This is a genomic window from Cupriavidus sp. GW821-FHT07C08 (assembly GCF_059419025.1).
Genome location: NZ_JBWKQZ010000003.1, coordinates 1 through 56,325, shown reverse-complemented (window position 1 = coordinate 56,325; position 56,325 = coordinate 1). Strand labels below are relative to the sequence as shown.

The following is a 56,325-nucleotide window of genomic DNA, read 5'->3' as shown; positions in this document are numbered from 1 at the left end:
GCGCGCGATCTTCGGCTCGACCATGACGCTGTTCGGCAATATCTTCTCGAAGTTCGGCGTCGAGACCACCTTCGTCGACCCGAGCGACCTGAACGCGTGGCGTGCCGCGGTGCGCCCGAACACGAAACTGTTCTTCCTGGAAACGCCCTCGAACCCGCTGACCGAAGTGGCCGACATTGCCGCCGTGGCCGACATCGCGCACAACGCGAACGCGCTGCTGGTGGTCGACAACTGCTTCTGTTCGCCGGCGCTGCAGCAGCCGATGAAGTTCGGTGCCGACATCGTGGTGCATTCGGCCACCAAGCATATCGACGGCCAGGGCCGCGTCCTGGGCGGCGCGGTGCTGGGCACGCACGACTTCATCATGGGCAAGGTGTTCCCGTTCGTGCGCACCGCCGGCCCGACGCTGTCGGCATTCAACGCCTGGGTGCTGCTCAAGGGCATGGAGACGCTGGCGATCCGCATGGAACGCCATTCGGCCAGCGCGCTGGCGCTGGCGCAGTTCCTGGAATCGCACCCCGCGGTGGCGCGTGTGTTCCACCCCGCGCTGAAGTCGCACCCGCAGCACGAGATCGCCATGCGCCAGCAAAGCGGCGGCGGCGCGATCGTGTCGTTCGAACTGAAGGGCGCCACGCCCGAGCAGCAGCGCGCCAATGCCTGGCGCGTGATCGACAACACCCGGCTGTGCTCGATCACCGGCAACCTGGGCGACACCCGCACCACCATCACGCACCCGTACACCACCACGCACGCGCGCGTGAGCCCCGAGGCCAAGGCGGCCGCGGGCGTGGGCGAAGGGCTGATCCGCCTGGCGGTGGGACTGGAGTCGGTCGAGGACCTGAAGGCCGACCTGCTGCGCGGCCTGGGCGACTGAGGGCTTACTGCGCCGGCTGTGGTGGCTGTGCTGGTTGTGGCGACGGGGGCGGCGCGGGTTCGTCGCTGCCGGCCACGGCCTTCACGCCTGCGGCCGTGAGGTCGTAGGTGGTGCCGACGGCGGTCGTCGCCACGCTGACGGCGGCTGATCCGACGGTGGCCACCGTCGACACCGCGGCACTGCCCACCGCCATCACCATGCAACCGGCCAGCGACGCCGTGGCGCATGCGGCCGCCAGCGCCAGGACGGTGCGCTGCAAGGGGGCGGAATCTCCGCTATCGTTGCGCACGTTACGACGTAATCCGAGAAATCGAAATGGCATGGACACTGCTGGCCCTGGCAGGGCTGTTCGAGGTGGTGTGGGCGATCGGGCCTCGGCATCATACTCTTGAATGAGCCCGCCACCGCGGCCGCGGCTGGCCTGCATCGGCCTGATCGTGTGCGGAATTGCCGGGCTCAAGCTGGCGGGCAGCGCCTGAGGCCCGGCATGCGGCAGTCTTAGCGCAGCAGCCGGCGCCGCAGCAGCACGAGGCACACCACCAGCGCCACCACTGCATAGGCGCCCAGCACCGCCAGGTGCAGGCCGACATCCTCCGACGGACGGCCCAGCATCAGCGGCCGGATCAGCGCCACTGCATGCGCCAGCGGCAGTACCTTGGTGGCTGCCTGCACGCCTTCGGGCAACTGTTCCAGCGGGAAGAACACGCCGGACAGCAGCAGCATCGGCGTCATCACCAGGGTCTGGTAGAACATGAAGAAGTCGTAGCTGGGCGCCAGCGCGGTGACGATCATCGCCAGTGCGGCAAAGGCAATGCCGGCCAGCACGATCACCGGCAGCGCCAGCAGCGCGCCGGGCATCTGCGCATAGCCGAGCGCGCCCGCCACCAGCATGATGGCCAGCCCGGACAGCACCGCCTTGCTGGCGGCCCAGGCGATCTCGCCCAGCACCACGTCGCCCAGCGTCAGCGGGGCATGCATGATCGCCTCCCAGGTGCGCTGCACGTGCATGCGCGAGAACGCTGAATACATCGACTCGAAGCTGGCCGACATCATCACGCTGGACGCGGTGGTGCCGGCGGCCAGGAAGGCGATATACGACACGCCGTTGACCTGGCCCACCATCAGCCCCAGCCCGAGGCCGAGGCCGAACAGGTAGATCATGGGGTCGGCGAGGTTGCCGATCATCGACGGGATGGCCAGCTTCTTCCACACCATGTAGTTGCGGTACCAGACCATCATCCAGTTGCGCAGGTTGCGCGGCAGCAGCGGCTGCGGATAGCGCTGGCGCGGTGCCGCGGCGGCGTGGCCGCCAGCGGCCGCGGGGGCAGTATCGGTGGTATCCGCGCGGGGATCCTGTTCGCTCATGTCAGTCCCTCGGTTCAGTCCCGCATCTCGCGGCCGGTCAGCTTGAGGAACACGTCCTCCAGGTTGGCCGGGCGGTGCAGGTAGCGCACGCCGTTCCTGCCGTGCAGCGCCGCCAACAGCGGGGCGGGCTCGCGCACATAGCAGAACAGCGTCTCGCCGCTCATTTCAGTACGTTGCGCCAGCGGCGTCAGGCTGCCGCGCAGCGTGTCCAGTTCATCGCCATAGACCTCGACCACATCGCAGCCGATCTGGCTGTCGATCAGCTCATGCGGCTTGCCTTCGGCAATCTTGCGGCCGCCGTCGATCACGCACAGGTAGTTGCACAGTCGTTCGGCCTCTTCCATGAAGTGCGTGGTCAGCAGGATGGTCTTGCCGCTGGCCATCAGCGACTTCAGGCGCTCCCAGATCAGGTGGCGCGCCTGCGGGTCCAGGCCGGTGGTGGGCTCGTCCATCACCAGCAGGTCAGGGTCGTTGATCAGCGCGCGTGCCACGGTCAGGCGCCGGCGCATGCCGCCGGAGAGGTCGCGCACCTGGGCATCGGCGCGGTTTTCCAGCCGGGCGAATTCCAGCAACATCGGCACGCGCCGCTCGATCTCGGCCGACGACAGCCCGAAGTAGCGCCCGAAGATGCGCAGGTTCTCGATCACCGAGAAATCCGGGTCGAGGTTGTCGAACTGCGGCACCACGCCCACGCGCATGCGCGCCTGCGGCGCGCGCTCGGGGATGGGCTCACCGCACAGCGTGAGCGTGCCGGCCATGGGCGTGGTCAGGCCCAGCAGCAGGCGCAGCGTGGTGGTCTTGCCGGCGCCGTTGGGGCCCAGCAGGCCGAAGCACTGGCCGCGAAATACCTGGAGATCGAGGTCGTCGACCACGACCGTGTCGCCGTATTGCTTGCGCACCTTGCGCAACTCTAGGATGGCAGTCAAGGCAGGGTCCGGTGTGGCGCCGCACGGGCGCAATATCCGCCATTATGCCGGTCATCGGCGCAACGCTCAGGTGGCGCAGTGCAGCAAAAGCCGCGGCCGCAAAGTGTAGGGGGCAGCGTGACGCGCGGGCATAAAAAAACCGCCAGCGAACTGGCGGTTTTTCTTGCCTGGCGGTGCCAGGCGGCGAAGCGTACTGGATTAGTACATCTTCTTCGGCAGCATCTGCATGCGCAGGCGCTTGCGCAGACGTGCTTCGGCGGCCTTCTTCTTGCGCTTGCGCTCGGTCGTCGGCTTCTCGTAAGCGGTGCGGCTCTTGAGTTCAACGATCAGGCCAGTCTGCAGAATGGCGCGACGGAAACGCCGCATCGCAACTTCAACGGGCTCACCGGGTTTCAAGACGATCTTAGTCAATTCAGTCCTTTAGGGGATTGCCGCAAGGAGCGGCTGGTTCACACGGGGGGAAACTGCGGTCGCCGGAGCGACTGGTATTGCACGCCGGGCTAATGCCCTGGTGCGCCCCCGCGAACCTGAAAGATGTGGACGTTTCAGTCCGTGCAACCAGTGTCAGGGGTGATAGCGCCAGGTCCTATACAACTGGAGCCTGACAGTACCGGTTTCCATGAATGCTATACGCCCGTAACTATGGCATGTATACGACGGCACTGTCAAGAATGTAGTGCAATGCGCGCGTGGGGCGCAGCGTCGGAAATCGTCGTTAGTCTATTTTGGCGCACTTTATGTCGCAGCCTGCGTGGCACAATCTGGCTGCGCTCCCGCCACTGCGAGCCAAGCGCGCCCATCATGCTTGAACCGCGCCAACCCGACGATCCCCGCCCCGACCCCGACCACCTGCTGCAGCGCATGCAGGCCGCCGGCGAACGCGCCGCGCGCGGGTGCCTGCGCATCTATTTCGGCGCTTCGGCCGGCGTCGGCAAGACCTTCGCCATGCTGGCCGCGGCGCGCGCGCAGCGCGAGCAGGGCGGCGACGTGGTGGTGGGCGTGGTCGAAACCCATGGCCGCGCCGAAACCGAGGCGCTGGCCGAAGGCATCGAGCGTGTGCCATTGCGCCGCGTCGACTACCGCGGCCGCACGCTGCAGGAATTCGATCTCGATGCGGCCCTGGCACGCCGGCCTGCACTGATCCTGGTGGATGAGCTGGCGCACAGCAACGCGCCCGGCAGCCGCCACCCCAAGCGCTGGCAGGACATCGGCGAACTGCTGTCGGCCGGCATCGATGTCTGGACCACGGTCAACGTCCAGCACCTGGACAGCCTGAACGAGGCGGTGGCCGGCATCACCGGCATCCGCGTGCGCGAGACCGTGCCCGACGCGGTGTTCGACGATGCCGGCGAGGTGGTGCTGATCGACCTGCCCGCCGACGAACTGCTGCGCCGCCTGCGCGAAGGGCGCGTGTACGTGCCCGAGCAGGCCCGCCATGCGGTGCAGAATTTCTTCCGCAAGGGCAACCTGATAGCGCTGCGCGAGCTGGCGCTGCGCCGCACTGCCGACCGCGTCGACGACGACGTGCGCGCCTACCGGCAGGAAGCCTCGATCGAGCCGGTCTGGCGCACGCGTGAAGCGGTGCTGGCCTGCATCGGCCACGGCAGCGATGCCGCACAGGTGGTGCGCAGCGCGCACCGGCTGGCCGGGCATCTCGATTGCGACTGCCATGTGGTGACGGTGTCAGTACCGCGCCTGGCACCCGTGCCCGACGCCCAGCGCGAGCAGCTCGACGAAGCCATGCGGCTGGCCGAGGCGCTGGGCGCGCGTACCGAAACGCTGGCCGGCAGCGACATGGTGGCGGCGGTGGCCGGCTATGTGCGGCGGCATAACCTGACCAAGGTCTTGATCGGCCGCACGCCGGCGCGCTGGACCGATGGCGGGACTTCGTTGCCCGGCCGCGTGCAGGCGCTGCTGGCGCGCGCGCTGGCGCCGTGGCTGGGCGCGCGCGCGTGGCTGTTCGGGCGCACCAGTTTTGCCGATGCGCTGGCTGCGGCGTGTCCCGAGATCGACGTGATCCGCGTGGCGGCCGACAGCGTCCGGCAGGACACCCCCGGTGATGCGCCCATGCTGCCCGGCACCGAGCTGCCGCGGGAACAAGCCCGGCCTGCGCAGTGGCCGGGCCTGCTGTGGGCGGTGGCCTGGTGCGCCGGCGCCACCGCGCTGTCGGCGCTGGCGCGGCCGTGGTTCGACCTGGTCAATATCGCCATGCTGTTCCTGCTGGCGGTGGCCGGCGTGGCGCTGCGCCACGGACGCGCCGCGGGGGCGTTCGCCTCGCTGGTGGCGGTGGGGGCGTTTGATTTCTTCTTCGTGCCGCCACAGCTGTCGTTTGCGGTCAGCGACGTGCAATACCTGGTGACCTTCCTGGTGATGCTGGCAGTCGGGCTGGTGATCGGCCAGCTGACGGCCGGCCTGCGCGAGCAGGCCCAGGTATCGGTGCAGCGCGAGACCGATGCGCGCACGCTGTACGAGCTGGCGCGCGAGCTGTCGGCGGCGCTGACCGACGCGCAGATCGTCGGCATCGGCAGCCGCTTCCTGCGCGCGGCGTTCGATGCGCGTGCCGCGTTTTTCCTGGTCGGCGCGGACGGCCGGCTGCTGCCCGCGGCCACCGACCCCGAGGCCGGCGGCGCGGCGCAGAGCGATGCCGTCGACCACGTGCTGGCGCAATGGGTCTTCAGCCACGGCCAGCCGGCCGGCACCGGCACCGACACGCTGCCTTCCGGCACGGTGCTGTACCTGCCGCTGAAGGCACCGATGCAGGTGCGCGGCGTGCTGGCAGTGGAGCCGCGCACCTGGCGCGCGTTTGCGCAGCCCGCGCTGCGGCGCCAGGTCGATGTCTTTGCCACGCTGATCGCGATTGCGATCGAGCGGCTGCACTATGTCGAGGTGGCGCAGCAGGCGCTGCTGACGATGGAGTCCGAGCGCCTGCGCAGTTCGCTGCTGGCCGCGGTGTCGCACGACCTGCGCACGCCGCTGACCAGCCTGATCGGCATGGCCGAGACCCTGCAGCGCGGCACGCCGCCGCTGGCGCCGGAGGTGGCCGAGACCGTCGGCGCCATGCGCGACCAGGCGCGCCGCATGCACGCCATGGTGGCCAACCTGCTCGACATGGCGCGGCTGCAAAGCCGCAGTGTGGCGCTGCGCAAGGAATGGCAGTCGTTCGAAGAGCTGGCCGGCGCGGCGCTGGCGTCGCTGCGCGATGCGCTGGCGCGGCACCGCGTGGTGGTGGCCGACCTGTCGGCGCTGCCGCTGGTGGAATGCGATGGCGTGCTGATGGAGCGCGTGCTGTGCAACCTGCTGGAGAATGCGGCCAAGTACACCGCGCCGGGCACCGAGATCCGCGTGCGCGGCGAGGTCTCCGGTGACGCCGTGCACCTGGTCGTCGAGGACGACGGCCCCGGCGTGCCGGCGGCGATGGCGCGGCAGGTGTTCGAGAAATTCACCCGCGGCGAGCGCGAGTCGGCCACCACCGGGGTGGGCCTGGGGCTGGCCGTGTGCGAGGCCATCGTGCAGGCGCATGGCGGCAGCATCCGCGTCGAGCCGGTGCATGCGCAGGCGCAGGGCCAGGGCACCGGCGCGCGCTTCGTGGTCACGCTGCCGCGCGGCAACCCTCCGGTGCTGGAACCGGAAGCGGCCGGCTTGCCGGCCTGAACCCGACAACCTTTCAAGGATCCGACGCGTCATGCCATTCGAGTTTTCGCCCACGGTGCTGCTGGTGGAAGACGAGCCCCATATCCGCCGCTTCGTGCGCGCGGCGCTGCAGGACGAGGGCTGCACCGTGCACGAGGCCGGATCGCTGCAGCGCGGACTGATCGAGGCCGGCACGCGCCAGCCGGACCTGGTGATCCTGGACCTGGGGCTGCCCGATGGTGACGGCGTATCGATGATCGGCGACCTGCGCACCTGGACCGAAGTGCCGGTGCTGGTGCTGTCGGCGCGCACCGGCGAGGCCGAGAAGATCCGCGCGCTCGACGCCGGCGCCGATGACTACCTGACCAAGCCCTTCGGCGTGGGCGAGCTGGTGGCGCGCCTGCGCGTGCTGCTGCGCCGCCATGTGCGTGCCGGCGCGCAGGGGCGGGCGCAGGTGGCCTTCGGCGAGATTGCCGTGGACCTGGCCAACCGCCAGGTCACGTGTGCGGGGGAGCCGGTGCACCTGACGCCGATCGAGTTCCGGCTGCTGGCGGTGCTGCTGGCGCATCGCGGCAAGGTCATGACCCACCGCGAACTGCTGCGCGAGGTGTGGGGGCCGTCGCATGCCGACAGCAGTCAGTACCTGCGCGTCTACATGGGGCACCTGCGGCACAAGCTGGAAGCCGACCCGGCCCAGCCTGCCTACCTGCTGACCGAGATCGGGGTGGGCTACCGCTTCGCCGGCTAAGCGCCGGGTCACTCAAAAAGCACTTCTTTTGCCGATCACGCGCCGCGTGAGGCTGGCGCTCGCCCCGCGCGTCCACTCCCGGTAAACCCGCAACGACGTCGAAATCGTTTGACGGGTAAATTCAACGGGATAAACTGTTATTCATAAACATGAATTCAGGCAGGAGCACCGCATGCAGGACCAACCCGTCTATTTCATCTCGACCGACGACGTCGAGGGTTACCACCCCGCCAACCATGTCGGCACCCTCAACCGCCGGCTGATCGGGCCCGAGACCGTGGGCTCGCGGCACCTGGAAGTGATCCACGGCACCATCGAGAAGGGCAAGGGCGCGCTGCCGCATGCGCATCCCGGCATCGAGCAGGTCTGCTACGTGCTGGAAGGCCGCGCCGTGGCCGAGGTCGGCGGCCAGCGCAAGGAACTGGGCCCGGGCGACTGCTGCTTCTTCCCGCCGGACCAGATGCATGTGTTCACCGTGGTCAGCGACGAGCCGGCCAAAATTCTGGTCATCTATTCCCCGCCATACGAGGAATCCCCCGAGCGCGTGATACGGCCCGCATAAGACGCGGCTGGTCACGGCAAGGGATTTAACAACGACAGGAGACAACCACCGTGAAGTCCTTCAGGAACGCCTTTGCCAGCCTGGTGCTCGGGTGCACCGCGGCGCTGGCCGCCACCCCGGCGCTGTCGGCCGATGAATTCCCGTCCAGGCCGCTGCGCCTGGTGGTGCCGTTCGCTGCCGGCAGCGGCACCGATGCCGTGGCCCGCCTGACCGCCAAGTACCTGGGCGAGGCGCTGCAGCAGCCGGTGGTGGTGGACAACAAGCCCGGCGCCAACGGCACCATTGCCGCCGAGTTCGTGGCCAAGGCCCCGGCCGATGGCTACACGCTGTTCATGACCACCAACACCACGCATTCGGCCAACCCGTCGCTGATGAAGCAGCTTCGCTATGACCCGGTCAAGGATTTCACGCCGGTCTCGCGCATGGGCAACCTGCCGTTCATGCTGGTGGTCAACCCGGCGCTGCCGGTGAAGACGCTGCGTGAGTTCATCGACTATGCCAAGGCGCATCCGGGCTTGAGCTATGCCAGCGGCAACAGCACCGGCATCGTCTCGGGCGCCACGCTGTCGAAGATGGCCGGGCTGAACATGCTGCACGTGCCATACAAGAGCACGCCGCCGGCGATGACTGATGTCATGGGCGGCCAGGTGCAGGCGATGTTCGTCGACTTTGCCGCGGGCATCGCCCACGTGCGCGCCGGAAAGCTGCGTGCGCTGGCGGTGACCACCGCGCAGCGCAGCGCGCTGCTGCCCGACCTGCCGCCGCTGGCGAGCGTGCCGGAGCTGAAGGGTTTCGACGTGACCTCATGGAACGGCGTGTTCGCGCCGGCCGGCGTGCCGGCGCCGGTGGTGCAGCGGCTCAATCGTGAACTGGTTGCCATCGCCACCAGCAAGCAGCATGCGCCGCAGTTCCACGCGCTGGGCTTCGAGCCGTTCGGCAGCACGCCGGCGGAGCTCAGCCAGTTTGTCGTGGCCGAGCTGCAGAAGTGGTCGCGGCTGGTGAAGGACGCAGGCATCCAGCCGGAATAGACGTTCTTCAGGCAACCATCAGGCAACGGAACAAGACAACGACATCAGTCAGGTAACGCTATGAATTTCGACCTCTCCGAAGAACAGGCATCCATCGTCGAGGCCGTGCAGCAGGTCTGCACGCAGTTCGACATGGAGTACTGGGACCGTCTGGACAAGTCCGGCACCTATCCGCACGAGTTCTACAAGACGCTGTGCGAAGGCGGCTGGCTGGGCGTGGCGATGCCCGAGGCGTTCGGCGGCGCGGGCCTGGGCATCCTGGAAGCGGCGCTGGTGATGCAGACCATCTCGCAGTCGGGCGCGGGCATGACCGGCGCCTCGGCGGTGCATATGAACGTGTTCGGCCTGAACCCGGTGGTGGTGTTCGGTACTGACGAACAGAAGAGCCGCTTCCTGCCGCCGCTGATCGCCGGCCAGGAGAAGGCCTGCTTCGGCGTGACCGAGCCCGACGCGGGGCTGGACACCACCAAGCTCAAGACCTTTGCGCGCAAGGTGCCGGGCGGCTATTCGGTGAGCGGGCGCAAGATCTGGATCTCGACCGCGCAGGTGGCCGACCGCATGCTGCTGCTGGCGCGCACCACGCCGCTGGAGTCGGTGAAGAAGTCGACCGAAGGGCTGTCGCTGTTCTACACCAGGGTTGACCGCAGCAAGATCGAGATCCGCGAGATCGACAAGATGGGCCGCGCCGCTGTCGATACCAACATGCTGTTTATCGACGACCTGTTCATCCCGGAGGAAGACCGCATTGGCGAAGAGGGCAGGGGCTTCGAATACATCCTGCACGGCCTGAACCCGGAGCGCATCCTGATCGCCGCCGAGGCCATCGGCCTGGGCCGCGCGGCGCTGGCCATCGCCACGCAGTACGCCAAGGAGCGCGTGGTGTTCGGCCGCCCCATCGGCATGAACCAGGGCGTGCAGCATCCGCTGGCGCAGGCCTGGATGCAGCTGGAATCGGCCAACCTGATGATGCTCAAGGCCGCCGCGCGCTATGACGCAGGCCAGTCCTGCGGCGCCGAGGCCAACACGGCGAAGTACCTCGCCGCCGAGGCCGGCCATAACGCGTGCCAGACCGCGATCCTGACGCTGGGCGGCATGGGCTACTCGCGCGAGTACCGCGTCGAGCGGCTGCTGCGCGAGTCCTATATCCCGCGCATCGCGCCGGTCAGCCCGCAGCTCATCATGTGCTTTATCGCCGAGCGCGTGCTGGGTTTGCCCAAGTCGTACTGAGCTGGAGCGAGCAACTGATACTCAATTCTTGCTCAGAAGTATCTATAATTGCTCGCTATGAGCAAGGTCTATCGGATCAACGAATTCGCAAAGCGCATCGGACGGGCTCCCAGTACGGTGCGCCGCTGGGAGCGCGAGGGCATCCTGGTGGCTAAGCGCCTGCCTTCTGGGCATCGATACTTTGACGAGTCCGATGTTCGGGCGACGCTTGGCGGCGGGCCTGAGAAGCGATCGACAGTCGTGTACTGCCGCGTCAGTAGCGCTGGGCAGCGCGACGACTTGCAATCTCAGGTGGAGGCGATGGAGGAATACTGCCGGGCTGGCGCGATTGCTGTGGACGAGTGGATTCAGGAAGTCGGCGGCGCGTTTCCTCGCGCTGATTGAGCGCATCCAGCGTGGTGAGGTTGAGCGAGTTCTCATCGCCCACAAAGGACAGGCTCGTTCGCTTCGGATTCGACCTGCTCGACCATCTTGCGCGCGAGAACTTTGCGAGATCATCGCAGTCAATCAGGAATCGCTGTCGCCAGAGCAGGAAATGGTTGAGGACCTGCTTGCGATCGTCCATACGTTCTCCTGCCGCCTGGACGGCATGCGCAAGGTCAAAAAGCAGATCAAGGAAGACTATCCGGGTAGCAAGGAACCGAAGGAAATCCTGCAATGACAACCGTCACCCGCACGCTCTATGCGACGTCTTCATGCGTGCTTGCGCTTCGCGCGGTGTGCAGGGCGACGGCGTTCGTCCGAGCGGACCTCTGGCGTCGCTACGGCGCGCTGGGGAACGTGGGCAAGAGTGCGGCTGACATCCGCAAGGAAGTGACTGCTGGCGGCTGGTATGCGTCGCTCGCGGTGGACGGCACGATCCGAGCCGAGACCACGAAGGATGCCGTCAACGACATCCTGACGTACAAGGCGGCCGCATGCGCGAAGGTGCGACAAGCCATCGCGAAGCGGAGCTCCGACGAAGCAGAGCGAAAGCGGCTCTATACCCTGCTCAAACGTGACAAGTGGCTCGAAGACAAGTACCTGCACCGGATGATGCGCAAGTACTTTCGGCACGGCGTTTCGAGTTGCGACAATCAGTTCATCGTCCGCTCGGACAAGCATGAGAGCCGCGTCAGAGACGGGCACCTGGTCATCACCATACACATCGCCAGGCAATATGGCCCTCGGATCGAGCTCCTGACGAACAGCAACGGCAAGAACGTGGACCTCACGGGTTGCAACCTGCGTGTGATCGTCAAGGGTGACGCGGTCGAAATCCACTACGCTACTGCGAAGGCCCACGGGCGCCCCTGCGGTTCGGGGGAAATTGGTGTCGACAAAGGCTATACCGAGGCCTTCGCCGATTCAGATGGCGAGCATCATGGGCAGACCTTCGGCGCCGTGCTGAGCGCTTTCAGCGACCAGGTTTCGAAGACCGGCAAAGCACGAAACCGGCTGCATGCCCTTGAAAAAGCCCATCGCAAAGCCGGTCGCATCGCCAAGGCCGAGCGCATCAGGAAGTGCAACCTCGGACGCGTGAAACTGCAGGCGCGCAGGGACCGCACGAAGCAGCGGTTGCGCACGATTGCCTACCAGTCCGCCCATACCATCGTGGACAAGGCGGCAATGGTCGGTTCGGAAGATCTGACGTCCCCCATCAAGGGGAAGAGTCAGTGGCGGAACTACAACCGCCGCATGAGCGCATGGGCCAGGGGTGTACTGGCTCAAGCGCTCGATGAAGTTTGCACGCAGCGTGGAGCGACGCACGTCGTCGTCAACGCCGCCTACACGTCGCAAATGGACTCGTTCTCGGGCTTGCTGGAAGGCAAGCGCGAGGGCGACAAATTTTACCGTGCCAACGGGGACGTTCTTCAGGCGGACACCAATGCTGCGCGGAACGTGCGGAACAGGATTCACGACCCGGAAATCACCCGGTACATGCCTCACCTCCAGGTGAAGCAGATTCTGCTCGCGCGCTCCTCCGGCGCAACTGAGCGTCAGGTGGCTTCAGTTGGGCGGCGCAAGCCGCGTCAACGAAGTGCGGATAAATCCAATGCTCAACTTTGAGCAGATTTTATGGAACAGCGACGATGCAAGCAGAGCAAGCGCAGGCGAGGGCGGCCACCGGGCCGCTGGCCGGCATCCGCGTGATCGACATGACCTCGGTCGCGATGGGGCCGTATGCCACGCAGATCCTCGGCGACATGGGCGCCGAAGTCATCAAGGTCGAGCCGCCCGCCGGCGATGTGTTCCGCCATGCCGAGCCGGCGCGGCACGCGGCCATGGGCGCCAGCTTCCTGAACCTGAACCGCAACAAGCAGTTCGTGGTGCTGGACGTGAAGCAGCCCGACGACCTCGCCGCGCTGAAAGCCCTGATCGCCACGGCCGATGTCTTTGTCTCCAACGTGCGGCCGCAGTCGCTGCTCAAACTTGGGCTGGACTATGCGTCGCTGCGCGCGGACCATCCGCGGCTGATCTACTGCGGCGCTTACGGCTATTCGGAGGAGGGTCCCTACGCGGGCGCGCCGGCATTCGACGACATCATCCAGGCGCGCAGCGGCATGGCGCAGTTCCAGGGGGCGAACTCGAACGAAGGCCCGCAGTACGTCAACACCATCCTGGCCGACAAGGTGGCCGGGCTGACCGTCGCTTACGCGATCCCGATGGCGCTGTACGAGCGCGAGCGCTCCGGCCAGGGCCAGGCCATCGAGGTGCCGATGTTCGAGACGCTGGTGTCCTTCCTCGCCACCGAGCAATTGGCCGGGCAGACCTTCATCCCGCCGCTCGGGCCGGCCGGGTATCCGCGCGTGATGTCGGCGCACCGCAAGCCCTATCGCACGCGCGACGGCCATATTGCGCTGCTGCCCTATACCAGCGCCCAATGGCTGCGCTTTTTTGATGTGTCAGGCCATGCGGAACTGGCGCATGATCGGCGCTATGCCACCCCGGCCGCGCGCAGCGCCAATATCGACGCGCTCTACGCCACGCTGGCCGAGATCGTCGCGCAGCGCACCACGGCCGAATGGCTGGACCTGCTGCGCGACGCCGATATCCCACACAGCGAAGTGCCGCATTTCGACAGCCTGGCCGACGATCCGCACCTGCGCGCCACCGGCATGATGTTCGAATACGACCATCCCAGCGAAGGCCGCCTGCGCGGGGTCGGCATCCCGACGCGCTTCTCGCGCACGCCCGGCAATATCCGCAGCTGGCCGCAGGCGTTGCCCGGGCCAGACGGCGCGGAGGGCGGCTGACGCGCCATGCCGGCCGACTCCGCCGCGTACAATCCCGGCCAACAGATACGGAAGTCGAGGAAGCCTACGATGGCAGAAAACGAAGCAGCGGAGAAGTCCGGCTACGCCAGCGTCAAGACGGCGCTGCGCGTGATCGAGATCATGGAGATCTATGCGCGCGAAGGGCGCTCGCTGACGCTGACCGAGCTGGCCAGGCTGCTGGGCGCGCCGATGTCGAGCTGCCTGGGGCTGATCCGCACGCTGGCCTCGCTGGGCTACCTGTACGAGACCGGACGCCGCCAGGGCTACTACCCGACGCGCCGGCTGCTCGATATCGCCCAGCGCATCGCGCGCAACGACCCGCTGCTGGAGCGCGTGCAGCCGGTGCTGGAATCGCTGCGCGACACCACCGGCGAGACCGTGATCTTCGGCAAGCTGCAGGACGACGGGCGCGTGCTGTACCTGGAGGCGCGCGAATCCGCCAATCCGGTGCGCTATATCGCCGCGCCGGGCGAGCTGCGCGACGCGCATGTCAATTCAATCGGCCGCGCCATCCTGGGCGCAATGACGGCCAGCGCACGCGGCGAGCTGCTCTCAGGCCTGTCGTTCGCCGCGCGCACGCCGCGCACCATCGGTTCGGCGCAGGAACTGGAAGCGATGATGCAGGCCTGGCAGAAGCAGGGTTGGTATCCGAATTTTGGTGAGTCGTTCCCGGACCTGGGGGCCATCGCCATGCCGGTAACGATGGGTGGCGTGACCTATGGCCTGTCGGTGGCGGGGCCGCTGCATCGGGTCGAGGTCAATGCGCAGGCCATTGTCGCGGCACTGAGGGTTGCCAGCGCTTCGCTGCAGGAATGATGTAGAAGAAGGGAGGGCGTTGCGGCAGCCGGTCTGCCGTGACGCGTTGCGCCGAAGCCCAAAACGAAAAAGCCCGGTGCGTTTGCACCGGGCTTCCGTATCGGTTGGCTCCCCGACCTGGGCTCGAACCAGGGACCTGCGGATTAACAGTCCGTCGCTCTACCGACTGAGCTATCGGGGAACAGCTAAGAAAGAAATTATAGCCAGTTTCTCTTTTCTTCGTCAACACCTTTTCGACATTTTGTTCTTGTCAGAAGGTGTCTGGAAGCTTCCGGCTTGCTGCCTGCCGTACGGTGCGAAGGGCATCTCTGCTGGCTTCGTGCCATCGTGTCGAACAGCGAGGCCGCATTATAGCTACGGTTTTTGCTTTGTGCCAGAAAAAAACCGCCTTGCGGCGGTTTTTTTCTGCGGCACTCGCTCGGCTCAGTCGAACACCGGCGAATCCACGCCGAGGATCTTGTGCAGCTTCGGCGAGGTGGTGGTGTACTGCATGTGGATTTTCTTCTCGGGGAAGATATACGGCGCGGCACCGAACGCGGCCAGCGCGGCCTCGTGGAAGCCCGACAGGATCAGCTTCTTCTTGCCGGGATAGGTGTTGATGTCGCCCACCGCGAAGATGCCCGGGATATTGGTCTCGAACTTCTCGGTGTCCACCTTGATCTGCTTGCGCTCCAGGTCCAGGCCCCATTCGGCGATCGGGCCCAGCTTGGGCGACAGGCCGAAGAACACCAGCAGGTCATCCACCGGCATGCGGCGGGTCACGCCGTCGGCGCCGGTCACCTTGATCTCGGTGAGCACGCCGTCCTTCTCTTCATAGCCCCCGATCTGGCCGACCACGAACTGCATTTCCAGCTGCTCGCACAGTTCCTTCATCTTGGCGACCGAGGCGGGCGCGGCGCGGAAGCCGTCGCGGCGGTGAATCATCACCACCGACTCGGCCTTGCCGACCAGGTCCAGCGTCCAGTCCAGCGCCGAATCACCGCCGCCGACGATCACCAGGTTGCGGCCATGGAAGCGGCTCGGGTCCTTGACGCGGTAGAACAGCTGCTTGCCGTCGAACTTGTCGAGGCCCTCGACCTTCAGCGTGCGCGGCTGGAACGAGCCCACGCCGGCAGCGATGAAGATGGTCTTGGTGATGAAGCGGGTTCCGAGCGAGGTCTCGACGAAGAAGCGGCCGTCTTCGCGGCGCTCAACGACGGCGACTTCCTGGCCCAGGTGGAAGGTGGGCTCGAACGGCTCGATCTGCTTGAGCAGGTTGTCGGTCAGTTCCTGGCCGGTGCAGATGGGCACGGCCGGGATGTCGTAGATGGGCTTGTCCGGATAGAGTTCCACGCACTGGCCGCCGACCACCTTCAGGGAATCGATGACATGTGCCTTGATTTCGAGCAGGCCCAGTTCAAAGACCTGGAACAGGCCCACCGGGCCGGCACCGACGATCAGCGCATCGATTTCCTGCGGCTGGCCGCCTGCAGGGCTGCCGCCGTCGACCTGCTTGGTCGTGTCGGCGACGGGATTTGGAATGCTCAAGTCCATATTCGTCCTGATACGTTTGCGTGGGCAGCTTGTGCCCGGTATTGCGGAAAGCGCGTGGGGACGGCTTTCTTGTTCTGTCAGCGCTGCAGGTATTGCAGCTTGTCAGTGGCGTCCTTCCATTCCTCGGCCTCGGCCAGCGGGGCCTTGGTCTTGGTGATGGAGGGCCAGTTGCGGGCCAGCTCGGCGTTCAGGTCGATGAACTGCTGCTGGTCGCCCGGCACGTCTTCCTCGGCGTAAATGGCGTTCACCGGGCATTCGGCCACGCACACGGCGCAGTCGATGCACTCATCCGGGTCGATAGCCAGGAAGTTGGGGCCTTCGCGGAAACAATCGACCGGACACACGTCAACGCAGTCTGTGTAGCGGCAACGGATGCAGGATTCGGTGACAACGTGAGTCATTTCGGTTCCAGGAAAACAGGTCGGCTTTTAATGGGAAACTGTGGGGCCGCTTCTTGCCGGCGGACGCGCCGCATCTACCACATGGTGCCGCATGGCAGCATGGGCTGGACGAGCGCCGGCCGAGGCCTTTCGGAAAGCGATATTGTAGCCGAGGCTTCTGGCAAGAATAGCGGGTCTATATAGCCGGATCAGATAGTTTTCTTATTTCTTTATGTAGTTTTGATTTAACGCATGGCGGCCTGCTGGCATGTCGGCCCGCGAGCGGGCATGATGAAGGCCGCCAGCAGTCACTTGCATCCGTGCCGGGAGACCCGTATGCCACGCCAGCTTTGCCTTGCCAGCCATGCCAGCCTGCGGCGCAGTGCCGCGATGTGCCGGACCTTCGCGCCCATTGCTGTGCTGCTGACGGCATTTCTGGCGCCGATCGGGTCCGTTGCCGCCCAGACCCTGGTCCAGTCGCCGGGCATGGCCGACAGCGTGGTATCGCGCCTGGTGGCGTGGCGCGCGCGCACTGACGCGCCGGTCGCGCTGCCGGCGCTGACCGGGTTCGACTGGGACCACTTCAGCGTGACCGATTCGCCCGCGGGCGATGCCATCGCCCATTGCGGCCGGGCCGGCCTGATGCCGTGCGGGCCGCAACTGCAGCCGCAGCCGGGCGACCGGGTGCAGGTGCTGCGCTTCGAGCGCGCCGGGGCGCAGGTCTATACCGAGCGCATCATGGCCGGCGACGGCGCCTTTGCCGAGCCGCTGCCGCAGCGGGTGCCGCGCGCCGCCGCCACGCTGGTGTCGTGCCCCGGGACCGCCGGCCGCCAGCTGTGGTGCCTGCAGGGCAAGGCAAAGGGCAGGGAGGCGCCGCGGCAGCCACAGCCCTTCCTCGATGGTGGTTGAGCGGCAAGAGTGGCCGGGTGCGGCCAGACTTCGGTTAGCATGATGTACTGACCCGGCATCGCCGTCTGGCCCGCTATGATCATCCCGTCTCTGCTCGACACCGACCTGTACAAATTCACGATGATGCAGGTGGTGCTGCATCAGTTCCCGCAGGCGCAAGTGGAATACCGCTTCAAGTGCCGCAACGCGGGCGTCGACCTGACGCCCTATATCGATGAGATCCGCACCGAGCTGGCACACCTGTGCCAGCTGCGCTTCACCGACGACGAGCTCGCCTACCTGCGCGGCCTGCGCTTTATCAAGAGCGATTTCGTAGACTTCCTCGGCCTGTTCCACCTGAACGAGAAATATGTCTCGGTGCGGCCGTCCCCGCAGGGCAACGGCGAGATCGAGATCTCGATCATCGGCCCGTGGCTGCATACCATCCTGTTCGAAGTGCCGGTCCTGGCCATCGTCAACGAGGTCTATTTCCGCCGCACCCAGCCCAGACCCGACCTGGCCGAAGGCCGCCGCCGGCTGGACCACAAGCTGGCCTTGCTGAAGACGCCCGAGCTGGCCGATTGCGTGATCGCCGACTACGGCACGCGCCGGCGCTTTTCGCGCGAATGGCAGGAAGAGGTGCTGCTGACCATGCGGCGCCTGCTGGGGCCGCAGCTGGCCGGCACCAGCAACGTCCACTTTGCCCGCCTGCACAATATGGTGCCGCTGGGCACGATGGCGCATGAATACCTGCAGGCCTGCCAGGCCCTGGGCCCGCGGCTGCGCGATTCGCAGGTGTACGCGCTGGAGCGCTGGGCGCGCGAGTACCGCGGCGACCTGGGCATCGCGCTGTCGGATACCTACGGCTTCGATGCCTTCCTGCGCGACTTCGACCTGTATTTCTGCAAGCTCTTCGACGGCGTGCGCCATGATTCCGGCGACCCGATGCTGTGGGGCGAGCGCATGGTCGCCCACTATGCCGCCAACCGCGTCGACCCGCGCACCAAGACGCTGATCTTCAGCGACAGCCTCGACATCCCGCGCGTGATCGAACTGTACGAGCGCTTCCATGGCCGATGCCGGCTGGCCTTTGGTGTTGGCACCAACCTGACCAACGACCTGGGCTATACCCCGCTGCAGATCGTGATCAAGATGGTGCGCTGCAACGGGCAGCCGGTGGCCAAGCTGTCGGACACGCCGGAAAAGACCATGTGCGACGATGTTGGCTACCTGTCCTACCTGCGCCAGGTGTACTCGGTTCAGCCCGCGGCGTAGCAAAATTCAACACCTTGCGCCCGCCATCGCATGCTTTGCGCGCGGCGGGCGCCACTATAATCGGCGCATCGCGCGTTCGCCGCGCTTTGCAACCCCCAGCCAGGCCTTATGGAAATCAACGACGCCCGCGACCGCATCTTTGCCCGCATCCGTGCTGCCCAGGGCAGGCCGACCCGGCCGAGCGCGGGCGAACGCGAGGCCGTGGCCGACTACCTGGCGCGCCACCCACAGGGCCCGCGCCCGGCGGTGGCGGCTGACCTGGCCGAGGCCTTCCTGGCGCAGGCGCAGCGCATGGCCTCGACCGTAGACCGCGTGGCGACGATGGACGAGGTGCCCGCCGCCACAGCGCGCTTTCTCGACAGCCTGAACCTGGTCCACCGTGCCGTGGCGTGGGACGCGCTGGGCCCGCTGCCGTGGCAGGCCGCGGGGCTGGCGGTGGAATGCCGCCCGCCGGTGCGCGAGGTCGAGGCCGACCACGATCATGGCGACCTGGTCGGCATTACCGGCTGCTTCTGCGCGATTGCCGAGACCGGCTCGCTGATGCTGCTGTCGGGCCCGGCCACCTTTGCCTCGGCCGCGCTGCTGCCCGAGACCCACGTGGCGGTGGTGCCGCGCTCGCGCATCGTCGCCGGCCTGGAAGACGCCTTTGCGCTGGTGCGCAGCGAGCGCGGCGAACTGCCGCGCGCCACCAATATCATCAGCGGGCCTTCCCGCACGGGCGATATCGAGCAGACCATCGTGCTCGGCGCCCATGGCCCGTACCGCGTGCATGTGATCCTGGTCGACCAGGCCTGAACCCGCGGCTTGCGCCGCACGGAATGCGATGCGCCGCTGATGCAGCAAGGCCTGCGCAAGAGGTGCATGAATTACACTTGCAGGCTTGCCTGCGTGCCGCGGCTTCGTGCCGGCCGTGCGCCAATGAATGCTGCATTCCCGAGGAGATCCTGCCTGATGCGACGTGCCTCCGTGCTGTTGCCGCTGCTGGCCGCGCTGGCCGCCTTTCCCGCCGTCGGCCATGCCGCGGACCTTGACGGGGCGTCGCTGTCCTCGCTGTGGGGGCTGCCGTTCGCCGGCATCCTGCTGTCGATCGCGGTGTGGCCGCTGGTTGCGCCCAAGTTCTGGCACCACCACTATGGCAAGATCGCCGCGGGCTGGGGGTTGCTGTTCCTGCTGCCGTTCGCGGCAGCGTTCGGCACCCATGCGGCCGTGGCCAGCGCGGTGCACGCGCTGCTGGCGGAGTACATCCCGTTCATCGTTCTGATCGCCTCGCTGTATATCGTGGCCGGCGGCATCTGCGTGCGCGGCAACCTGCATGGCACGCCCGGGCTCAATACCGGCATCCTGGCGCTGGGCACGCTGCTGGCCAGCTTCATGGGCACCACCGGCGCGGCCATGCTGCTGATCCGGCCGCTGCTGCGCGCCAATGACAACCGCCGCCACGTGGCGCACGTGGTGGTGTTCTTTATCTTCCTGGTGGCCAATGCCGGCGGCTCGCTGACGCCGCTGGGCGATCCGCCGTTGTTCCTGGGCTTCCTGAAGGGCGTGGACTTCTTCTGGACCATGCGCAACATCTTCCCGGAGACGGTCTTTATCTGCGCGGTGCTGCTGGCGCTGTTCTACGTGATCGACCGTCACTACTACCACAACAAGGAAGAGGAACTGCCGCCGCGCAGCGACCCCACGCCGGACTCGGGCGGCATCGCCATCGAAGGGAAATTCAACTTCGTGCTGCTGCTGGCCGTGATCGGCCTGGTGCTGATGAGCGGACTGTGGAAGCCGGGCATCTCGTTCGACATCCTGGGCACCGAGGTGCCGCTGCAGGCCGCGGTGCGCGATGCGCTGCTGGTGGTGGTGGCGGTAGTGTCGCTGCTGGTGACGCCGCAGACGGCGCGCGCCGGCAATGAATTCAACTGGGAGCCGATCCTGGAAGTCGGCAAGCTCTTTGCCGGCATCTTCCTGACCATCATCCCGGTCATCGCCATGCTCAAGGCCGGCACGGACGGCGCTTTCTCCGGCGTGATCCGCGCGGTCAGCGACAGCAACGGCCAGCCGGTCGACAGCATGTACTTCTGGGCCACCGGCCTGCTGTCCTCGTTCCTGGACAACGCGCCGACCTACCTGGTGTTCTTCAACACCGCCGGTGGCGACGCGGCCACGCTGATGACGCGCGATGCCTCGACGCTGGCCGCGATCTCGGCCGGGGCCGTGTTCATGGGCGCCAATACCTATATCGGCAATGCTCCCAACCTGATGGTCAAGGCCATTGCCGAGAACCGCGGCGTGCGCATGCCGAGCTTCTTCGGCTACATGCTGTACTCGGGCATTCTCCTGATGCCGCTGTTCGTCATCATGACCTTCCTTTTCTTCCGAGTTTGATGCCATGAAGCCGTCTGTCCTGGTCACCCGCGCCATCTATCCCGAAGTCATTGCGCACCTGGCGCAGTATTTCGATGTCGACGACAACCAGCAGGACGCGGTGCTGGACGCCGCCGCGCTGAAGGCGCGCCTGGCGGGCAAGGCCGGCGTGCTGGCCAACGCCGCCGACCGCATCGACGGCGACGTGGTCGCCGGGCTGCCGGCGCTGCGCGCGGTGTGCAATATGGCGGTCGGCTACAACAACCTGGACGTGCCGGCGCTGACAGCCGCCGGCATCGTCGCCACCAATACGCCGGACGTGCTGACCGAAACCACCGCCGACTTCGGCTGGGCCCTGCTGATGGCCACCGCGCGTCGCGTGACCGAGGCCGAGCACTACCTGCGCGCCGGCAAGTGGCAGCGCTGGAGCTACGACATGCTGGTCGGCATGGACCTGTACGGCAGCACGCTGGGCATCCTGGGCATGGGCCGCATCGGCCAGGCGCTGGCGCGCCGCGCGAGCGGGTTTGGCATGAATGTGCTGTACCACAACCGCAGCCAGCTGCCGGCGGACACCGAGCGCGCGCTCAACGCGCGCTATGTCAGCAAGGAAGACCTGCTGCGCCAGTCCGACCACCTGCTGCTGGTGCTGCCCTATGGCCCGCAGAGCCATCATGCCATCGGCGCGGCCGAGCTGGCGCTGATGAAGCCGACCGCGACGCTGGTGAACCTGGCGCGCGGCGGCATCGTCGACGACGCCGCGCTGGCGCAGGCGCTGCGCGACAAGCGCATCTTCGGCGCCGGCCTGGATGTGTTCGAGGGCGAGCCCGGCGTCCATCCGGACCTGCTGACGGTGCCCAACGTCGTGCTCACGCCGCATATCGCCAGCGCGTCCGAGAATACCCGCCGTGCGATGGCGATGCTGGCCGCCGACAACCTGATCGCCGCGCTCGACCAGGGCCCGCAGGCCGGCCATCCGCCCACCGTGATCAACCCCGACGTCATGTCGCGGCGCCGCTAAGCCTGCCATCCACCTGTTTCCTGCTGCATGACCCTGATTCCGTTCCTGACGCTGGCCGTGGCGCTACTCGCGGTCGCCCTGCTGGTTATCGTCCTGCTGCGCCAGCAGGCTGCCTCGCCGGGGGCCGAGCTTGGCCGGCAACTGGCCGACATGCGCGCGGAAAGCGCGCGCGGCATGGAGCGGCTGGAGCGCGAGGTGCGCACCGAAGTGGCCGGGGCCGCGCGCGGCAACCGCGACGAGTCGGCGCAGCAGATGCTGCGCTTCCAGCAGGCGCTGTCGTCGCAGCTGACCGGCATCGCCACGCTGCAGAACAACCAGATCGACACCTTCGCGCAGCAACTGGCCAAGCTGACCGAGACCAATACCCAGCAGCTCGAGCAGGTGCGCCAGCACATGATGCTGCAGGGCCAGCAGGCGCGCGACGAGCAGGCCGGCACGCTGCGCCGCTTCGGCGACGGGCTGCAGCAGCAGCTGGCGCAGATGTCCGAAGCCAACGAGCGGCGCCTGGCCGAAGTGCGCGCCACGCTGGAGAAGAAGCTGCAGGACATCGAGGCCAACAACGCCGCCAAGCTGGAGGAAATGCGCCGCACCGTCGACGAGAAGCTGCACGCCACGCTGGAGCAGCGCCTGGGCGAATCCTTCCGGCTGGTGTCGGACCGGCTCGAGCAGGTGCACCGCGGCCTGGGCGAGATGCAGGTGCTGGCGCAGGGCGTGGGCGACCTGAAGAAGGTGCTGACCAATGTGAAGTCGCGCGGCACCTGGGGCGAAGTCCAGCTGGAAATGCTGCTGGAGCAGATGCTGACGCCGGAGCAGTACGGCAAGAATGTCGAGACCGTGCGCAACTCGGGCGCGCGGGTGGAGTTCGCCATCCGGCTGCCGGGCAAGGCGGCGGGTGGCGACAATGCGCCGGTCTGGCTGCCGGTCGACGCCAAGTTTCCCAAGGAACAGTACGAGCGCCTGGTGGACGCGCAGGAGCGGGGCGACCCGGACGGCGTGCTCGCATTCGGCCGCGAACTGGAAGTGGCGCTGCGGCGCGAGGCCCAGACCATCGCCGAGAAATACCTGTCGCCGCCCCAGACCACGGATTTCGCCATCCTGTTCCTGCCGACTGAGGGTTTGTATGCCGAGGTGCTGCGGCGCCCGGGCCTGACCGACCTGCTGCAGCGCGACTACCGCGTGACCGTGGCCGGGCCGACCACGCTGACCGCGCTGCTGAACAGCCTGCAGATGGGCTTCCGCACGCTGGCGCTGGAAAAGCGTTCAAGCGAGGTGTGGGAGGTGCTGGGCGCGGTCAAGACCGAGTTCGGCAAGTTTGGCGACGTGCTGGCCAAGACCCGCGATACGCTGGAACGCGCCGCGCGCAATATCGAGCAGGCTGAAGTGCGCACGCGCCAGATGGCGCGCAAGCTGCGCACGGTGGAAGCGCTGCCGGGCGAGGCCGCGCAGCAGGTGCTTGGCCTCAATGCAGCGGAAGCGGCGGACGCGCCGGAGGCCGCCGAAGACAACGGCGGCTGAACGCGCGGCAGGGAAGGGTCAGGGCATGCCCCCGCAGAGGGGCTGCCGGATTTGCTGCCGGCCTGGGCGCCGGCGCGCTGCTCAGCGCTCGTCTTCGGGCGCCAGTTCGCGCACGTGGACTTCAATGCCGCCGAAGCGGGCGGCCACCCAGTTGTAGGCCTTGCAGGCCAGCCACAGCAGGCCGAAGCCGATCAGCGCATTCAGAATGATTGCGCTGAAGACCGTGATGGCGGGCAGGTCACCGTAGCGGACGAAGGTGACAAACAGGCCCAGCGACACGATCGGCAGCGAGAAGCACAGGTAGACCAGCACCAGCGCGCGGGCGGTCTTGACGGGGTGGAGGTAGGCGATCTCCTGATTCATGACGGGGGATACTCGAATGGTTCTGAATCGTGCGCCAAGTGTAGCGATTGGTCGATGCCAAGCATAGCCCGCCGTCGGCGGGGGCAGGCGAAAGCCCCGTGCCGGCAGTGCTACGGCCGCAAATGTGCGGCACAAAAACGACACATTGCTACCGGCGTGTGGCAAGCGCTTGCGTGCAGCGCCTGCCGGTCCGGCTAGACCAGACCGTCGAACAGCATCACCTCGACCGCATCGCCGGCCTTGACCGAGTCTTGTTCGTGGCCGAGCACGATAAAGCAGTTGGCCTCGCTCATCGAGCGCAGCACGCCCGAGCCCTGCTGGCCGGTAATGCGCACTTCCCACTGGCCGTCGCCGGCGCGCGCCAGGATGCCGCGCTGGTACTCGGTGCGGCCGGGCTTCTTGCGGATGGCTTGCGCGCTGCGCACGCGCAGCAGCGGCAGCGGTGCCACGCTGGCGCCCATCAGCCGCTGCAGCGCGGCGCGCACGAAGTGGTAGAAGGTGACCATCACCGCCACCGGGTTGCCCGGCAGCCCGAACAAGAGCGCGTCGCGGCCGTTGGAATTGATGCGGCCGAAGGCCATCGGCCGGCCCGGGCGCATCGCGATCTTCCAGAACGTGACATCGCCCAGGCGCGCCATGATCTGCTTGGTGTAGTCGGCCTCGCCGACCGAGACGCCACCGGAGGTGATGACCGCGTCGGCGGTCTCGCAGGCGGTGCGGAAGGCGGCTTCGAGCGCATCGGGGTCGTCGCGCACCACGCCCATGTCGAGCAGGTCGACATTCATCCGGCGCAGCATGCCGTGCAGCGTGTAGCGGTTGGAGTCGTAGACGCAGCCGGGATCGAGCGGCTCGCCGATCGAGCGCAGCTCGTCGCCGGTGGAGAAAAACGCCACGCGCAGGCGCCGGCGCACGCGCACCTCGGCCACGCCCAGCGAGGCCAGCAGGCCCAGGTCGGCGGGCTGGAGGATGCGCCCGGCCTGCAGCGCGGCCTGGCCGCGCGCCAGGTCTTCGCCGCGCAGGCGCCGGTTGTCGCCGGTACGCACGCAGTCGGCGGCAAAGCGGATGCGCGCGCCGTCGTCCACGGCTTCCACGAATTCCTGCGGCACCACGGTGTCGCAGCCGGCCGGCATCACCGCGCCGGTCATGATGCGCACCGCCTGCGCCGCCGTGGGCGCCAGCGCACCGGCACCGCCGGCGAAGGCGCTGCCGATGACTTCCAGCTCGACCGTGGCGGTCTGCGCGGCAGCCAGCGCGGCGCCCTGGAAGGCATAGCCGTCCATTGCCGAGTTGTCATGGGCCGGCACGTCGATGGCCGAGACGATGTCTTCGGCCAGCACGCGGTCCAGGGCGCTGCGGATCGGCAACTGCTCGACGCCGCGCACCGGCTCGACCACCTCGCCGATGATGCGGTTGGCCTGGTCCACCGGCAGGGCGGCGGGGTCGTAGTCGGAAAGGCAGGAGATGACGGATTGCAGGGTGGGCATGGTGGCTCAGCGCGTTTCGTGCGTGCGCAGTTCGTCCAGGGTGTTGATATTGGCAAAGGCCGCGGCGTCGTCGAACAGCACTTCGGCCAGGCGGTGCGAGGCGGCCCAGGTCTCGATCTTGCGGCCGCCGCCGGAAAGATAAGCCACCAGGCTGTCGAGCGCACTGACCGGCATCAGGCAAAAGACAGGTTGGGTCTGGCGCCGGCCGTCCTGGTCCAGCGTGACGGGGATCGCCAGGTCCGCGCCTTCGGCCTCGATCGCCTGCGCCAGGCGTGCCACCAGGTCGGTCGGCAGGAAGGGCGAATCGCAGGGCGCGGTCACCATCCACGGCGTGGCGCATTGCTCCAGGCCGGCCAGCATCCCCGCCAGCGGGCCGGCGAAGTCGGGCACGGAATCGGTGTAGACCGGCACGCCGAAGGACTCATAGGCGGCCAGGTTGCGGTTGGCATTGATCATCAGCCCGCCCACCTGGGGGGTCAGGCGCATCATCGTGTACATGGCCATCGGCGTGCCGTGCAGCGGCTGCAGGCCCTTGTCGGTGCCGCCCATGCGGCTGCCCCTGCCGCCTGCGAGGATCAGGCCGGTGATGTCGTCGCGTGCAATCATGGATTGTGTGTGCGGCGGGGTCAGCCGCCGATATAGGACATCTCGATCTTGCGCTCGGCACGCTTGGCGCGCACCGTCGGGTCGCTGCGCTGCTCGGAATAATTGTCGGTGCGGCCCTGCCACACCTGCGCAATCGCATTGGAGATTTCCAGGTCGCTGTAGCCGCCGCGCAGCAGCGCGCGCAGGTCGAAGCCCTCGGTCGCGAACAGGCACAGGTAGAGCCGGCCTTCCGTGGACAGCCGGATGCGGCTGCAGTCGCCGCAGAAGGCGTGGGTGACGCTGGAGATCACGCCGATCTCGCCGCTGCCGTCGCGGTAGCGCCAGCGCTCGGCGGTTTCGCCGGAGTAGTTGGCCTGCACCGGTTCGAGCGGGAATTCCGCATCGATGCGCTTCACCACCTCGGCGGACGGCAGCACTTCATCCATCTGCCAGTGGTTGCTGGCGCCCACGTCCATGAACTCGATAAAGCGCAGGATGATGCCGCTGTGGCGGAAGTGGCGCGCCATCGGCACGATTTCCTGGTCATTGGTGCCGCGCTTGACCACCATGTTGACCTTGATCGGCGCCAGCCCCACGGCCTGCGCGGTCTCGATGCCGTGCAGCACGTCGGCGACGGCGAAGTCCACGTCGTTCATGCGGCGGAAGGTGGCGTCGTCGATCGCGTCCAGGCTGACGCTGACGCGCGTCAGTCCCGCGTCGCGCAGCGAGCGCGCCTTGCGCGCCAGCAGCGAGGCGTTGGTGGTGAGCGTCAGGTCCAGCGGCTTGCCCGAGACAGTCTCGATCTTCGCCAGCATCTCCACCAGGTGCTCGATGTTCTTGCGCAGCAGCGGCTCGCCGCCGGTCAGGCGAATCTTCTCGACGCCATGGGCGACGAACAGGCGCGCGGTGCGCTCGATCTCCTCGAAGCTCAGCAACTCGGAATGCGGCAGGAAGGTGTAGTCCTTGTCGAAGACTTCCTTCGGCATGCAGTAGACGCAGCGGAAGTTGCAGCGGTCCGTCACCGAGATGCGCAGGTCATGCAGCGGCCGGCCGCGGGTGTCTGCCACCAGGCCGGTGGGGGCAGCCAGCTTGCCGGGAATGCTGGGCGTCATCGAGCGGTAGCGATGGTCGCGCAGGTCGAAAATCGGAATGACGGATTCGGTCATGGCCTGTGGGTGGGCACGGCGTCCGGGGAGCGGCATGGCGGCGGGGCCAAATCAGGGGCGCTCGAGGGCCGGATGCCTTCTGCTGCCATTCTAGCCGAGGCGGGGGCGGGGCACCCGCATCCCCCGGTGATGGCGGGGATTCATCCGGCCGGCTGCCCATGAAAAAAGGGGACGGCGTGGCCGTCCCCTTCTTGCTTTGGCTGCGGTGCAGCGGCAATGCTTACTGCTGCGATGCCATCTCCACTTCGCGGCCACCGGTTTCCACCAGGATCATCGGGCCGTGGGGCAGCGGCGGCAGCGCCTTGCGCTCGCGCTGCACGCGCGGGGCGGGCGCGATGCGGGCGGCGGCTTCCTGGGCCGAACGCAGCTTGTCGCTGTCGGTATGGACCCATTGCAGGCCGGCGGTGGCCAGCATCGGTTCCAGGTTCTCCAGTGCTGCCGGGGTGGCCGACGCCGCCGGTGCGGCCGGCGCTGCAGCAACGACCGGGGCTGCCGGGGCGAACACCTCGGCCGGTGCGGCTTCGGCCACAGGGGCGGCGACCGGTGCAGCGGCAGGTGCCGGCACGACCGGAGCCGCTTCGACGGCCACGCTTGCGGTGGTCTCGACGATCGCTTCGGCGGCAATGGCTTCCGTGACGGCAACGGCTACCGGGGCAGCCTGCTGGGGCACGGGCTCGACAACCGGCGCGGTCACCGGGGCGGCCTCGGCGACCGGCGCGGGCGTCACGTCTTCCGGCACGGCGATGCGGATCGCTTCGACAGCCTCGGCTGCGGCGGCCACAGCCACGGCAGCTTGCGGCGCGGGCTCGGCCGGCACGGCAGCTTCAGCGCGCACCGGGGCAACGCCTTCGGCAGCGGCGGCTTCTTCGTCGCCTTCGCCTTCACCCTGGGCACCTTGCGCCGACTCGTCGCGCTCACGGCGATAGCGGTTGCGTCCACGGCGGTTGCGGCGGCGGCGCTCTTCGCCCTCAGCAGTCTCGGCGGCGCTCTCAGCACCTTCCGGCAGCTCGGCGCGGACGGCCTGCGTCTCTTCGGTCACGGCCTGCGGCAGCACGCCCAGTGCCTGGGCGGCGGCGATGGCTTCCGGCTGCGGTGCTTCACCGGCTTCGGCTTCGCGCAGTTCGCTGCGTTCGCGCTGGCGTTCACGCTGGCGCTCGCGGCGTTCCTGGTTGCGGTCGCGGCGGCCTTCCTGACGGCCCTCCACGCGCTCGCCCTGGGCGCGCTCGGCTTGCACGGCCTCGCCCTGGCGGGCCAGGGCCGGGGTGGCCTGGCCTTCACCTTGCTGGCGCGGCTGGCGGCCCTGGCGTTCGCCACGGCCCTCGCGTTGCTCGCCGCGCTCGGCACCCTGGCGCTCACCACGTTCCGCGCGCTCGGCACGGTCGCCGCGCTGGCCACGGCCCTGGCGCTCGCCACGCTCACCACGTTCCGTGCGCTCACCACGCTCGGCGCGGTCGCCACGCTCACCACGCTGGCCGCGGCCTTCGCCGCGCTGGCCGCGCTCGCGCCGGCCTTCGGCGCTACGGGTCTCGGTTGCAGCTGCCGGCTTGGCCGGCTCCACCACCGGCGGGGTCGCCGGACGGGCACCGAACAGGCCCTTCAGCCAGGCGATGAAACCACCGCTGACCACTGGCTGGGTAGCCGGTACGGGCGGGGCGACCGGGGCTTCCGGCTTGGGCGCGCGCTCGGGGCGCGGCACCGATACCGGCGCCGGCTGTTCCGGGGTGATGCCCTTGACCGCGGCTTCCTGGCGCGGCTTGGCTTCTTCCTTGCGGCGGCTGCTGTAGCTGGTGTCGGCTTCCAGTTCCTTGGCGGCAGCCTCGGCCATGCGGTAGCTGGCGGTGCTCTCTTCCAGGCGCGGGTCGTCGTGGCGCAGGCGCTCCAGCTTGTAGTGCGGCGTTTCCAAGTGCTTGTTGGGGATCAGCAGCACATTGACCTTGAAGCGCAGCTCGATCAGGTTGATTTCCTGGCGCTTCTCGTTCAGCAGGAAGGCGGCCACCTCCACCGGCACCTGGCAGTGGATGGCGGCGGTGTTTTCCTTCATCGCCTCTTCCTGGATGATGCGCAGCACCTGCAGGGCGGACGATTCGGTATCGCGGATATGGCCGGTGCCGTTGCAGCGCGGGCAAGTGATGTGCGAGCCCTCCGACAGCGACGGACGCAGGCGCTGGCGCGACAGCTCCATCAGGCCGAAGCGGCTGATCTTGCCCATCTGCACGCGGGCGCGGTCGTGGCGCAGCGCGTCCTTCAGGCGCGTTTCCACGTCCTTCTGGGCCTTGCCCGACTCCATGTCGATGAAGTCGATCACGATCAGGCCGCCCAGGTCGCGCAGGCGCAGCTGGCGGGCGATCTCGTCGGCGGCCTCGAGGTTGGTGCGCAGCGCGGTTTCCTCGATGTCGGCGCCCTTGGTGGCGCGGGCCGAGTTCACGTCCACGGAGACCAGCGCCTCGGTGTGGTCGATCACGATGGCGCCGCCAGACGGCAGCATCACCATGCGCGAGTAGGCCGACTCGATCTGGTGTTCGATCTGGAAGCGCGAGAAGAGCGGCACGTCGTCCCGGTACTTCTTCACGCGGTTCATGTTGTCAGGCATCACCACGCTCATGAAGGCGCGGGCCTGTTCGTAGATCTCGTCGGTATCGATCAGGATCTCGCCGATATCCGGCTGGAAGTAATCGCGGATGGCGCGGATGACCAGGCTCGATTCCAGGTAGATCAGCAGCGGAGCCTTGTTGTCGCCGGCGGCGCCGTCGATGGCCTTCCACAGTTGCAGCAGGTAGTTCAGGTCCCACTGCAGTTCCTCGGCCGAGCGGCCGATGCCGGCGGTCCGGGCGATGATGCTCATGCCTTCCGGCACGGTCAGCTGCGCCATGGTTTCGCGCAGTTCCTGGCGGTCCTCGCCCTCGATGCGGCGCGACACGCCGCCGCCGCGCGGGTTGTTGGGCATCAGCACCAGGTAGCGGCCGGCCAGCGAGATAAAGGTGGTCAGGGCCGCGCCCTTGTTGCCGCGCTCTTCCTTCTCGACCTGGACGATCAGTTCCTGGCCTTCATGCAGGGCATCCTGGATGCGCGCATTGCGCACGTCGATGCCTTCCTTGAAGAAGGCGCGGGCTACTTCCTTGAACGGCAGGAAGCCGTGGCGCTCTTCGCCGTAGTTGACGAAGCAGGCTTCCAGCGAGGGTTCGATGCGGGTGATGACACCCTTGTAGATGTTGCCCTTGCGCTGTTCGCGCCCGGCAGTCTCGATGTCGATATCGATCAGTTTCTGACCGTCGACGATGGCGACGCGCAATTCTTCCTGTTGCGTCGCGTTGAACAGCATGCGTTTCATCGCAATACCTCACTCCAGTGTCGCGGGTGGCACCGTCTGGGCGGTGTCCGCGGCGATCCATGGAGCACGCGAGGGAGCGAGCGAGGCGCGAGAATTGCCGGAAAGCGCCGCTGCGCGGGATAGGCGAGCGGCTGGGCGCGGGTGAAAGAGAGCGATGACGTCGGGGTAACGTCCGCGGGGCAGGAGAGAACACCGGAGGCTGCTCTTGCGCAGACATCCGGCGCGTTCCCGTGCCGGAGGCGATGCTGAACGCCGGCGCAACCGGCGCCGGCGGCATCGCGGCCGGCCGCGGAAGGCCTAGACGCGTCAAAGAGCAAATTTTTCGGACACGGCATGGTTGCCGTTGCTGCCTGACTGCTCCTGGCGGGCGCACCTACTACTTCTTGGAATTCTGCGACCGGGCGCCGGTATTTCCAGTCAGGCGGCAGGCTAACCTGCCGGCCGGCACCGTTTCCCGGTGCTGGCAGGACTTCTCTCACCGAAGCGGATGCCGGCAGTGGCATCCGCCTTTAAATTCTGTTTTACCTGAACACTCAGTTCCCACGTCACCGCCTGCCTCGCCGAAGCCTCCTTTGGGCGACTTCCTGCATGCCGGCGGCACCGTGCGTGCTGCTTTTTACTGCCATTTGCCCGTCTGGCGCTTGGCGGAACGCAAAGTTGCGGGAGACGGGCGGGGTTGGCGGCAACCCCAAGTGTAGAATGCGAAAAATCCAAGAAAACTCAAAGATCAATCGCTTACACAGGTCTTGCGCTGCCGGCCACAAGCCGGGACAGCGAGGAAATTATATTGAAAATGAATGAGTTACGCCATCAAATTGAAAAGGCTGCCGAAGCTGCGCCGGCCAGCCCACAGGTGGCGTATGTCACGATTGACGAAGGCTCGGAAGGTCAGCGCATTGACAACTTCCTGCTGAAGGTGGCCAAGGGCGTGCCCAAGAGCCATATCTACCGGGTGCTGCGTTCGGGGGAAGTTCGCGTCAATAAGGGCCGGATCGATGCCACTTATCGCCTGCAGTCGGGTGATGTCGTGCGCATTCCGCCAATGCGGGTGGCGAATTCGGCGCAATCGGACAACGCCCAGCATGTGCCGGCGGGCGAATTCCCGGTGCTGTTTGAGGACGCCCAGCTGCTGGTGATCAACAAGCCGGCCGGCGTGGCCGTGCACGGCGGCTCGGGCGTGGCCTTCGGTGTGATCGAGCAATTGCGCCGGTCCCGGCCCCAGGCCAAGTTCCTGGAACTGGTGCACCGGCTCGATCGCGAGACCTCCGGCATCCTGGTGCTGGCCAAGAAGCGCTCGGCGCTGGTCCACCTGCACGAGCAGATTCGCGGCAGCGCGATGGACAAGCGCTATTTCGCCTGCGTGGCCGGCGAATTCCCGAACGCGCGCCAGCATGTGAAGCTGCCTCTATATAAGTACAGCACGCCGGACGGCGAGCGCCGAGTGCGGGTGCAGGCCGACGGGCTGGCCTCGCACACCGTGTTCAACCGGGTCGAGGCCTTCCAGGGCTTCACCCTGCTGGAGGCCGAGCTGAAGACCGGCCGCACCCATCAGATCCGTGTCCACCTGGCCCACTCGGGTTTCCCGATCGTCGGTGACGAAAAATATGGCGACTTCTCGCTGAACAAGGCGCTGGCGCGTTCCGGTGCCAAGCCGGGCCTCAAGCGCATGTTCCTGCACGCCCACCGGCTGGTGTTTATCCACCCGGCCACGGGCGAGCCGCTGGCGGTGGAAGCGCCGCTGCCCGACGAGTGCGTCGGATTCCTGCAACAATTGCGTGAACTGCATGCCCCGGAGTAGGGTAGTGCATCAAACGCCACAAGGACTTCCATGGCCAGGCAACAATTTGACCTGATCGTTTTCGACTGGGACGGGACGCTGATGGACTCGACCCCGACCATCGCCAAGTGCATCCAGCTTGCCAGCCGCGACCTGGGCCTGCCGGTGCCGGATGACAGGGCCGCCAGCCATGTGATCGGGCTGGGCCTGAAGGATGCGCTGTCTTACGCGGTGCCGACGCTGGACCCCGCCGACTACCCGCGCCTGGCGGAACGCTATCGCTACCACTTCCTCGCTCGCGACGCCGACCTGGTGCTGTTCGACGGCGTGCGCGAAATGCTGGAGACCCTGCGCGGCGAACACTATTTTCTTGGCGTGGCCACCGGCAAGACCCGCGTCGGCCTGCAGCGCGCGCTGGCCGCGAGCGGCCTGACCCGCCTGTTCGACGCCACGCGCTGTGCCGACGAGACCTTCTCCAAGCCGCACCCGGCCATGCTGCACGAGCTGACCCGCGAATTGGGCCAGGACGTGGAGCGCACGGTGATGATCGGCGACACTACCCATGACCTGCAGATGGCGGCCAATGCCGGCGCCAAGGGGATTGGCGTGTGCTATGGTGCACATCCCGCGGATTCGCTGCGCGCGATGGCGCCGGTGCATTGCGCGACCTCCATCCCCGACCTGACCGACTGGCTGCTGGCCCATGCCTGAGGCAGCGGCCGGCCAGGCGCCGGTGCGGCTGTGCGCTGCCGCGGACCTGGAGGAGGGCGGCCTGGGCGTGCGCTTCTCGGTGGCGCTGGACCAGCGCGAGATCGGCGCCTTCGTGGTGCGTTTCGACGGCGCCGCGCACGGTTACCTGAACCAGTGCGCCCATGTGCCGATGGAGCTGGACTGGCAGGAAGGCCGGTTCTTCGATGGCTCGGGCCTATACTTGATGTGCGCCACACATGGCGCGGTTTATGCGCCGGACAGCGGCGAGTGCGTCGGCGGTCCCTGCCGCGGTGCATCGCTGGCAAAGCTGCGCATCGAGGAGCGCGACGGCCACGTCTACTGGTTGCCGGAAGCGCCATACCGGATCGCTGCGCGCATGGACGGTGCCTGAATGACGGGCAGGGCCGGCGGTCGGGCCGGCCGTTGTATTTCCAGGCCTGGGTTGCCAGGCGTTTCCACGAGCGATTTGCATGACAGAACAACAGAAGCCGCCATCGGGTGAATCGGGTCAGCCGGACGAGCACAAGCCAGCCGGCGAAGGTGCGCCGGGCGAAGGGGCGCCCCAGGCGGAGTCCGAGCGCCTGGTCACCGCACCGCGCGCCGACTACCCGCTGGAAGATGAATTGCGCGCCGGCGACGACGCGGCAAGGCGTGAAGCACGCGAGCGCGAGGCGCGCATGGCCGGTGCCACCGCGGGGCCCCCGGTTGGCGGCGGCACCGGCTGGGAGCGCGATCTGCTGGAAAAAGTGCTGACCGCATCGCTGCGCGAGCAGCGCGCGGCACGGCGCTGGCGCATCTTCTTCCGCTTTGTCGGCCTGGGCATCGTGGCGCTGATCTTTATCGCGCTGTTCGATTTCAAGGGCGAGAAGGCCATCGGCTCGGGCCGCCACACCGCGATGGTGACGCTGGAAGGCGAGATCGCCGCAGGCACGCCGGCCAGCGCGGAATCGATCAATGCCTCGCTGCAGGCTGCATTTGCCGACGACAATGCCGCCGGTGTGATCCTGAAGATCAACTCGCCGGGTGGCTCGCCGGTGCAGGCCGGCATCATCAACGACGAGATCCAGCGGCTGCGCAAGCTTCATCCGTCCAAGCCGTTCTATGTGGTGGTGGAGGAGATCTGCGCCTCGGGCGGCTATTACGTGGCCGCGGCGGCCGACAAGATCTATGTCGACAAGGCCAGCATCGTGGGCTCGATCGGCGTGCTGATGGACGGTTTTGGCTTTACCGGGCTGATGGACAAGCTGGGTGTGGAGCGCCGGCTGTACACCTCGGGCGCCAACAAGGGCATGCTGGACCCGTTCTCGCCGCAGGTGCCCAAGCAGAAGGCCTTTGCCGAGGCCATGCTCAAGCAGATCCACCAGCAGTTCATCGACGTGGTCAAGGAAGGGCGCGGCGACCGGCTCAAGGATGATCCGGAGCTGTTCTCCGGCCTGTTCTGGTCGGGCGAGCGCGCCATAGAGCTGGGCCTGGCCGACGGGCTGGGCAGTGCCGACTATGTCGCGCGCGATGTGCTCAAGGCCGCGGACATCGTCGACTACACCGTCAAGGAAAACATCGCCGAGCGCGTGGCCAAGCGCTTTGGCGCGGCAGTGGGCTCAGCGGCAATGAAGACCATGCTGTGGAGCAACCGCATGCAGGGCATGCACTGAGCCTGGATGGTGCTGCGGCAATGACAAAGGGGGCGTTCGCGCCCCCTTTGCCGTTACTTACATGGCCAGCAGCGAGAAGATCGCCGGGCGCTTGTGCAGGTCGATCCGCTCGGGACGCCAGTCTGACAGCGGCAGCGTGACGATGGTCTCGCCCGGCAGGGTCAGGTCCACGGCCACGGACAGCAGCGTGGTGCCGGCGCAGTGCTGGCGCATGGCTTCCAGCAGCGCCGCATTGCGGTAGGGCGTTTCGATGAACACCTGGGTCTGGCTGGACTTGCGCGAGCGCTGCTCCAGCTCACGCAGGCGCTGCGCGCGCTCGCCGGCATCGACCGGCAGGTAGCCGTTGAAGGCAAAGCTCTGGCCGTTCAGGCCCGAGCCCATCACCGCCAGCAGGATCGAGCTGGGTCCGACCAGCGGCCGCACGCGGATGCGGCGCGCATGGGCCAGCCGTACCAGGTCGGCGCCGGGGTCGGCCACGGCCGGCACGCCGGCTTCGGACAGCAGGCCGCCGTCGCGGCCGGCTTCGAGCGGGGCCAGCAGCGCGGCCAGGGCGTCGGCGCGCGTGTTGACGTTCAACTCGCGGATCTCGATCTGCTGGATCGGGCGCGCCAGCGGCGTGGTCTCGCCCAGCTTCTTCAGGAAGGCGCGCGCGGTCTTGGCGTTCTCGGCGACGAGGTAATCGAGGTTGGCCGCGACCTGCTGCACGCCGGCCGGGATCACGTCGGCCAGCGGGTCGGCTTCGTCGCGCTTGCCGAGGGTGTTGGGGATCAGGTAAAGAGTGCCGCTCATCGTGGGCTCGTGCGGGTCATGCGGAAAGGAGAGGGTAGCCGGCCTGGCGCAGCATGCCGGTCAGCGCGATCAGCGGCAGGCCGACCAGTGCGGTCGGGTCGTCCGACTCGACGCGTTCCAGCAGCGCGATGCCCAGGCCTTCGGACTTGGCGCTGCCGGCCACGTCGTAGGGGCGCTCCAGCTGCAGGTAGGTTTCGATTTCAGCATCGGTCAGGTCGCGCATGGTCACGCGGGTCTGCACGTCGGCCAGCTGCACGGTGCCGGTGCGTGCGTCCAGCAGGCACAGGGCCGAGTGGAAGGTGGCGGTGCGCCCGCGCATGCGGCGCAGTTGCGCCACGGCATTCTCATGCGTGCCGGGCTTGCCCATCTGTTCGCCGTCCAGGGTCAGCACCTGGTCCGAGCCGATCACCAGCACGCCCGGATGGCGCGCGGCAATGGCTTCGGCCTTGCGCTGCGACAGGCGCAGCGCGGTGGCTTCGGGCGCTTCGCCGGCAAGCGGGGTTTCTTCGATGTCGGGCACGGCCACCTCGAACGGAATGCGCAGGCGCGCCAGCAGTTCGCGGCGGTAGGGCGAGCCGGAGCCAAGGATCAGGCTGGGGCGGGGGTCTGGGGACATAAGTAATGGAATCGGAACAGGAAGCGAAACAGTAAAAGGTGCGGCCCGCGTTGCAAGACCTTTGACCTCGGCACGGTTTACGTCGTACAATCGCGCGTTTAGCCGCATCCGCACCCGGGCGCAGTGCCGCCAATGTGCGCGGCCCGTAGTCCAACAGGCGTGGAATGTGGTGAACCAGTCATTGTATAGCGACCGGAGCCACGCACATGACCCAGCCGATTGACCTGCGCGCGCTTGATCTCTTCGCCTTGTGCCGGAAGGGTGAAAGCCTGGCCGGCGACGTGGCGGTGCGGGATTTGCCGCGCATCTTAGCCGAGACCGCCGCGCAAGCGCCAGCCTCGGCACCCGATGAGACGTTTGCCTATACGGCCACTGGCTTCATGCGTGAAGAGGCGGCCGAGCCGGGCGCCCCGGTGGCGCGGCGGCTGTTTCTCGACGTGACCGTGCAGGGCCGGATATGGCTGGATTGCCAGCGCTGCCTGGCCCCCTATGCCGAGCCGATCGACACGGCAACGCGTTTCGAGGTGGTGGAAAGCGAGGAAGCGGCCGACGCCGCGCCGATGGACGACGACGAAGTCGACGTGATCGCCGGCTCGAAGCATTTCTCGTTGCTGGACCTGATTGAAGATGAAGTGCTGCTGGCGTTGCCGGTGGCCCCCAAGCATGACGTCTGCCCGACGGTGCACGAAAGCCTCGTGACCGGTTCGGACGGCGAGGCGCAGCCAGAGGCTGAGCCTGAGGAAGAAAAGCGACCTTCGCCCTTTGCGGCGCTGGCCGGCCTGAAGACCAAGCATTGATGCCGCCGACAGGCGGTGCGCAAGGTCTTGCAGGTGAATCTGAAGCATCCGGCCGGGCCCCGGCTACGCCTTGGGCGGGATGCGTGTGTTAATATTGAAAAATTCTCGAAGGAGTCATCATGGCTGTTCAACAGAACAAGAAGTCGCCGTCCAAGCGCGGCATGCACCGTTCGCACGATCACCTGTCGGCCGCGCCGCTGGCAGTTGAGCCGACCACCGGCGAAACCCACCTGCGTCACCACGTCAGCCCGAACGGCTACTACCGTGGCCGCAAGGTCATCAAGACCAAGAACGACTGATAGCTTCGTTCGGCGTGACGTTGCGTCTCGCTCGCGCATGCCTGTAGGTCGGACACTAAAAGGTCAGAGACAAAAAAGCGGCAAGATCGTTGCCGCTTTTTTGTTGGGCGCTCGGATTTCCCGCCGAGCGTGGCGTGCGCCGCCGCGCTATCCGTACCAGGAACAATGACGATCAAAATCGCTATCGACTGCATGGGCGGCGATCACGGAGTCTCCGTGACGGTGCCTGCGGCGATCAGTTTTCTTTCCCGCCACGACGACGCCGAGATGGTGCTGGTCGGCTTGCCCGACCCCATCCGGACGCAGCTGAAAAAGCTGCACGCGCTGGACCATCCGCGCGTGACGATCGTCGAGGCCACCGAGGTCATCACCATGGATGACCCGGTCGAGGTGGCGCTGCGCAAGAAGAGGGACTCCTCGATGCGCGTCGCCGTCACGCAGGTCAAGGAAGGCCTGGCCGGTGCCTGCATCTCCGCCGGCAATACCGGCGCGCTGATGGCGGTGTCGCGCTATGTGCTCAAGACGCTCGAAGGCATCGAGCGGCCGGCCATCGCCACCACCATCCCGAACGAGCAAGGCTGGGGCACCACCGTGCTGGACCTGGGCGCCAATGCCGACTGCGAGCCCGAGCACCTGCTGCAGTTCGCGCGCATGGCCGACGCCATGGTGGCCGTGGTCGACCACAAGGACCACCCCACGGTGGGCCTGCTGAACATCGGCGAGGAAGTCATCAAGGGCAATGAGGTGGTCAAGCGTGCGGGTGAACTGCTGCGCGCCTCGGAGCTGAACTTCTACGGCAACGTGGAAGGCAACGACATCTTCAAGGGCACTACCGACATCGTGGTCTGCGACGGCTTTGTCGGCAACGTGGCACTCAAGAGCACCGAGGGCCTGGCCAAGATGATCGGCAGTATGATCAAGGAGGAATTCACCCGCTCGTGGTTCACCAAGCTGCTGGCCGCGGTCGCCATGCCGGTGCTGTCGCGCCTGGCCAGGCGACTCGACCCGGCGCGCTACAACGGCGCCTCGCTGCTTGGGCTGCGCGGGCTGGTGATCAAGAGCCACGGCTCGGCCGATGCCCATTCTTTTGAGTGGGCCATCAAACGCGGGTATGATGCCGCCAAGAATGGCGTGATCGCCCGCATTACCCGGGCTTTTGCCGATAAATCCAGCGCCGCAGGCGCTGCACAGCCCGCCCCGGAGACAGAGGTGCCTGGCGCGCATCCCAGCCCCCACGTCGCCTGAGCGCCACGCGCGCCGGTCGAGGGTGCCTGCGGGCCATACGATCCGACAATACATGACCAAGTACGCAAAAATCATCGGTACCGGGAGCTACCTGCCTCCGCGGCGCGTGACCAACCATGACCTGGCCACGCAGCTTGCCGAAAAGGGCATCGAGACCAGCGACGACTGGATCGTCTCGCGCAGCGGCATTTCCGCACGCCACTGGGCCGAGCCGGATGTGACCAGCAGCGATCTCGCGGTCAAGGCTGCCGAGCAGGCCATCGAAGCTGCCGGCATCGACCGCCAGAGCATCGACCTGATCATCGTCGCCACCTCGACGCCGGACTTTGTGTTCCCCAGCACGGCCTGCATCGTGCAGGAAAAGCTGGGCATCACCAACCACTGCCCGGCCTTCGACCTGCAGGCGGTGTGCTCGGGCTTCGTGTACGCGCTGGCCACGGCCGACAAGTTCATCCGCAGCGGCTCGCACCGCAACGTGCTGGTGATCGGCACCGAGGTGTTCTCGCGCATCCTGGACTTCAACGACCGCACCACCTGCGTGCTGTTCGGCGACGGTGCCGGCGCCGTGCTGCTGTCGGCCTCCGAGGAGCCGGGGATCCTGTCCACCGCGATGCACTCGGACGGCAGGCATGTCGATATCCTGTGCGTGCCGGGCAACGTCGCCGGCGGCAACATCACCGGCAACCCGTTCCTGCACATGGACGGTCAGGCTGTGTTCAAGCTGGCCGTGAATGTGCTGGACAAGGTCGCGCGCGAAGCCATGGAGGCTGCCAGCCTGACGCCGGACCAGGTTGACTGGCTGATTCCGCACCAGGCCAATATCCGCATCATGCAGGGCACGGCGAAGAAGCTGGGCCTGCCGGCGGAGCGCATGGTCGCCACCGTGCATGAGCACGGCAACACCTCGGCCGCGTCGATCCCGCTGGCGCTGGACGTCGCGGTGCGCGATGGCCGCATCCGCCCGGGCCAGACCGTGCTGATGGAAGGCGTGGGCGGCGGCTTCACCTGGGGCGCGGTGCTGCTGCGCATGTGATTCGCGGCCGGCGCCATGGCATGCCGCGCATGCAGGACATGCCGCGGCGCCGGCCACCCGTTTCTTGTTAGGGTTCCATTCCGATGAAATTCGCTTTCGTATTTCCCGGCCAGGGTTCGCAGTCGGTCGGCATGCTCAATGCCTTCGCCGATAACGCCGTGGTGCGCGCCACCGTGGAAGAAGCCTCGGCCGCGCTCGGCCAGGATCTCGGCCGCCTGATCGCCGAAGGCCCCGCCGAAGAGCTGAACCTGACCACCAACACGCAGCCGGTGATGCTGACCGCCGCCGTGGCGGTCTACCGTGCCTGGCTGGACGCCGGTGGCCCGGCGCCGGCGCTGGTTGCCGGCCACAGCCTGGGCGAATACTCGGCGCTGGTGGCTGCGGGCGTGATCCCGTTTGCCGATGCGGTGCCGCTGGTGCGCTTCCGCGCGCAAGCCATGCAGGAAGCCGTGCCGGTGGGCGAGGGCGCCATGGCCGCGATCCTGGGCCTGTCCGATGACGACGTGCGCGCCGCTTGCGCCGAGGCATCGGCCGCGGGCGTGGTCGAGGCCGTGAACTTCAACGCGCCGTCGCAGGTGGTGATCGCCGGCCACAAGGCCGCGGTCGAGAAGGCCTGCGAAATCGCCAAGGGCAAGGGCGCCAAGCGCGCGCTGCCGCTGCCGGTGTCGGCGCCGTTCCACTCGTCGCTGCTCAAGCCCGCTTCGGACCGCCTGCGCGAGCGCATGGCCGGCCTGGCTTTCTCGGCGCCGTCGATCCCGCTGGTGAACAACGTCGACGTCGCCATCGTCAATGATCCGGACGCGATCAAGGACGCCCTGGTGCGCCAGGCCGCCGCGCCGGTGCGCTGGGTCGAGTGCGTGCAGAAGATGGCCGCCGAAGGCATCACGCACGTGATCGAATGCGGCCCCGGCAAGGTGCTGGCCGGCATGACCAAGCGCATCGACGGCAACCTGACCGGCGGCGCGATCTTCGATCCGGCCTCGCTGCAAGACACGCTGGCACTGCTGAAGTAAGCAAGAGGACATCCGCATGACCAAACTTCTCGACAACCAGATTGCGCTGGTCACCGGCGCCTCGCGCGGCATCGGCCGTGCCATCGCGCTGGAACTGGCCCGCCAGGGCGCCACCGTGATCGGCACCGCCACCAGCGAAGCCGGCGCGGCCGGCATCACCGATTACCTCGGCGCCGATGGCCTGAAGGGCAAGGGCGCCGTGCTCAACGTCAATGACGCGGCCGCTTGCGACGCGCTCATCGACGAGATCGTCAAGACCCACGGCGGCATCGGCGTGCTGGTCAACAATGCCGGCATCACGCAGGACCAGCTGGCGATGCGCATGAAGGACGAGGACTGGCTGGCCGTGATCCAGACCAACCTGACCTCGGTATTCCGCCTGTCGCGCGCGGTGCTGCGCCCGATGATGAAGGCCCGCCAGGGCCGCATCATCAATATCACTTCGGTGGTGGGCTCGGTCGGCAACCCCGGCCAGATGAACTACTCTGCTGCCAAGGCGGGCGTGGCGGGCATGACCCGCTCGCTGGCCGCGGAAATCGGCAGCCGCAACGTGACCGTGAACTGTGTCGCGCCGGGCTTTATCGACACCGACATGACCAAGGCGCTGTCCGAAGAGCAGCATGCTTCTCTCAAGACACAGATCCCGCTGGGTCGCCTTGGCCAGCCGGAGGATATCGCCAACGCGGTGGCCTTCCTGGCTGGTCCGCAAGCCGCTTACATTACCGGCACTACGCTGCATGTGAACGGCGGGATGTACATGAATTAATGGGTTTCTGGTTGGCTGGTTTCGGGGAAGAAGCCCGAAGAAGCTGCCTGAAGTAGTAGTTTTCCGAACCAAACGGGCGCGATTCTTGCAAAGCTTGGCAGGCGGCATTTCTGTCGCCTCAAACCTGCTAAAATGCGCCCACTTTTTGTCGAACTTCCCTGGAGGGTTACATGGACAATATCGAACAACGCGTCAAGAAAATCGTGGCAGAACAGCTTGGCGTGGCCGAGGCAGACATCAAGAACGAATCGTCGTTCGTGAACGATCTCGGTGCGGACTCGCTGGACACGGTTGAACTCGTGATGGCGTTGGAAGATGAATTCGGCATGGAAATTCCTGATGAGGAAGCCGAAAAGATCACGACCGTGCAACAGGCTATCGACTACGCCACCGCGCACGTCAAGGCCTAAGCCCGTCGTCTCTGCATTCCGAGCCACAGAAGGCAGGTGGGCGGGCCGTTGCGGCCGCGCCTTGCTGTTTTCTGTGGCTTTCGTCTGTTTGAAGAAGCAGAATGGAATGTGCTTCGCCGTGCGGCCCGCAAGGCCGGCGGCGGGTTGATCTCCGTTCCGTTCCCGTTTCACGCACCCGTAGGAAAACATAGTGAGCCGTCGTCGCGTCGTCGTCACTGGGCTTGGCCTTGTGTCTCCGGTCGGAAACACGGTTGCCGAAGGCTGGGCCAACCTGGTTGCCGGCAAGTCCGGCATCGCCACCATCACCAAATTCGATCACTCCGCGCTTTCCGTGCACTTTGCCGGTGAAGTGAAGGGTTTCAATGCCGAGGACTACATCCCCGCCAAGGAAGCCCGCGCGATGGATACCTTTATCCATTTCGGCATTGCAGCCGGCACGCAGGCGCTGAAGGACAGCGGCCTGGAAGTGACCGACGCCAATGCCGAGCGCATCGGCGTGCTGGTCGGTTCGGGCATCGGCGGGCTGCCGTTGATCGAAGAAACCCACGCCGTGCTGACCGAGCGTGGTCCGCGCCGGATTTCGCCGTTCTTCGTGCCGGGATCGATCATCAACATGATCGCGGGCCACCTGTCGATCATCCACGGCATCAAGGGCCCGAACCTGGCTGCCGTGACCGCTTGCACGACCGGCCTGCACAGCATTGGCCTGGCCGCCCGCCTGATCCAGGCCGGCGATGCCGACGCCATGCTGGCGGGCGGTGCCGAGTCGACCGTGTCGCCGCTGGGCATCGGCGGTTTCGCCGCTGCGCGTGCGCTGTCGACGCGCAATGACGATCCGGCGGCCGCTTCGCGTCCGTGGGACAAGGACCGCGACGGCTTCGTGCTGGGCGAAGGCGCGGGGGTGATGATGCTGGAGGAGTACGAGTCGGCCAAGGCGCGCGGCGCGCGCATCTATGCCGAGCTGATCGGCTTTGGCATGAGCGGCGACGCCTATCACATGACCGCGCCGAACATGGACGGCCCGCGCCGTTGCATGGTCAATGCGCTCAAGGACGCCGGCATCAATACCGACCAGGTGCACTACCTGAACGCCCACGGCACGTCCACGCCGCTGGGTGACAAGAACGAATCCGATGCGATCAAGGCCGCATTCGGCGAGCAGGCCTACAAGATGGTGGTGAACTCGACCAAGTCGATGACCGGCCATCTGCTGGGCGGTGCCGGCGGCGTGGAATCGGTCTTCACCGTGCTGGCGCTGCACAACCAGGTGTCGCCGCCGACGATCAACCTCGACAACCAGGATCCCGAGTGCGACCTGGACTACGTGGCCAACACGGCGCGCGAGATGAAGATCGACGTCGCGGTGAAGAACAACTTCGGTTTCGGCGGCACCAACGGCACGCTTGTTTTCCGCCGCGCCTGATCCGTGGCTGAGGCGGGCCCTTCGCGGGCTGCGCCAGGGCAGGGTCCACCCGTTGCGGTGGGCCCTGTTCGTGTTTTGTGCCGGCGAAACGCTGGCGCTCGCGCTGCTGGCGCGGACGCTGGCCGATGTGGTGGCCGGCAGTCAGTCTGGTTTCCATTGGGGGCATGCCGCCATGGCGCTGGGACTCACGCTTGTCGTCACGGCGACGGTGCGTGCCTGGCCGGCGTGGTGGCGCGGCCTGCGCTGGCGCTGCACCGCGGTGCTGCACGCGCCCGACGGCAAGGGGCCATTGCGGATCCGCCTGCAAGGGCCGGGCGGTGCCCGGCACGAGGCTGTGATCAGGCAATGCTGGCAGGCCGGCGGCGCCGCTGTCGTGCGCCTGGTCCCCAGAGCGCCCGGGATGCCGGGCGCCCTCTTTCTTCCCTGGCAGGCGGGTTCGCCCGAGATGGCGCGGCGGTTGCAACGCGCCGCCAGAGTTGCACTGCGGGTGCAACCTGATATGCCGGCAGGGGAACGATTTTGTTAGCTTACGGTCACAGGATGCGCGTTGCTTCTCCGGGCGGGCTTAGAATCGTAGGTAAAATACAACGTTTGTCGTGACGACCAAACCAAGAGATACACTGCAGGTGAGCCATACGTGAGCGAACGCGAAGCCGATCAGCTCCTAGTTGAACGCGTCCAGCAGGGCGACAAGCGGGCCTTTGAACTTCTGGTGACCAAATACCATCGGAAGATCATTCGCCTGATTTCGCGCCTGGTCAGGGACCCCGCTGAGGTTGAGGATGTGGCGCAGGATGCCTTTATCAAGGCATACCGCGCCTTGCCCCAGTTCCGCGGGGAGTCGGCCTTCTATACGTGGCTGTACCGGATCGCCGTCAACACGGCCAAGAACTACCTGGCCACCCAGGGCCGCCGCCCGGAAGCGTCCAGCGATATCGATGCAGAAGAGGCTGAAACTTTTGCGGACGGTGAGCAACTAAGGGATATCAATACGCCGGAATCGATGCTTCACACGCGCCAGGTCGCCGAGACGGTGAACCGCGCCATGGAGGCCCTTCCGGAGGAATTGCGGACCGCCATCACGCTGCGCGAGATCGAGGGCCTCAGCTATGAGGAGATCGCCGAAGCGATGGGATGTCCGATCGGCACGGTGCGTTCGCGGATCTTCCGGGCGCGCGAGGCGATTGCCGAGAAATTGCGTCCGCTGCTGGGAACGGCAGAGGGCAAGCGGTGGTAGTAGTCGGGTAGTCGAGAAGAATGTCGTGCGGCCAGCGTTGCAGCGTATTCCTGCATCGATAAGCGACAGAAGTGACGGGATTATCGGTGTTCAATGGAATGTCTTGGGGTGGGAAATGGGTCAGGCTCATAAGCAGTCGGTTCATGTAGTGGAAGCAGCGGAGCAGATCTCCGTACTGATGGATGGCGAACTGGCGCTGCACGAAGTCGATGCCGTGCTGGGTCTCGCGAAAAGCGATGCCGGCATGTCCGACTGGGCCACTTACCAGTTGATCGGCGACACGCTGCGTTCGGAAGACCTGACGCACGCGGGTTCCACCACTGCTTTCCTCTCTCGTTTCTCCGCGCGCCTGGAAGCCGAGCCGCACGTACTGGTGCCGGCAGTGGCGCAGGCCAGCGCCCGCCACCGCCTGCTGGTCAGGCCGTCGTGGGTGCGCCGCGTGATGCCGGGCACCGCGATCGCCGCCGCCGTGGCAGCGGTCAGCTGGGTGGTCGTGCCGCAGATGCGCGGCCCCGCCACGCTGGCCACCCCCGATGCCGTGGTGGCGCGCGCCGACCAGCCTGCGGCCAGCCCGGCCCCTGGCATCGTCACCGTGGCGGCAGAAAGTCCCCAGATGATCCGCGACCCGCGCCTGGACGAATACCTGCGTGCCCATCGCACGTCGGTGGCAACGGATGCGTTCGTGCCCACCATGCGCACGGTTGCCAACGGTGCAAACTTCACTCAGGAAAATACGCAGGAATAATGCCGGACATGCATAAAGGAGGGTCGCCCGCCTATGTAGCGGGCGCGCAGAAAATCAGGGCCCTGCGTAGGTCCTTTTTTCTGGCCTTGTGTCTGAGCGCTGCCGCGGCCACCGCACAGCCTTCAGACAGTACGCTGAACCGACGCGACGCCACCGCCTGGCTCAACAAGATCCACAAAGCCGCACAGCGCGAAAACTATGTCGGCACGCTGATCTACCAGCGCGGCAGCGTCATGCACGCCTCGCGTATCCAGCATTACAGCGATCTCGTCCACAACGAGTACGAACGCCTGGAAACGCTCGACGGCAAGCCGCGCGAGGTGCTGCGGCAGAATGACGTGGTGCACAGCCTGATCCCCGAAGCCAAGCTGGTGGTGGTGGAGAAGCAGGAAGCCAAGGACCGCTTCCCGGCGCTGCTCGCCACCAACAAGAACGACGTGCTGGACCTGTACGACATGCGCAAGATGCCCGCCGAGCGGGTGGCAGGCATGGAGTGCGAGGTCTTCGCGCTGGAGCCGCACGATGCCGCACGCTATGCGGTGCACCTGTGGGCGGAGAAAAACTCCGGCCTGCTGATGCGCGCGCAGACCATTGGCGACGGCGGCAAGGTGCTGGAGCAGGTCGCGTTCTCGCAGGTGCAGATCGGGGTGCCGTCCGAAAAGCAGCGTATCCTCGGGGCGATCAAGAATTCCAGCAGCTGGAATCGCTATGAGGTGATCTACCAGCCGACCAATATCGCCGACGAGGGCTGGTCGATTGCGGTGCCGCTCAAGGGCTTCCAGAAGATCCGTGAAGTCCGCCGTCCGCTCGGCGAGCTGCGCGCGCCCGCGCCGGGCAACGCGCGCGGCCAGGTCTTCGAAGTGCTGCAGGTGGTCTACAGCGATGGGCTGACCGGCCTGTCGGTTTTCATTGAACCGGTTTCCGAGCAACGCGTGCGCCGCGAGGGCGTGGCCGCGCTGGGCGCGACCCAGGTCGTGGTGCGCCGGATTGCCGATTTCTGGATTACCGTGGTGGGCGAGGTGCCGGCGAGCACCGTCCGGCAGTTTGCGACCGCCGTGGAATACCGCCCGCCCAAGGCGGTACACTGAGCTTGACGCAGGTGCAGCCGACGCCGCCGGACTCTGTCCCGGCGCCGGCTCCATGAAACCTGCGCAGGGGTCCCCGCCACGGGATCACATCCAGACGGTTTTTCTTCTATTTGCTGAATCCCGGGAGTTGTCGATGATGTTCAGATCCCCAGCCCTGGCGCGGGCCGTGGTCATGGCTGCCATGATGCTGCTCGGCCCGACTGTTGCCGAAGTCAGCCATGCCCAGGCTGCCGCCTCCAACTACAACCTGCCCGATTTCACCGACCTGGTGGAAAAGGCCAGCCCGGCCGTGGTCAATATCCGCACCACGGAACTCGTGCGCCAGCGCGGTGCGCCCGGCGGCGATGACGAGATGGCGGAATTCTTCCGGCGCTTCTTCGGCGTGCCGATGCCCGGTGCCCCGGCGCCCGGCGCCCCCCGCCGCGGCCAGCCGCCGCAGCAGGAAGAGCAGAGCCGCGGCGTGGGTTCGGGCTTCATCATCAGCCAGGACGGCTACGTGATGACCAACGCGCACGTGGTCGCCGACGCCGAAACCATCTATGTGACGCTGCCCGACAAGCGCGAATTCAAGGCCAAGCTGATCGGCTCGGACAAGCGCACCGACGTGGCGCTGCTCAAGGTCGAGGCCAGCGGCCTGCCGCGCCTTCCGCTGGGCGATTCCAACAAGGTCCGCGCCGGCGAATGGGTGCTGGCGATCGGCTCGCCGTTCGGCCTGGACAACAGCGTGACCGCCGGCATCGTCTCGGCCAAGGGCCGCGACACGGGCGACTACCTGCCGTTCATCCAGACCGACGTGGCGGTCAACCCCGGCAATTCCGGCGGCCCGCTGATCAACCTGCGCGGCGAAGTGATCGGCATCAACTCGCAGATCTACAGCCGCAGCGGCGGCTACATGGGCATCTCGTTCGCGATCCCGATCGACGAGGCGATGCGCGTGTCCGAGCAGCTCAAGGCCTCCGGGCGCGTGACACGCGGACGCATCGCCGTGGCCATCGGCGACGTCACCAAGGAGGTGGCCGATTCGCTGGGCCTGGGCCGTGCGCGCGGCGCGCTGGTCGGCAGCGTCGAGCCGGGTGGTCCTGCCGAGAAGGCGGGCATCGAGGCTGGCGACATCATCCTCAAGTTCAACGGCCGCGATATCGAGCGGGCCTCGGACCTGCCGCGCATGGTGGGCGAGACCAAGCCGGGCACGCGCGTGCCGCTGCAGCTGTGGCGCAAGGGCGCGACCCGCGACGTCACGATCACCGTCACCGAGCTGGAGCCGGACGGCAAGGCCAAGTCCCGCAGCGGCGCAACGCCCAAGGACGACAGCGCGGCACAGGCCGGCAAGCCCAACGCGCTGGGCCTGGTGGTCAACGACCTGCCCGAGGCGCGCCTGAAGGAGCTCAAGCTCAAGTCGGGTGTCGAGGTGGAAGTGGCCGACGGCCCGGCGCTGCGTGCCGGCATCCGTCCGGGCGACATCATCCTGCGCCTGGGCGATACGGACGTGACCAACGCCCGCCAGTTCAATGAGCTGGTGCGTAGCCTGGACAAGAACCGGATTGCCGCGGTGTTCGTGCGGCGCGGCGACGCCACCCAGGTGCTGACGCTGCGTCCGGGCGCCACGTCCAGCCGCTGATCCGCATGATCGGTATGCCCGCGCTGACACTGTACGGCCGGGCATACTGCCACCTTTGCGACGACATGAAGGTCGCGCTGGAGCCGCTCCGGCGCGATTTTTCTTTCACCCTGCATGAGGTGGATGTCGATACCGATGCGGGGCTGGAAGACCGCTTTGGCGAGCTGGTGCCGGTGCTGATGCCAGGCACGCCAGCAGACTTGCAAGGCAGCGCCGTGGAGCTTTGCCACTATTTCCTCGACGAAGCGGCCGTAAGGGTGTGGCTTGCCGCACATGGTGGCGCGCACACCACCCGCTGATCCCCGCCGGTAACCGCCGCCAACCGCGCCACGCCGCCATTTGACGACCCGGAAGTCATTGAAAATCCGGTAAAATTGCGGATTGGCGCAAAAATTGCACCCCCCGAACCTGCGGTACGCCCGCGCACGCCTTGCGGCGCGCGGCGCCGGGCCGCTCAACCGCTTGTTGCCGCGCGGGCTCTCACGCCGGCGCCCCCCTGAACACTAGATGGACCATATCCGTAATTTCTCGATCATTGCCCATATCGACCATGGGAAGTCCACCCTGGCCGACCGGATCATTCAGCTTTGTGGAGGGCTGTCGGATCGGGAGATGGAAGCGCAGGTCCTCGATTCGATGGATATCGAAAAGGAGCGCGGCATCACCATCAAGGCGCAGACCGCTGCGCTCAGCTACAAGGCGCGCGACGGCCAGGTCTACAACCTGAACCTGATCGACACCCCGGGACACGTCGACTTCAGCTATGAAGTGAGCCGCTCGCTGTCCGCCTGCGAAGGCGCGCTGCTGGTGGTCGACGCCTCGCAGGGCGTTGAGGCGCAGACCGTGGCCAACTGCTACACCGCGATCGAGCTGGGCGTCGAAGTGGTGCCGGTGCTCAACAAGATCGACCTGCCGCAGGCCGACCCCGATAACGCGATCCAGGAGATCGAGGACGTGATCGGCATCGACGCGCAGGACGCCACGCCGTGCTCGGCCAAGACCGGGCAGGGCGTGCAGGACGTGATCGAGGCGCTGATCGCCAAGGTGCCGCCGCCCAAGGGCGACGCCGACGCGCCGCTGCAGGCGCTGATCATCGACTCGTGGTTCGACAACTACGTTGGCGTGGTGATGCTGGTGCGCGTGGTCAACGGCACCCTGCGTCCCAAGGACAAGGTACTGCTGATGGCCAACGGCTCACAGCACCTGGTCGAGCAGGTGGGCGTGTTTACGCCGAAGTCGATCCCCCGCGATGCGCTGACGGCGGGCGAGGTCGGCTTCGTCATCGCCGGCATCAAGGAACTGAAGGCGGCCAAGGTGGGCGACACCATCACCACCATGCAGCGCAAGGCCGAGGCGCCGCTGCCCGGCTTCAAGGAAGTCAAGCCGCAGGTGTTCGCCGGCCTGTACCCGGTCGAGGCCAACCAGTACGAGGCCCTGCGCGAGTCGCTGGAAAAGCTGCGCCTGAACGATGCCTCGCTGATGTTCGAGCCGGAAGTGTCGCAGGCGCTGGGCTTCGGCTTCCGCTGCGGCTTCCTCGGCCTGCTGCACATGGAGATCGTGCAGGAGCGCCTGGAGCGCGAGTTCGACATGGACCTGATCACCACCGCGCCGACGGTGGTGTACCAGGTCGAGATGCGCGACGGCACCGTGATCACCGTGGAAAATCCGGCGAAGATGCCGGACCCGAGCAAGATCGAGGCGATCCTGGAACCGATCGTCACCGTCAACCTGTATATGCCGCAGGAATATGTCGGCTCGGTGATTACGCTGTGCACGCAGAAGCGCGGCTCGCAAATCAACATGAGCTACCACGGCAAGCAGGTGCAGCTGACCTACGAAATCCCGATGGCGGAAATCGTGATGGACTTCTTCGACCGCCTGAAGTCGGTGTCGCGCGGCTATGCGTCGATGGATTACGAGTTCAAGGAATATCGCCCGTCGGACGTGGTCAAGGTCGACATCCTGATCAACAGCGACAAGGTCGATGCGCTGTCGGTGATCGTGCACCGTTCGAACTCGCAATACCGCGGCCGCGAGGTCGCGGCCAAGATGCGTGAGATCATTCCGCGCCAGATGTACGACGTGGCGATCCAGGCCGCGATCGGCGCGAATATCATTGCGCGCGAAAACGTCAAGGCGCTGCGCAAGAACGTGCTGGCCAAGTGTTACGGCGGGGACATCACGCGCAAGAAGAAGCTGCTGGAAAAGCAGAAGGCCGGCAAGAAGCGGATGAAGCAGGTCGGTACGGTCGAGATCCCGCAGGAGGCTTTCCTGGCCATCCTGCAGGTGGACGACAAGTAAGAAGGCGCAGCGAGCAGGGCAGTGCCACGCGCGGCGGTGCCCCCGTGGTGAAAGAACAGGCTGTACCAGGATTTCAAAAAACCAGAAGCCGTCATGAATTTTGCACTGATCCTTTTTGTGCTGGTGGTGATTACGGGCGTCGCGTGGGTTGCGGACAAGCTCGTGTTCGAGCGGCAGCGCCGCTCTTCGGCGCGGCTGGCGCTGGCCGAGTTCGATTCGCGCCAGGCCGGCCTGCAGGGCCGCTTCGGCGCGGCGGAAGCTGACGCCACGCGCAAGCGCCTGGCCGAGGAAAAGCTGCGCCAGCCGTGGTGGCTGGAGTATTCGGCCAGTTTCTTCCCGGTGATCCTGGCGGTGTTCGTGCTGCGCTCGTTCGTGGTCGAGCCGTTCAAGATCCCGTCCGGCTCGATGATCCCGACGCTGCTGATCGGCGACTTCATCCTTGTCAACAAGTACGAGTACGGCATCCGCCTGCCGGTGGTGAACAAGAAGGTCGTGAACATGGGCGAGCCGCAGCGCGGCGACGTGATGGTGTTCCGCTACCCGAAGGACCCGTCGCTCGACTACATCAAGCGCGTGATCGGCGTGCCGGGCGACGTGGTGCAGTATGCCAACAAGCGCCTGACCATCAATGGCAAGCCGGCCGAGTACACTGCGCTGCCGGATTTCCTGGACGAGGAGCGCCTGGCGTATTCCAAGCATTTCCGCGAAAAGCTGCCAGGCAGCGTCGATCATGGCATCCTGAACGACGCCGACCGCCCGTCGTTTATCGCGGGGGCGGACCCGGATTTCCCGTACCGGGAAAACTGCACTTACAATCAACAGGGCGTGACCTGCAAGGTACCTGCAGGTCACTATTTCGTCATGGGTGACAACCGGGACAACAGCCTGGATTCCCGTTACTGGGGGTTCGTGCCGGACGAGAATATCGTCGGCAAGGCCTTTGTGATCTGGATGAACCTGGGCAATTTCGGACGCGTGGGAACGTTCAAATAAGAATCCCCGCGGCGCAAGAACACTCAACGCAAAACGAGGACAAGCGCATCATGGGTCAATTTGGGAAGGTGGGGGGCAGGAATCCGGTGCGACGCCGGGCAGCCATGGGCGGGTTTTCCGTCTGGACGCTGCTGGTGATCGTGGTGTTCGTGATCGGGGTGGCCTTGCCGGCCCTGCGCGCGATCCCGAGCCTGGTGGAGTATTTTTCGGTCAAGCGCGCGGCCAGCTATGCCAAGCAGCGCGCCGCCAACAAGCGCGAAGTGGTCGATTATTTTGAAAAGCAGGCAGTCATCGACCGGATTACCGCAGTCAAGGCTGAGGACCTCCTGATTCGGGAAGACGAGAACGGCACCATCCAGTCGGTCGATTTCTCGTACCGGACCGAGGTGCCCGTCTACGGACCCCTGAGCCTACTGATTACCTATTCAGGAACGCAGCACTGATATGAACCTTGACGCCTTGCAGCAACGACTCGGCTACCGATTCAGCAAGCCCGAATTGCTGCAACAGGCGCTGACGCACCGCAGCCACAGCGCCCAGCACAACGAACGCCTTGAATTCCTGGGCGATTCGGTGCTCAACTGCGCCGTGGCGGACATGCTCTATGGCATGTTCGGCAAGCTCGACGAGGGCGACCTGTCGCGCGTGCGGGCCAATCTGGTCAAGCAGCAGGCGCTGTACGAGATCGCCCAGATGCTGCAGTTGTCCGATACCCTGCGCCTGGGCGAGGGCGAACTCAAGAGCGGAGGCTTTCGCCGCCCGTCGATCCTGGCCGATGCGCTCGAAGCCATCGTCGGCGCGGTGTTCCTGGACGCCGGCTTCGATGCCGCCCGGGCGCTGATCCGCAAGCTCTATATCCCGATCCTGGAGCAGGTCGATCCGCGCACGCTCGGCAAGGACGCCAAGACCCTGCTGCAGGAATACCTGCAGGGCCATAAGATCGCCCTGCCGCAATATAACGTAATCGCCACACACGGGGCCGCGCACAGCCAGCAGTTTGAAGTCGAGTGCACGGTGCCTAAACTGGAAGTCCGGGTGTTCGGCACCGGCGCCTCGCGGCGCGCCGCCGAGCAGGCCGCCGCCAAGCTGGCGCTGGACGAAGTCCAGAAGCTGGTGCCGCAGTTGCTCAAGCGCAGCCGCGCCGAGCGCACCGGCAAGACCCGCAAGCAACCCGTGCCGCAAGACCCACAGCTGTCTCTCAGGTTGAAGGAATGACCGAATCTACCCATCCGCAGCAAGACGCGGCGGATACCCCGGCCGCGGCGTTCCGCTGCGGCACCGTGGCCATCGTCGGCCGCCCCAACGTGGGCAAGTCCACGCTGATGAACGCGCTGGTCGGCCAGAAGATCAGCATCACCTCGCGCAAGGCGCAGACCACGCGGCACCGCATCGTCGGCATCCAGACCACGGATGACGCGCAGTATGTGTTCGTCGACACGCCGGGCTTCCAGACCCGTCACGCCAGCGCGCTGAACCGTTCGCTGAACCGCGCGGTCACGTCCACGCTGTCGTCGGTGGACCTGGTCCTGTTCGTGGTCGAGGCCGGCTACTACGGCGCCGACGACGAGAAGGTGCTGTCGCTGCTGCCGAAGAACACGCCGGTGCTGCTGATCGCCAACAAGCTGGACCGCGTCAACGGCGAGAACCGCTCGGAAGTGATGATGCCCTTCCTGGAAAAGATGGGGCAGCAGTTCCCGTTCCGCGAAGTGGTGCCGATGACGGCCAAGACCCACGACCATATCGCGCGGCTGTTCGCGATCATCCGGCCCTACCTGCCGGAAGGCGAGCCGATGTATGACGCCGACGCCATGACCGACCGCAGCGAGCGCTTCCTGGCCTCGGAGATCATCCGCGAGAAGGTGTTCCGCTGGACCGGCGACGAGCTGCCGTACACCAGCACCGTGATCATCGACAAGTTCGAGACCGAGGGCCGCCTGCGCCGCGTCTTTGCCACCATCCTGGTCGAGCGCGACGCGCACAAGGCCATGATCATCGGCAACAAGGGCGCCAAGCTCAAGCAGATCTCCACCGAGGCGCGCCTGGACATGGAGAAGCTGTTCGACGGCAAGGTCTACCTGGAAATGTGGATCAAGGTGAAGAGCGGCTGGGCCGACAACGAAGCCGGGCTGCGCGCGTACGGCTACGAGTGAGCATAACGGCGAGCGACCAGTGAGCAAGACGGCTGACATCGCGCGCGCGCCGGCGCCGGCGCCACGGTCCCGCCGCGCCGACCCCGTGGTCGACGAGGCCGCCGAACTGCTCGACAGCAAGGCGCTGCCGGGCATGGCCGACGCGGCCGCGCGCGCGATGATGGACCGCGCCATGCGCATCGTGCCGGCGCGGCCCGAGTCGCGCGTGGCCGAGCAGCCCGGCTTTGTGCTGCACGCCTGGCCGTATCGCGAGACCAGCCTGATCCTGGACCTGTTCACGCGCGACTACGGCCGCATCTCGATGGTGGCCAAGGGCGCCAAGCGCCCGCACTCGGCGCTGCGCGCGGTGCTGCAGCATTTCCACCCGGTCTCGGTGTCATGGAGCGGCCGCGGCGAGGTCAAGACCCTGACCAAGGCCGAGTGGGTCGGCGGCATGCCGCCGCTGGACGGCGACGCGCTGCTGTCAGCGTTCTACCTGAATGAGCTGCTGATGCGCTTCTGCCCGCGCGAGGACGCGCATCCGGCCTTGTTCCGCCACTACCTGACGACGCTCACGCGGCTGGCGCACGGCGAGCAAGCCGGGCTGGTGCTGCGCAGCTTTGAACGCGTGCTGCTGCAGGAAACCGGCTTCGCGGTGGCCTTCGACCAGTGCCTGAGCACCGGTGAGCGGGTCCAGCCAGGCCTGGACTATGTCTACCAGCCAGAGCGCGGCGTGCGCCGCGCGCAGCCGAGCGACCCGTCGTCATGGCCGGTGGTCGCTGGCCAGACGCTGCTGGACATGGCGCAGGACGATTACAGCCGCGCGCAGACCGCCGCGCAAAGCCGCGCGCTGATGCGGTTCCTGCTGCATTATTATCTGCAAGGCGCGCCGCTGAAGACGCGCCAGATACTGATCGACCTGCAGTATCTCTGACCGACTCAAGAACCATCCGACTTACTCCTGCACCTGCTCGCATGATCTTCCACGCAAATCCGGGCGTCATCGACCTTGGCGTCAATATTGACCACGTCGCCACGCTGCGCAACGCGCGCGGCACCGTGTACCCCGATCCCATCCGTGCCGCGCTGCTGGCGGAACAGGCCGGCGCCGACCTGATCACGCTGCACCTGCGCGAAGACCGCCGCCATATCCGCGATGCCGACGTGCGCGCACTGCGCCCTCAACTGGCCACGCGCATGAACCTGGAATGCGCGATCACGCAGGAGATGCTCGACATCGCCTGCGAGATCCGTCCGCAGGACGTGTGCCTGGTGCCGGAGCGCCGCGAGGAAGTGACCACCGAGGGCGGGCTGGATGTGGCCGGGCGTTTCGAGCAGGTCAAGGCGGCGTGCGCGCAGCTGGCCGGCGCCGGCATCCGCGTGTCGCTGTTCATCGATCCCGATGCCGACCAGATCGCCGCGGCGGCCGCGTGCGGCGCGCCGGTAATCGAGCTGCATACCGGCCGCTATGCCGATGCGCATACGCCCGATGAGCAGGCGCTCGAGTTCCGCCGCATCGCCGATGGCGTCGATGCCGGCCAGAAGCACGGCCTGGTGGTCAACGCCGGCCATGGCCTGCATTACACCAATGTGCAGCCGATCGCCGCGCTGCCCGGCATCAAGGAACTGAACATCGGCCACGCGATCGTGGCGCATGCGGTGTTCGCAGGCTGGGAGAACGCGGTGCGCGAGATGAAGGCCATCATGGTCGCCGCGCGCCTGGGCACGCGCTACCCTGCCGCGGGCGCCCCGGCGTGATCTACGGCGTCGGCACCGACATCATCCAGATCGCCCGCGTGCAGGGCGTGATGGAACGCACCAACGGCCGTTTCGCGGAGAAGGTGCTGGGCCCCGATGAGCTGGCCAAGTACCACGCCCGCAAGGCGCGTTCCGAAAAGCGCGGGCTGGCCTTCCTGTCCACGCGCTTCGCTGCCAAGGAGGCGTTCTCCAAGGCCATCGGCCTGGGCATGCGCTGGCCGATGACGTGGCGCGCGATGGAGCTGATGAACCTGCCGTCCGGCGAGCCCACGCCGGTGTGCCATGGCGAGCTGGCCGCATGGCTGGCGGAACGCGGGCTCACCGTGCGGGTCAGTGTCAGTGACGAGCACGACTTTGCCGTCGCCTTCGCCATTGCCGAGCGTGCGGGCGGGGCGGCTTCCTAACCTACAGCCTTGTGAATCCAACAACTTCCATGTCCAAGAAGAACTCCGGCAAGCGGCCGGGCCCGGTGGTCCTCGACGTCGTCGGCAAGCAGCTCGACGCGGAGGATGCGCGCCGCATCGCGCATCCGCTGACCGGCGGCGTGATCCTGTTCGCGCGCAATTTCGAGTCGCGCGCGCAACTGCTGGCGCTGACGCGCGCGATCCGCGCAGTGCGCGACGACGTGCTGATCTGCATCGACCATGAAGGCGGGCGCGTGCAGCGCTGCAAGACCGACGGCTTCACCCACCTGCCGGCGATGCACCGCCTGGGCGAGCTGTGGGAGCGGGACGTGCTGGCCGCGACCAAGGCGGCAGTCGCCTGCGGCTACGTGCTGGCCGCCGAGCTGCGCGCCTGCGACATCGACCTGAGCTTTACCCCGGTGCTGGACCTGGACTACGGCCGCAGCGCCGTGATCGGCGACCGCGCCTTCCACGCCGATCCGCGCGTGGTGTCGATGCTGGCCGGCCACCTGAACCACGGCCTGCTGCTGGCCGGCATGAGCAACTGCGGCAAGCACTTCCCCGGCCACGGCTACGTCGAGGCCGATTCGCACGTGGCGATCCCGGTCGACGAGCGCTCGCTGGACGAGATCCTGGGGCAGGATGCGCGCCCGTACGAGTGGCTGGGCCTGTCGCTGTCGTCGGTGATGCCGGCGCACGTGATCTACCCCAAGGTCGACCCGAACCCGGCCGGCTTCTCGCGCTACTGGCTGCAGGACGTGCTGCGCGCCCAGCTGGGCTTCGAGGGCGTGATCTTCAGCGACGACCTCAGCATGGAAGGCGCCAGCGTCGCCGGCAATGTCACCGAGGCTGCGCGCGCCGCGCTGACCGCGGGCTGCGACATGGTGCTGATCTGCAACCACCCGGAGCGCGCCGACCAGTTGCTGACCGAGCTTGACGTGGGCATCGACAAGACCTCGCAGCGCCGCATCCGCAAGCTGTTCGCGCGCAGGAAGCCGCTGGACTGGAACAAGCTGCACCAGGAAGGCGAGTACCGCGCCGCGCTGCGCACGCTGAAAGAGCACGACCTGATCGCCTGAACGGGGTCGCGTGCAGAAACAAAAATGGCAGCCGAGGCTGTAATGCCGTTCAGTTAAGGTCCCTATTGAGGAAGCGAACGGCATAGCGTGAAGGGCGGGACTTGACGACCCGGTCG

General features: G+C 66.6%; 55 protein-coding genes, 1 tRNA gene and 1 pseudogene (1 of these 57 only partly in view). 43 read left to right on the top strand and 14 right to left on the bottom strand.

Going from position 1 to position 56,325, the window contains the following annotated elements; translation table 11 throughout:
- Window positions 1–874, top strand: the 3' portion of a protein-coding gene (locus tag AC07UK_RS05470) for an O-succinylhomoserine sulfhydrylase (RefSeq protein ID WP_494687459.1). It extends 332 nt beyond the left edge of the window; only the last 874 of its 1,206 coding nucleotides appear in the window; the start codon falls outside the window, past its left edge; the stop codon is at window positions 872–874.
- A 4-nt stretch (window positions 875–878) separates the two neighbouring features.
- Here AC07UK_RS05470 and AC07UK_RS05465 read toward each other — a convergent pair whose 3' ends face one another.
- From AC07UK_RS05465 to rpsU, 4 genes are all read right to left on the bottom strand, one after another.
- Complete coding sequence (locus tag AC07UK_RS05465; RefSeq protein WP_436222227.1) at window positions 879–1,133, bottom strand: hypothetical protein; 255 nt, start codon at window positions 1,131–1,133, stop codon at window positions 879–881.
- A gap of 239 nt (window positions 1,134–1,372) precedes the next feature.
- On the bottom strand, window positions 1,373–2,239 hold the full coding sequence (locus AC07UK_RS05460) for an ABC transporter permease (RefSeq protein WP_114132420.1): 867 nt from the start codon (window positions 2,237–2,239) through the stop codon (window positions 1,373–1,375).
- Window positions 2,240–2,253: 14 nt separating this feature from the next.
- A complete protein-coding gene (gene nodI / locus AC07UK_RS05455) occupies window positions 2,254–3,165 on the bottom strand; it encodes a nodulation factor ABC transporter ATP-binding protein NodI (protein WP_026200447.1) in 912 nt (303 codons plus the stop codon).
- 198 nt (window positions 3,166–3,363) lie between these two features.
- A complete protein-coding gene (gene rpsU, locus AC07UK_RS05450; RefSeq protein WP_010814647.1) occupies window positions 3,364–3,576 on the bottom strand; it encodes a 30S ribosomal protein S21 in 213 nt (70 codons plus the stop codon).
- Between the two features lie 390 nt (window positions 3,577–3,966).
- Here rpsU and AC07UK_RS05445 point away from each other — a divergent pair, with 390 nt between their 5' ends.
- From AC07UK_RS05445 to AC07UK_RS05405, 9 genes and pseudogenes are all read left to right on the top strand, one after another.
- Window positions 3,967–6,816 carry a DUF4118 domain-containing protein gene (locus AC07UK_RS05445; RefSeq protein WP_436222226.1) on the top strand — a complete coding sequence of 950 codons (2,850 nt, stop codon included), beginning with the start codon at window positions 3,967–3,969 and terminating at the stop codon, window positions 6,814–6,816.
- 31 nt (window positions 6,817–6,847) lie between these two features.
- A complete protein-coding gene (gene kdpE / locus AC07UK_RS05440) occupies window positions 6,848–7,543 on the top strand; it encodes a two-component system response regulator KdpE (protein WP_436222225.1) in 696 nt (231 codons plus the stop codon).
- A 172-nt stretch (window positions 7,544–7,715) separates the two neighbouring features.
- Window positions 7,716–8,105, top strand: a complete 390-nt coding sequence (locus tag AC07UK_RS05435) for a cupin domain-containing protein (RefSeq protein WP_013957396.1) — start codon at window positions 7,716–7,718, stop codon at window positions 8,103–8,105.
- A gap of 50 nt (window positions 8,106–8,155) precedes the next feature.
- On the top strand, window positions 8,156–9,133 hold the full coding sequence (locus tag AC07UK_RS05430) for a Bug family tripartite tricarboxylate transporter substrate binding protein (protein WP_494687460.1): 978 nt from the start codon (window positions 8,156–8,158) through the stop codon (window positions 9,131–9,133).
- 60 nt (window positions 9,134–9,193) lie between these two features.
- Window positions 9,194–10,360 (top strand): acyl-CoA dehydrogenase family protein, encoded by a 1,167-nt coding sequence (locus tag AC07UK_RS05425; protein WP_494687461.1) that lies wholly within the window; start codon window positions 9,194–9,196, stop codon window positions 10,358–10,360.
- Window positions 10,361–10,417: 57 nt separating this feature from the next.
- Window positions 10,418–11,021: pseudogene (locus AC07UK_RS05420) on the top strand (IS607 family transposase).
- Window positions 11,018–12,409, top strand: coding sequence for a nuclease/transposase family protein (locus AC07UK_RS05415; protein ID WP_494687462.1), 1,392 nt, complete (start codon window positions 11,018–11,020; stop codon window positions 12,407–12,409). Before AC07UK_RS05420 ends, AC07UK_RS05415 begins: the two are co-directional and overlap by 4 nt.
- 23 nt (window positions 12,410–12,432) lie before the next feature.
- Window positions 12,433–13,596, top strand: coding sequence for a CaiB/BaiF CoA transferase family protein (locus tag AC07UK_RS05410; protein ID WP_494687463.1), 1,164 nt, complete (start codon window positions 12,433–12,435; stop codon window positions 13,594–13,596).
- 69 nt (window positions 13,597–13,665) lie between these two features.
- Window positions 13,666–14,433, top strand: a complete 768-nt coding sequence (locus AC07UK_RS05405) for an IclR family transcriptional regulator (RefSeq protein ID WP_494687464.1) — start codon at window positions 13,666–13,668, stop codon at window positions 14,431–14,433.
- A 105-nt stretch (window positions 14,434–14,538) separates the two neighbouring features.
- Here the strand turns inward: AC07UK_RS05405 and AC07UK_RS05400 are convergent.
- From AC07UK_RS05400 to fdxA, 3 genes are all read right to left on the bottom strand, one after another.
- Window positions 14,539–14,614 (bottom strand) — tRNA-Asn (locus AC07UK_RS05400).
- Between the two features lie 242 nt (window positions 14,615–14,856).
- The gene (locus AC07UK_RS05395; RefSeq protein ID WP_013957391.1) at window positions 14,857–15,966 is read right to left on the bottom strand and encodes an NAD(P)/FAD-dependent oxidoreductase; all 1,110 of its coding nucleotides are present in this window, start codon (window positions 15,964–15,966) and stop codon (window positions 14,857–14,859) included.
- A gap of 77 nt (window positions 15,967–16,043) precedes the next feature.
- Entirely contained in the window at window positions 16,044–16,367 is a 324-nt protein-coding gene (gene fdxA / locus AC07UK_RS05390; RefSeq protein WP_010814656.1) for a ferredoxin FdxA, read from the bottom strand.
- A 315-nt stretch (window positions 16,368–16,682) separates the two neighbouring features.
- On the opposite strand from fdxA, the gene AC07UK_RS05385 reads away from it, so the two are divergent.
- The 6 genes from AC07UK_RS05385 (at window position 16,683) to AC07UK_RS05360 (ending at window position 23,400) form a co-directional block, all read left to right on the top strand.
- Entirely contained in the window at window positions 16,683–17,255 is a 573-nt protein-coding gene (locus AC07UK_RS05385; protein ID WP_494687465.1) for a hypothetical protein, read from the top strand.
- A gap of 75 nt (window positions 17,256–17,330) precedes the next feature.
- Window positions 17,331–18,509 (top strand): nicotinate phosphoribosyltransferase, encoded by a 1,179-nt coding sequence (gene pncB, locus AC07UK_RS05380; protein WP_436222220.1) that lies wholly within the window; start codon window positions 17,331–17,333, stop codon window positions 18,507–18,509.
- A 108-nt stretch (window positions 18,510–18,617) separates the two neighbouring features.
- Window positions 18,618–19,304 (top strand): LutC/YkgG family protein, encoded by a 687-nt coding sequence (locus tag AC07UK_RS05375; RefSeq protein ID WP_494687466.1) that lies wholly within the window; start codon window positions 18,618–18,620, stop codon window positions 19,302–19,304.
- 156 nt (window positions 19,305–19,460) lie between these two features.
- Window positions 19,461–20,885: a sodium:proton antiporter gene (locus AC07UK_RS05370; RefSeq protein WP_436222218.1), complete on the top strand. Its 1,425-nt coding sequence runs from the start codon at window positions 19,461–19,463 to the stop codon at window positions 20,883–20,885.
- A gap of 4 nt (window positions 20,886–20,889) precedes the next feature.
- Window positions 20,890–21,885, top strand: a complete 996-nt coding sequence (locus AC07UK_RS05365; protein ID WP_494687467.1) for a 2-hydroxyacid dehydrogenase — start codon at window positions 20,890–20,892, stop codon at window positions 21,883–21,885.
- 27 nt (window positions 21,886–21,912) lie between these two features.
- Entirely contained in the window at window positions 21,913–23,400 is a 1,488-nt protein-coding gene (locus tag AC07UK_RS05360; protein WP_316150753.1) for a DNA recombination protein RmuC, read from the top strand.
- Between the two features lie 81 nt (window positions 23,401–23,481).
- Here AC07UK_RS05360 and AC07UK_RS05355 read toward each other — a convergent pair whose 3' ends face one another.
- The 5 genes from AC07UK_RS05355 to AC07UK_RS05335 form a co-directional block, all read right to left on the bottom strand.
- Window positions 23,482–23,763: a hypothetical protein gene (locus AC07UK_RS05355; protein ID WP_010814663.1), complete on the bottom strand. Its 282-nt coding sequence runs from the start codon at window positions 23,761–23,763 to the stop codon at window positions 23,482–23,484.
- Between the two features lie 194 nt (window positions 23,764–23,957).
- A complete protein-coding gene (moeA, locus tag AC07UK_RS05350) occupies window positions 23,958–25,247 on the bottom strand; it encodes a molybdopterin molybdotransferase MoeA (protein ID WP_114132432.1) in 1,290 nt (429 codons plus the stop codon).
- Between the two features lie 6 nt (window positions 25,248–25,253).
- A complete protein-coding gene (gene mobA / locus AC07UK_RS05345) occupies window positions 25,254–25,853 on the bottom strand; it encodes a molybdenum cofactor guanylyltransferase MobA (protein ID WP_494687468.1) in 600 nt (199 codons plus the stop codon).
- Window positions 25,854–25,873: 20 nt separating this feature from the next.
- The gene (gene moaA / locus AC07UK_RS05340) at window positions 25,874–26,998 is read right to left on the bottom strand and encodes a GTP 3',8-cyclase MoaA (protein WP_436222216.1); all 1,125 of its coding nucleotides are present in this window, start codon (window positions 26,996–26,998) and stop codon (window positions 25,874–25,876) included.
- Between the two features lie 220 nt (window positions 26,999–27,218).
- Window positions 27,219–30,326 (bottom strand): Rne/Rng family ribonuclease, encoded by a 3,108-nt coding sequence (locus AC07UK_RS05335; protein WP_436222215.1) that lies wholly within the window; start codon window positions 30,324–30,326, stop codon window positions 27,219–27,221.
- 793 nt (window positions 30,327–31,119) lie between these two features.
- Between AC07UK_RS05335 and AC07UK_RS05330 the strand changes: the two genes are divergently transcribed.
- The 4 genes from AC07UK_RS05330 (at window position 31,120) to AC07UK_RS05315 (ending at window position 34,466) form a co-directional block, all read left to right on the top strand.
- Complete coding sequence (locus tag AC07UK_RS05330; protein WP_013957380.1) at window positions 31,120–32,124, top strand: RluA family pseudouridine synthase; 1,005 nt, start codon at window positions 31,120–31,122, stop codon at window positions 32,122–32,124.
- Between the two features lie 30 nt (window positions 32,125–32,154).
- Window positions 32,155–32,814 (top strand): HAD-IA family hydrolase, encoded by a 660-nt coding sequence (locus AC07UK_RS05325; RefSeq protein WP_436222214.1) that lies wholly within the window; start codon window positions 32,155–32,157, stop codon window positions 32,812–32,814.
- On the top strand, window positions 32,807–33,205 hold the full coding sequence (locus AC07UK_RS05320; RefSeq protein WP_436222213.1) for a Rieske (2Fe-2S) protein: 399 nt from the start codon (window positions 32,807–32,809) through the stop codon (window positions 33,203–33,205). Before AC07UK_RS05325 ends, AC07UK_RS05320 begins: the two co-directional genes overlap by 8 nt.
- Window positions 33,206–33,284: 79 nt before the next feature.
- Complete coding sequence (locus AC07UK_RS05315) at window positions 33,285–34,466, top strand: S49 family peptidase (protein WP_494687469.1); 1,182 nt, start codon at window positions 33,285–33,287, stop codon at window positions 34,464–34,466.
- A gap of 57 nt (window positions 34,467–34,523) precedes the next feature.
- On the opposite strand, the gene AC07UK_RS05310 is transcribed toward AC07UK_RS05315, so the two are convergent.
- Both AC07UK_RS05310 and AC07UK_RS05305 read right to left on the bottom strand, forming a co-directional pair.
- Window positions 34,524–35,255 carry an SAM-dependent methyltransferase gene (locus AC07UK_RS05310; RefSeq protein WP_114132440.1) on the bottom strand — a complete coding sequence of 244 codons (732 nt, stop codon included), beginning with the start codon at window positions 35,253–35,255 and terminating at the stop codon, window positions 34,524–34,526.
- A 16-nt stretch (window positions 35,256–35,271) separates the two neighbouring features.
- Window positions 35,272–35,871 (bottom strand): Maf-like protein, encoded by a 600-nt coding sequence (locus tag AC07UK_RS05305; protein WP_436222211.1) that lies wholly within the window; start codon window positions 35,869–35,871, stop codon window positions 35,272–35,274.
- Between the two features lie 206 nt (window positions 35,872–36,077).
- Here AC07UK_RS05305 and AC07UK_RS05300 point away from each other — a divergent pair, with 206 nt between their 5' ends.
- From AC07UK_RS05300 to nagZ, 23 genes are all read left to right on the top strand, one after another.
- Entirely contained in the window at window positions 36,078–36,668 is a 591-nt protein-coding gene (locus tag AC07UK_RS05300; RefSeq protein WP_013957374.1) for a DUF177 domain-containing protein, read from the top strand.
- 119 nt (window positions 36,669–36,787) lie between these two features.
- Window positions 36,788–36,967: a 50S ribosomal protein L32 gene (rpmF, locus tag AC07UK_RS05295; protein ID WP_010814675.1), complete on the top strand. Its 180-nt coding sequence runs from the start codon at window positions 36,788–36,790 to the stop codon at window positions 36,965–36,967.
- 165 nt (window positions 36,968–37,132) lie between these two features.
- Window positions 37,133–38,212 (top strand): phosphate acyltransferase PlsX, encoded by a 1,080-nt coding sequence (gene plsX, locus AC07UK_RS05290; protein ID WP_494687470.1) that lies wholly within the window; start codon window positions 37,133–37,135, stop codon window positions 38,210–38,212.
- Between the two features lie 52 nt (window positions 38,213–38,264).
- Entirely contained in the window at window positions 38,265–39,245 is a 981-nt protein-coding gene (locus tag AC07UK_RS05285) for a beta-ketoacyl-ACP synthase III (protein WP_436222210.1), read from the top strand.
- A gap of 83 nt (window positions 39,246–39,328) precedes the next feature.
- Window positions 39,329–40,258, top strand: coding sequence for an ACP S-malonyltransferase (fabD, locus tag AC07UK_RS05280; protein WP_013957371.1), 930 nt, complete (start codon window positions 39,329–39,331; stop codon window positions 40,256–40,258).
- A 16-nt stretch (window positions 40,259–40,274) separates the two neighbouring features.
- Window positions 40,275–41,024 carry a 3-oxoacyl-ACP reductase FabG gene (fabG, locus tag AC07UK_RS05275; protein ID WP_316150737.1) on the top strand — a complete coding sequence of 250 codons (750 nt, stop codon included), beginning with the start codon at window positions 40,275–40,277 and terminating at the stop codon, window positions 41,022–41,024.
- Window positions 41,025–41,194: 170 nt separating this feature from the next.
- Window positions 41,195–41,434 carry an acyl carrier protein gene (gene acpP, locus AC07UK_RS05270; RefSeq protein WP_008644813.1) on the top strand — a complete coding sequence of 80 codons (240 nt, stop codon included), beginning with the start codon at window positions 41,195–41,197 and terminating at the stop codon, window positions 41,432–41,434.
- 190 nt (window positions 41,435–41,624) lie between these two features.
- Entirely contained in the window at window positions 41,625–42,857 is a 1,233-nt protein-coding gene (gene fabF / locus AC07UK_RS05265) for a beta-ketoacyl-ACP synthase II (RefSeq protein ID WP_436222209.1), read from the top strand.
- Window positions 42,838–43,383, top strand: a complete 546-nt coding sequence (locus AC07UK_RS05260) for a hypothetical protein (RefSeq protein ID WP_436222208.1) — start codon at window positions 42,838–42,840, stop codon at window positions 43,381–43,383. The genes fabF and AC07UK_RS05260 overlap by 20 nt, the downstream gene beginning before the upstream one ends.
- A 111-nt stretch (window positions 43,384–43,494) precedes the next feature.
- Window positions 43,495–44,094: an RNA polymerase sigma factor RpoE gene (gene rpoE / locus AC07UK_RS05255; protein ID WP_010814682.1), complete on the top strand. Its 600-nt coding sequence runs from the start codon at window positions 43,495–43,497 to the stop codon at window positions 44,092–44,094.
- Between the two features lie 115 nt (window positions 44,095–44,209).
- Complete coding sequence (locus AC07UK_RS05250; RefSeq protein WP_114132446.1) at window positions 44,210–44,839, top strand: sigma-E factor negative regulatory protein; 630 nt, start codon at window positions 44,210–44,212, stop codon at window positions 44,837–44,839.
- 8 nt (window positions 44,840–44,847) lie between these two features.
- Complete coding sequence (locus tag AC07UK_RS05245) at window positions 44,848–45,927, top strand: MucB/RseB C-terminal domain-containing protein (protein ID WP_436222207.1); 1,080 nt, start codon at window positions 44,848–44,850, stop codon at window positions 45,925–45,927.
- Between the two features lie 133 nt (window positions 45,928–46,060).
- Window positions 46,061–47,545 carry a DegQ family serine endoprotease gene (locus AC07UK_RS05240; protein ID WP_436222206.1) on the top strand — a complete coding sequence of 495 codons (1,485 nt, stop codon included), beginning with the start codon at window positions 46,061–46,063 and terminating at the stop codon, window positions 47,543–47,545.
- 14 nt (window positions 47,546–47,559) lie between these two features.
- Entirely contained in the window at window positions 47,560–47,844 is a 285-nt protein-coding gene (locus AC07UK_RS05235) for a glutaredoxin family protein (protein WP_436223093.1), read from the top strand.
- A gap of 208 nt (window positions 47,845–48,052) precedes the next feature.
- Complete coding sequence (gene lepA / locus AC07UK_RS05230) at window positions 48,053–49,846, top strand: translation elongation factor 4 (RefSeq protein WP_013957363.1); 1,794 nt, start codon at window positions 48,053–48,055, stop codon at window positions 49,844–49,846.
- Window positions 49,847–49,939: 93 nt separating this feature from the next.
- Window positions 49,940–50,839 (top strand): signal peptidase I, encoded by a 900-nt coding sequence (gene lepB, locus AC07UK_RS05225; protein WP_436222205.1) that lies wholly within the window; start codon window positions 49,940–49,942, stop codon window positions 50,837–50,839.
- A gap of 50 nt (window positions 50,840–50,889) precedes the next feature.
- Window positions 50,890–51,282 (top strand): DUF4845 domain-containing protein, encoded by a 393-nt coding sequence (locus tag AC07UK_RS05220; protein WP_436222204.1) that lies wholly within the window; start codon window positions 50,890–50,892, stop codon window positions 51,280–51,282.
- Between the two features lies 1 nt (window position 51,283).
- Window positions 51,284–52,054, top strand: a complete 771-nt coding sequence (gene rnc, locus AC07UK_RS05215) for a ribonuclease III (RefSeq protein WP_010814690.1) — start codon at window positions 51,284–51,286, stop codon at window positions 52,052–52,054.
- Window positions 52,051–52,989, top strand: coding sequence for a GTPase Era (era, locus tag AC07UK_RS05210; RefSeq protein ID WP_013957360.1), 939 nt, complete (start codon window positions 52,051–52,053; stop codon window positions 52,987–52,989). Before rnc ends, era begins: the two co-directional genes overlap by 4 nt.
- A gap of 19 nt (window positions 52,990–53,008) precedes the next feature.
- Window positions 53,009–53,902, top strand: a complete 894-nt coding sequence (gene recO, locus AC07UK_RS05205) for a DNA repair protein RecO (protein WP_436222203.1) — start codon at window positions 53,009–53,011, stop codon at window positions 53,900–53,902.
- A 41-nt stretch (window positions 53,903–53,943) separates the two neighbouring features.
- On the top strand, window positions 53,944–54,726 hold the full coding sequence (gene pdxJ, locus AC07UK_RS05200; RefSeq protein ID WP_035818358.1) for a pyridoxine 5'-phosphate synthase: 783 nt from the start codon (window positions 53,944–53,946) through the stop codon (window positions 54,724–54,726).
- Entirely contained in the window at window positions 54,723–55,130 is a 408-nt protein-coding gene (acpS, locus tag AC07UK_RS05195; protein WP_114132452.1) for a holo-ACP synthase, read from the top strand. Before pdxJ ends, acpS begins: the two co-directional genes overlap by 4 nt.
- Window positions 55,131–55,159: 29 nt before the next feature.
- The gene (nagZ, locus tag AC07UK_RS05190) at window positions 55,160–56,209 is read left to right on the top strand and encodes a beta-N-acetylhexosaminidase (protein WP_494687471.1); all 1,050 of its coding nucleotides are present in this window, start codon (window positions 55,160–55,162) and stop codon (window positions 56,207–56,209) included.
- Window positions 56,210–56,325: the final 116 nt, after the last annotated feature.

What these genes read in the sequence shown, in the direction of transcription:
- AC07UK_RS05310 (WP_114132440.1), bottom strand. Translation starts at nt 35,255, where the DNA reads ATGAGCGGCACTCTTTACCTGATCCCCAACACCCTCGGCAAGCGCGAC.
- AC07UK_RS05285 (WP_436222210.1), top strand. Translation starts at nt 38,265, where the DNA reads ATGACCAAGTACGCAAAAATCATCGGTACCGGGAGCTACCTGCCTCCG.
- moeA (WP_114132432.1), bottom strand. Translation starts at nt 25,247, where the DNA reads ATGCCCACCCTGCAATCCGTCATCTCCTGCCTTTCCGACTACGACCCC.
- rpmF (WP_010814675.1), top strand. Translation starts at nt 36,788, where the DNA reads ATGGCTGTTCAACAGAACAAGAAGTCGCCGTCCAAGCGCGGCATGCAC.
- AC07UK_RS05300 (WP_013957374.1), top strand. Translation starts at nt 36,078, where the DNA reads ATGACCCAGCCGATTGACCTGCGCGCGCTTGATCTCTTCGCCTTGTGC.
- AC07UK_RS05315 (WP_494687469.1), top strand. Translation starts at nt 33,285, where the DNA reads ATGACAGAACAACAGAAGCCGCCATCGGGTGAATCGGGTCAGCCGGAC.
- era (WP_013957360.1), top strand. Translation starts at nt 52,051, where the DNA reads ATGACCGAATCTACCCATCCGCAGCAAGACGCGGCGGATACCCCGGCC.
- AC07UK_RS05355 (WP_010814663.1), bottom strand. Translation starts at nt 23,763, where the DNA reads ATGAATCAGGAGATCGCCTACCTCCACCCCGTCAAGACCGCCCGCGCG.
- AC07UK_RS05460 (WP_114132420.1), bottom strand. Translation starts at nt 2,239, where the DNA reads ATGAGCGAACAGGATCCCCGCGCGGATACCACCGATACTGCCCCCGCG.
- AC07UK_RS05245 (WP_436222207.1), top strand. Translation starts at nt 44,848, where the DNA reads ATGCATAAAGGAGGGTCGCCCGCCTATGTAGCGGGCGCGCAGAAAATC.
- pdxJ (WP_035818358.1), top strand. Translation starts at nt 53,944, where the DNA reads ATGATCTTCCACGCAAATCCGGGCGTCATCGACCTTGGCGTCAATATT.
- AC07UK_RS05385 (WP_494687465.1), top strand. Translation starts at nt 16,683, where the DNA reads ATGCCACGCCAGCTTTGCCTTGCCAGCCATGCCAGCCTGCGGCGCAGT.
- AC07UK_RS05335 (WP_436222215.1), bottom strand. Translation starts at nt 30,326, where the DNA reads ATGAAACGCATGCTGTTCAACGCGACGCAACAGGAAGAATTGCGCGTC.
- fabD (WP_013957371.1), top strand. Translation starts at nt 39,329, where the DNA reads ATGAAATTCGCTTTCGTATTTCCCGGCCAGGGTTCGCAGTCGGTCGGC.
- AC07UK_RS05240 (WP_436222206.1), top strand. Translation starts at nt 46,061, where the DNA reads ATGATGTTCAGATCCCCAGCCCTGGCGCGGGCCGTGGTCATGGCTGCC.
- AC07UK_RS05250 (WP_114132446.1), top strand. Translation starts at nt 44,210, where the DNA reads ATGGGTCAGGCTCATAAGCAGTCGGTTCATGTAGTGGAAGCAGCGGAG.
- plsX (WP_494687470.1), top strand. Translation starts at nt 37,133, where the DNA reads ATGACGATCAAAATCGCTATCGACTGCATGGGCGGCGATCACGGAGTC.
- AC07UK_RS05360 (WP_316150753.1), top strand. Translation starts at nt 21,913, where the DNA reads ATGACCCTGATTCCGTTCCTGACGCTGGCCGTGGCGCTACTCGCGGTC.
- fabG (WP_316150737.1), top strand. Translation starts at nt 40,275, where the DNA reads ATGACCAAACTTCTCGACAACCAGATTGCGCTGGTCACCGGCGCCTCG.
- AC07UK_RS05330 (WP_013957380.1), top strand. Translation starts at nt 31,120, where the DNA reads ATGAATGAGTTACGCCATCAAATTGAAAAGGCTGCCGAAGCTGCGCCG.
- kdpE (WP_436222225.1), top strand. Translation starts at nt 6,848, where the DNA reads ATGCCATTCGAGTTTTCGCCCACGGTGCTGCTGGTGGAAGACGAGCCC.
- AC07UK_RS05365 (WP_494687467.1), top strand. Translation starts at nt 20,890, where the DNA reads ATGAAGCCGTCTGTCCTGGTCACCCGCGCCATCTATCCCGAAGTCATT.
- moaA (WP_436222216.1), bottom strand. Translation starts at nt 26,998, where the DNA reads ATGACCGAATCCGTCATTCCGATTTTCGACCTGCGCGACCATCGCTAC.
- AC07UK_RS05410 (WP_494687463.1), top strand. Translation starts at nt 12,433, where the DNA reads ATGCAAGCAGAGCAAGCGCAGGCGAGGGCGGCCACCGGGCCGCTGGCC.
- AC07UK_RS05395 (WP_013957391.1), bottom strand. Translation starts at nt 15,966, where the DNA reads ATGGACTTGAGCATTCCAAATCCCGTCGCCGACACGACCAAGCAGGTC.
- AC07UK_RS05375 (WP_494687466.1), top strand. Translation starts at nt 18,618, where the DNA reads ATGGAAATCAACGACGCCCGCGACCGCATCTTTGCCCGCATCCGTGCT.
- lepA (WP_013957363.1), top strand. Translation starts at nt 48,053, where the DNA reads ATGGACCATATCCGTAATTTCTCGATCATTGCCCATATCGACCATGGG.
- AC07UK_RS05425 (WP_494687461.1), top strand. Translation starts at nt 9,194, where the DNA reads ATGAATTTCGACCTCTCCGAAGAACAGGCATCCATCGTCGAGGCCGTG.
- AC07UK_RS05435 (WP_013957396.1), top strand. Translation starts at nt 7,716, where the DNA reads ATGCAGGACCAACCCGTCTATTTCATCTCGACCGACGACGTCGAGGGT.
- AC07UK_RS05220 (WP_436222204.1), top strand. Translation starts at nt 50,890, where the DNA reads ATGGGTCAATTTGGGAAGGTGGGGGGCAGGAATCCGGTGCGACGCCGG.
- pncB (WP_436222220.1), top strand. Translation starts at nt 17,331, where the DNA reads ATGATCATCCCGTCTCTGCTCGACACCGACCTGTACAAATTCACGATG.
- fdxA (WP_010814656.1), bottom strand. Translation starts at nt 16,367, where the DNA reads ATGACTCACGTTGTCACCGAATCCTGCATCCGTTGCCGCTACACAGAC.
- AC07UK_RS05370 (WP_436222218.1), top strand. Translation starts at nt 19,461, where the DNA reads ATGCGACGTGCCTCCGTGCTGTTGCCGCTGCTGGCCGCGCTGGCCGCC.
- rnc (WP_010814690.1), top strand. Translation starts at nt 51,284, where the DNA reads ATGAACCTTGACGCCTTGCAGCAACGACTCGGCTACCGATTCAGCAAG.
- AC07UK_RS05415 (WP_494687462.1), top strand. Translation starts at nt 11,018, where the DNA reads ATGACAACCGTCACCCGCACGCTCTATGCGACGTCTTCATGCGTGCTT.
- nagZ (WP_494687471.1), top strand. Translation starts at nt 55,160, where the DNA reads ATGTCCAAGAAGAACTCCGGCAAGCGGCCGGGCCCGGTGGTCCTCGAC.
- AC07UK_RS05325 (WP_436222214.1), top strand. Translation starts at nt 32,155, where the DNA reads ATGGCCAGGCAACAATTTGACCTGATCGTTTTCGACTGGGACGGGACG.
- mobA (WP_494687468.1), bottom strand. Translation starts at nt 25,853, where the DNA reads ATGATTGCACGCGACGACATCACCGGCCTGATCCTCGCAGGCGGCAGG.
- lepB (WP_436222205.1), top strand. Translation starts at nt 49,940, where the DNA reads ATGAATTTTGCACTGATCCTTTTTGTGCTGGTGGTGATTACGGGCGTC.
- AC07UK_RS05320 (WP_436222213.1), top strand. Translation starts at nt 32,807, where the DNA reads ATGCCTGAGGCAGCGGCCGGCCAGGCGCCGGTGCGGCTGTGCGCTGCC.
- acpP (WP_008644813.1), top strand. Translation starts at nt 41,195, where the DNA reads ATGGACAATATCGAACAACGCGTCAAGAAAATCGTGGCAGAACAGCTT.
- AC07UK_RS05305 (WP_436222211.1), bottom strand. Translation starts at nt 35,871, where the DNA reads ATGTCCCCAGACCCCCGCCCCAGCCTGATCCTTGGCTCCGGCTCGCCC.
- AC07UK_RS05445 (WP_436222226.1), top strand. Translation starts at nt 3,967, where the DNA reads ATGCTTGAACCGCGCCAACCCGACGATCCCCGCCCCGACCCCGACCAC.
- AC07UK_RS05405 (WP_494687464.1), top strand. Translation starts at nt 13,666, where the DNA reads ATGGCAGAAAACGAAGCAGCGGAGAAGTCCGGCTACGCCAGCGTCAAG.
- AC07UK_RS05235 (WP_436223093.1), top strand. Translation starts at nt 47,560, where the DNA reads ATGCCCGCGCTGACACTGTACGGCCGGGCATACTGCCACCTTTGCGAC.